The sequence below is a fragment of the Glaciimonas immobilis genome (assembly GCF_011947285.1).
Taxonomy (GTDB): domain Bacteria; phylum Pseudomonadota; class Gammaproteobacteria; order Burkholderiales; family Burkholderiaceae_D; genus Glaciimonas; species Glaciimonas immobilis.
The window spans coordinates 1-57,671 of record NZ_JAAOZT010000008.1 but is presented as its reverse complement, the minus strand read 5'-3'; the positions used below and the strand labels follow the sequence as shown (position 1 = coordinate 57,671).

Below are 57,671 nucleotides of genomic sequence, written 5' to 3'. Positions count from 1 at the left end.
ACGCGCCGGTGTTCGCCATGGCATCGGTGACCGAGGTGTCTGGAGCTGGCGCTGCGGCGGCTACCGGCTCCGGCGCGGAGGTTGGCTGATAAATTGGCGCGACTGCAGGCTCGGGTACAGACTCATTCGCATTATTCGCCTTATCCGGCATGAAAGAAAATGGAAATTGTGATGCCATAGTTGCCCACGCGGCGGCCCCTTCGGTCATGCTTTCTGTTGCGGTCTCGCCGAATTTTGGTGTCTGTGGAGCATCTGCGGAGGGCATGGCCAGCGCACCGATCGACTTCAACGCGGACAACGTTGCACTCTGGACCTCGAGGGCCTGAATAGTGGTCCGCAGCATATTCAAATTCAGGCTCAACCAACCTTCAACCGCCTTCAAATCGGTAACTTTTTTATCGATTTCTTCGACCGAAAGGATCGGTACAACCATGCCCGGCACACCCATTCCGCCCCACATTTTTTTGATGAAATCGACACTGTTCGTCATTGCATCAGTGCCGAGAAAGTTTGGATTACTCATATGAATCTCCTTAAGTGTGTTGCGCACATAAATTGCTTACATCGCATACTATACCGACCAGAAATGCTATGTGGTGCTCAGATGCAGGTTTCTGATAATTATTTTTCTTGCGCAGTGAGCAGGCGATGCTCGTAACGCTATTGCGCCCTTTCTTAGGTTTCTTGCAAGAACGAAGCTGCTGTTTTAAACGGCGCTTTTCACTCCCAGCCAATCGCCAGCGGTCAGTAGAAAGCGACGCTATCCACCATCAGCCCTGCGCACGAAATGCAACACATCGGCAGCGTTCGTTTACACTGTGCGCATGACGAGGCTTTTCCTTAATGCGATCCAAACCGTGCGCAGTCCGCGACCACCCGGCAGTAAAGCGCCACGCCGCTGGCTGTTTATGCTCGCGATCTCGCTTCTGCTACACCTATCATTAATCAAATGGGGCAGCGAAATGCTGGGAATACAACAATCAGCGTCGCACCCCGCTCCCATTGTTATCGCAACGTTGATAGGATTGCCGCCGGTCGCAAAACCGATCCTGTCGCCAACCCCTGTCGCGCCAAAACCAGCACCCGTCAAGCCGAAAGCGCAAAAAAAAACCATTAGCCGACCGCAAAAAATATCGGCCGAACCAGAAGTACCAGATACGCCTATCAGAGAAACACGCACACCCATCCTGCCGACCGATGCTGTCAGCAATATCGCTTTGGGCAACGCTGCAGAGCCGGTGCCGATTACCGATAACGCTGCAAACGCAGCAACGCCTACGGCCCCAGTTCCCGCGGCCCCGCCGACTGCCTCCCCCACCGCAGCACCTTCGCCGACAGCGAACGCTCTCCACTTCCAGACTAAACCTCCTCCGTCCGCTGAACTAAAGTACGACGTTGAAGCACTAAGCAAGGGGCAGACTTATCATGGGGGCGGCAAAATCACCTGGCAAACCGACGGCAGCCACTACACGATCAACGGCGAAGCGGGCGTGCTGTTTATTAGCGCCCTGGATTTTAAGAGTACCGGCGAGATCAACGGCTTTGGCGTGGCACCGACGCTATACACAGAAAAAAAATTCCGCAAGCCGCCCACCAGTACCACCTTTCAGCGAGACCAAAACACGATTACTTTTTCGGCCTCGGCCAATAACTACCCACGCACTGGTGGCGAGCAGGATCGTGCCAGTATCGTCTGGCAACTAGCAAGCATAGGACGCGGCGACGCCTCACAAATTATCCCCGGTAGCGTCATTGATTTATTTGTCGCCGGTGATAAAGACGCCGAAACGTGGCGCTTTCAAGTACTCGGCCAGGAAGACATCAAGGTCAGTACAGGCACCGTGAAAACCTGGCATCTTGCACGTAAACCGCAGCTCGGCTCAACCGAAAAAACCCTCGATATCTGGCTTGCACCTGAGCAACAATGGTACCCCGTAAGGTTACGCTTTACCGAAAAAGATGGTGACTATTTGGATATGTCGCTGTCAAATCTTAAACAACTTGTCGCATCCGCAGCACCGGGATAAGCGCCTAGCACTTTTTTTACCACTATAGAAACTGCCATTTTGGTCGATTTAGTTGACCCTACTCAAACTATGAAAATTTTCCTGCAGTCAATCGTGCATCTCTCCATCGCGGCACTACTATCCAGCGCAAGTATCAACGCATTTTCTACAGATACTAGCCTGCCTGCGCATCCAGCCATCAAACGCGCATTCAATTTACCACCTTCGGCCGACCTGACTTACACCATCCGGGCGCGACAAAGCGGCCTGTCCATCAGCGGCGATGCGGCGGTCAAATGGCAAGCGGACGATAAAGTTTTTAGCGTCGAAGCGACTACTCGCGCCATGATTCTCGGCAAGATCCTGGAGGCTAAAAGCGAAGGGAAGATTGACGCTTACGGGCTGGCACCGCTCCAGTTCACCGATAAGCGCTTTCACAAAAATAGCACCACTACCACCTTCAATCGCGACGCTGCCAACGGCACGGTAACCTTTTCTCAATCCGATGCCTCTTATCCCATCAAAGGCGGCGAACAAGACCGCACCAGCATCGTATGGCAGTTAATAGGCGTGGCGCGAGCAACCCCGAAAACATTCAAGCCCGGATCAAGTTGGGTATTTTTTGTCGCTGGTCAACGCGATGCCGAGCTATGGACTTTCAAAATCGTCAGTCGGGAAAAAATTTCCACCGGCATGGGAGAAGTGGATGCGATCCATGTGTATAGAGAACCGCCCCCGGATGCGACAGACCAACGACTCGATATCTGGCTCGCGCCGTCACTGGAGTGGTATCCAGTGCGGATTCGCTTCACCGATTCGAACAATGACTTTGTCGAACAGACGCTCGATAGGATCAATAAATAAATTAAACCTGCACTATCGCCAACTGCTCAACCGGCTCGTACTTTCAATGCCGCAGGCAAGTATATCCGGTCCCTTTGCGGAACGATTTGCATAAGTTCTATAATATTTGCTCAACCCGGGCACCCGCAGGGGTGCTGTTTTCACCGCTCGTATTTTCTCCGTTCATTTTTTCTGAGTGTGGGAAGATACTGCATTCGGCCGAAGGGGTGCCTGCCACGACAGTTACCGCCGCCCTACTTTTAACCTGTACAAAGATATTTATATGACAATCCCAAGCGGTGCATTGGTCCTCTTTAGCGGTGGCCAGGACTCCACTACGTGTCTGGCCTGGGCTTTAACGCGCTATGATCGGGTGGAAACAATCGGCTTCGATTATGGTCAGCGCCATGCCGTAGAACTGCTGCAACGTCCGATTTTGCTGAAAAAAATGCGCGCCCAGGCTGCCGACTGGAACAGCAAGCTTGGCGAAGATCATCTGATAGACCTTTCGCTTATCTCAAAAATATCGTCCACTGCGATGACTGAGGATGTTGAAATCGTCATGCAAGAAAATGGCTTGCCAAACACCTTTGTACCGGGCCGCAATATATTGTTCATGACCGTTGCCGCCACCGTTGCGTATCGTCGCGGTCTTGACGTTCTGGTCGGCGGTATGTGTGAAACCGACTTCTCCGGGTATCCAGACTGTCGCGATGACACAATGAAGGCATTACAAGTCGCGCTCAATCTCGGCATGGCAACCCGCATCAAGCTGGAAACGCCTTTGATGTGGATTGACAAGGCCCAAACGTGGAAGCTGGCGCAGGATTTGGGCGGCGATGCGCTGGTCGATATCATTCGCGCCGATACGCATACTTGCTATCTGGGCGAACGCGGGGCGCTACATGAATGGGGGTTTGGCTGCGGCACTTGTCCAGCTTGCGCTTTGCGTGCACGCGGATACCGACAGTTTGCGGGTAAAAAATAATGTGATACTTTTTTATATGCAAAAAATTGTGATTTTTATAAGCATGAGAAGCAATTATGCGGCTCCAATTTTTCTATATCCAAGAAATTACTTAAAAATCATTGCAATGTTGCACTATGGCAATCATAATTAATCTCCTGTAGACACCGTCTACTTTGGGATAATTAAATGAAACCCGGTATTAACCATGTTCGCCCCCACGGAAACGACAGTGAATTCTTCGACCTGAAGGAGTTCGCTCAGATTGTCTGGCAAAGCAAGCGCCTTGTGTTAGCTGTCGCGGCACTCGTCACTTTAGCAGCGCTATTATTCGGGTGGGCAAAAAGTACTTACAAGAGCGAAGGCTATTTCCAGATGGAGATGTCTTTTTCTGACTTCCGGCGTTTGCAAGCGGCACTTGCTGCCCCGTTACGCTGGCAAAATTTCGCTAAATCACTCACTTCAGTCCAGCTATCTACCCTACAACAAGACAGCTTCATCAATCGCCGTACCCTTGAGGCATCGATAGTCCCGATTTATCCCGTTACGCGATCTGAGGTCAAGGACGTTCCTAACGCAGCAGCAAAGCCAGACGATCCCGACATCACTGCTCTAAAAATATCTTATAGCGCTGCCGCGCCGCTACAAGCGCAAGAAGGCGTATTGGTGCTTGGCAATTTCATCCGCGACACCATGATTTTGCTCGACTACCGGGACCTGGCGCGCAGGCGTTACACGGAGCGCCAGGAACTTGCCCGCAACTACGACAACGAAGCAATCGATGTCAGATATAAGCTTGAGCAACTAAAAATAAAAAAAGCATCAATGCAAGGTATTTTGCGGGAGTACCCCGACGCAATACGTATGGGTGACAGACAACCGGTGACGATCACAGAAGGAAATGAACGGTTTCTCTCTCCCATCACCCAATTGGTGGCCATTGAAACAGAGCTCGAAGAAAAGGGACGCGATTTGCCACGCATTTTGCGCGACCAACAAATAAATGCGATCTATTTGCGCTACTACGAACAACTTCAGAACGCGTTGAAACAAAGTACTTCCGGCAATGCATTTCTCGCCGTGCTGCCTGACCTGAAGAGCGCACTTAAACTAAATATGGATAATGAAGTTGAACGCAGCGTGTTTAACAACATATCAATAGATAACCTCAAAGCATATTCACAATATGTGGAAAAAATGTCTTTTATTGCCGCGCCCCTCATTCCGGCTCAATCAACGCCGGGTATATTGAAGCCGGGTCTGATGGGATTGGTAGTGGGATTGATACTCGGCTGTGTGCTTGCGCTCTTTAGATACTTTATAAACCGTACGCGAATACAGCAATTCGTTCCTCCACAAGCTGAGCAATTACCGAAAGCCCAGCGCCAGCTGGATCCCATTTAGGTACGCCTCCGAGGTGCAGAAACACAAAAAAATGGCCGGATATCACTTATCCCGGCCATTTTCACGTCTGCTTTAGTTGCGTATCTTAGTTGCGTATCTTCGTTATATATTGTGATTACGTTTTATCAGCACCGATCATTCGCATTAGTCCCCCCTTATGACACCCGGATTAGCCATATCACGCAGCAAAGGAACTTGTTGCATGTGCCTGATCGCCCGCCGACGGCGCATTGAAGCTATCGATAAGTTGTTGCTCCTTCATGCGCGCGGCGACTAAGTGCCGATCTTTAACGTGCCCATAACCTCTGATTTCTTCGGGAATACTCGCAATTGCGACGGCAACCGCCAGATTTTCCGGGGTCAACCTAGGCAGTAACGCTTCAATCGTTTCCCGATAATGCGCGATCAGACCGCGTTCTTCTTTGCGCTCTTTTGTATAGCCAAAAATGTCGAGCACGGTCCCGCGTAGAAACCTGCAACTCGCCAGCACACCAAATGCACGCATCATCCATGGACCGAATTCCTGCTTGATCAAATGACCCTCGGCATCATGTTTGGCTAAAAGCGGCGGCGCGAGGTGGAATTTGACTTTGTAATCACCCTCGAACATGCCCGCAATTTTGGCCCTGAAAGCACCATCGGTGTACAGGCGGGCAACTTCATACTCATCTTTGTAGGCCATCAATTTAAACAGATACGTCGCTACCGCCATACTCAGTCGGGATGACCGAACGCCCGCATTGTGCGGTACGCCATCATGACGCAATTGCTGCCCAGCTTGCTGACCAGCTTGTTGTTCAGCCTGCTGCACGCGTGCGACAAACATGCGATATTGCTCGGCGTAGGCGGGGTTCTGATAGGCGGTTAAAAATGCCACGCGGCGCGTAATAACATCGTCTAGTGTCGCCGTCCGCTTGAAAGCAATCACCTGTGCGGGGCTACCGTTAATACGGGTACGCTGATCCAGGCCGACCGGATCGCATGCCGCGGTGCGACCCCATGTAAATGCCTGTTTATTAAACTCCACTTGCAGCGCGTTCAGTTCAATCGCGCGCATTAATGACGCTTCAGTTAGCGGCACCCAGCCTCTTTGCCATGCATAACCAAGCATAAACATGTTCGTAGCAATGCCATCACCCATCAATACAGTCGCCATTCTGCCGGCATCGATAAACTCTACCCGATCATTACCACAAGCCGTACGAATATCCTTCTCGGCTGCAACATCCGGTGACTGCCAGTCGGGATTTTTCACAAATGCAGCCGTCGGGGTGCGGGTAGCGTTGATCGCGGCAAACGTGCGCCCTTCCCCCATTCGCGACAACGCGTCACGACTGGCCGTGACAATGGCATCGCAACCGATCACCAGATCGGCGTCGCCGGTACCAACGCGGGTCGAGTGCAAGTCCTGGGGATGATCTGCCAGACGCACATGAGACATCACCGGACCGCCTTTTTGGGCCAGACCACTCATGTCGAGCACTGAACAGCCTTTACCTTCCACATGCGCGGCCATCGCCAAAATTTGCCCGATGGTCACCACCCCGGTACCGCCAATACCGGTGACCAGAATGCCATAAGGCCTGGTCGTCGTCGGTAAAATCGGTGTCGGCAAATTGACCGCTGGCGCCGACAACTGCGCTGCCGTTTCCGCGTTGAGATTGCCCTCGCTTGATGTGGCAGCAAGCTTTTTGGGCTTCTTGAGATTACCACCTTCTACGGTGACAAAGCTGGGACAAAAACCAGTGACGCATGAGAAATCCTTATTGCATGACGACTGATTAATCTGGCGCTTACGGCCAAATTCGGTCTCCAATGGCTCGACCGAGAGACAGTTTGATTGCACGCTACAGTCGCCGCACCCCTCGCACACCGCTTCATTGATTACTGCACGTTTGGCTGGGTCCGGATATTCGTTACGTTTGCGGCGTCGACGCTTCTCCGACGCGCAGGTTTGGTCATATATCATCGCGGAAGCCCCGACAATTTCGCGCAACTCGCGTTGCACAGCGTCCAACTCGCTACGATGCCGGATCGTGACGCCAGGTGCCCAATCGGTCGATGATGGATATTTGTCAGGCTCGTCGGTTACCACGATAATCGGGCTCACACCTTCTGCCGCAATTTGTCGGGAAATCATTGCCGGATCCAATGGGCCGTCAAAGGCTTGACCGCCAGTCATGGCGACGGCATCATTAAATAATATCTTATAAGTAATATTGACCTTGGCCGCAACGGAAGCGCGAATCGCCAATAATCCCGAGTGAAAATACGTACCATCGCCAAGATTGGCAAAGACGTGTTTTTCGCTGGTGAACGGCGCCTGGCCAATCCAGTTGGCACCCTCGCCACCCATGTGAGTAAAGGTCGAGGTTTCACGGTCCATCCACAACACCATGTAATGGCAGCCGATACCAGCAAGGCCACGACTGCCTTCGGGCAATTTGGTCGAGGTATTATGCGGACAACCTGAACAAAAATGCGGTACGCGGTCTTTATTGGGGTCCGGTTTACTGCTGATGTTGAGGAGTGCTTCTTTTGTCTCTAGGTAAGCAACGCGTTCTTTCACGCGTTGTTCGACCGGATGACCGGCAAAATATTTTGAAATCCGTGCGGCTATCGCGCGCGCGATCTGGGCGGGATTCAACTCATACGTTGCAGGCAGTAGCCAGTCACCGTGACCTGCGCCATGATTACTCCACTCACCGGTGTCATCGAATTTACCGACCACCCGCGGGCGCACGTCATCGCGCCAGTTATACAACTCTTCTTTTAATTGGTATTCGAGAATCTGACGCTTTTCTTCGACCACCAAAATCTCTTCCAGACCTTGGGCAAATTCGCGCACGCCTTCCGCTTCCAGCGGCCAGGTCATGCCAACTTTAAATAAGCGGATGCCGATATCACGTGCAATCGCTTCATCAATCCCGAGATCGGCCAATGCCTGGCGGGTATCCAGATACGACTTACCAGCAGTAATAATCCCAAAACGGGCGCGTGGGCTATCCCAGATGATTTTATTGAGTTTGTTGGCACGCGCATAGGCGAGCGCCGCGTACCATTTGTAATTGTTCATCCGCGCTTCTTGACCGAGCACGGTATCGGGCAGACGGATATTTAAGCCATCCGCAGGCATTTCAAAATCGGCAGGCAAAACGATTTGCACGCGATCAGGGTCCAGCGCGACCGAGGCACCAGACTCCACGACATCGGTGACGCATTTCATCGATACCCACAAACCCGTATAGCGACTCATTGCCCAACCGTGGATCCCGTAGTCGAGATACTCCTGCACCGAAGATGGATATAGCACAGGTATGCCGCAAGCCTTCAGAATATGTTCGCTTTGGTGCGCGGTGGTCGAGGATTTAGCGGCGTGGTCGTCGCCTGCCAGAACCAGCACACCGCCATGTCTGGAGGTGCCAGCCATGTTAGCGTGTTTAAAAACGTCGCCACAACGGTCTACGCCCGGCCCTTTTCCGTACCACATGCCGAATACGCCATCGTATTGCGCGCCCGGGAACAAATTGACCTGCTGCGTGCCCCAGACGCTGGTCGCGGCAAGGTCCTCGTTCATTCCCGGATGAAATTTGACGTTATGGGCATCCAGATATTTCTTTGCCTTGGCCGCCATCAAATCGACACTGCCCAGTGGCGAACCGCGATAGCCGGTAATATAACCAGCGGTGTTCAAGCCTGCGATCGTATCGCGCTGATGCTGCAACATCGGCAAACGAATAATCGCCTGCGTCCCGGTCATAAAGGCGCGCCCACGTTCCAATGTAAATTTATCGTCGAGAGATATCGGTGCAGACTGGGACCCTGTGCCCGCGAGAGCATGTTGAGGGAGGCCTTGAGGACTCGGGCGAAGAGTCTCTTCCGACGAGTCAGTGGACAGCAATTGCGTCCCTAATGGTGCGTTCATTCAGTCTCCGTGCCAAAAATTATGTTTTTGATTGCACTACGCGAGGTTTTACAAGCGTTCCTAAAACGTATTTACCTTATGAGTAAAACGTCTCATTTGTGTGCATGCGTTGTACTGCCCTTCTATCATAAGCCAATCTGCGGCCAAATGCATAGCCCGGTGGCGACCGTCAGATCACACGAAATACGAAAAAGTGGCCCTACCGTCATGAAACTTTGCGCCAGGTAACAAACGTAACAAGGCGTAAGTCCAATGGAAAAATCGATGTGTAAGAGGTGTAATAGACACTTGTCTGGAGCGGCTGTTGATCCTCCCCCATGGTCTGGTCGCCCGACATACCTCCCTCTAGTGTTCCCATTAATCACTAGTTGCGGATTCTGCTCCCCCGGCAGAATCCGCTTTTTTTTGTCTGAAATTATGGCCTGCGCGTGACGCGCTTGCCGTTAGTCAGGCGTAAAAAATCAACTCGCAATCACACTCTCACCCTCTTGCAACGCGTTGGCCGGAAGGGGAGGCAAAGCGGACAATTTTTGGTACAACGGAATAAAATCTAGGGCCGTCTCTTCAAATAATTGCTCGAAATCATTAATCACAAAATAGGTTTCTTGATAAGAATCTATTTTGTACAACGTTCGCATTACCCGCTCCAGATTAAACGGAATCCGCCTTGCTGCGGGGCTAGTCAGACTGTGTTCAATCTCTCCACCGGATGACAAAATTCCTGCGCCATAGACGCGTAAGCCACCAGGACTTTGAATCAGGCCGAATTCAATGGTGTACCAATACAATCGTGCCAACATTGCCAGCCCGTCTACCTTCAGCGCTTTCAATCCGCCTTTGCCATACTCTTGCAAATGATCCGCAAAAACAGGATTAAACAGCAACGGCACGTGACCGAAAAAATCATGGAAAACGTCCGGCTCGACGATATAGTCAAACTCTTCCGGCTCGCGCAACCAAACGGTCACGGGAAAGCGGCGGTTTGCTAAATGTTCGAAAAAAACCTGATCGGGCACCAGACCCGGCACCGCTACCAATTGCCAGCCCGTGGCGTTTAATAACAATGCCGAAGTCTGCGCAAAATGGGGAATACCCTCCCCAATTTGCAGCCGCTCCAGACTGTCGATAAAGACATCGCACGCACGCCCTGGGATGAGTTTAGCCTGGCGTTGATACAATCGTCGCCATAACGCGTGCTGCTGCGGGGTATAAGCGTCCCATTCCTGCTCGACCACATATTGGGCGTCAATTTTGCGATAATCGCCACGTAGTCCTGTGCCGTCGGACTTCTCCGCGACCGTGGCGAAAAAGTCGGCGGTATCAAGTGGCGCTGGTGAGCCGTTTGGCGGGGTCAACAAACTTGGTGCACCTTGCGCATCTTTGGCAACGGTCGGATTCAAATTAGGTGACAAGTTCGGTGTCAACTTCAGTTTAGTGTCCATTATTTCTCCGCTCCAACATAAAGCGCTGTGTTGCGCCATTCGCGATTTAATCGCGCTTAAACCCAGGCAGATTGCTCAACCAATTCAATGCAGCACGGACGTTGGCTTTTACAGTGTAATCCAACGTTGCCGCCTGTTCCTGCATTGCTTCCTGCATTAAGGTAGCAGGACTGGCTGGCAATAGTTTTAGATACGCGTCGGCCTCGCCATAATCCCGATGGATCGTCATCCCGGCTTTTTTCGCAATATGCATCATGACCTTATTCGAAGATAAACAATGCATATAAAGCGTATCGATGTCGGCATTCCGGCAATGGATGGCGGCACGCTCAAACAAGCGCGTGCCGACGCCCATCCCACGTGCTATGGACGAGACCGAAACGCCGAATTCAGCCACTTGATCTTTGTCGGTGGCAGCACGCATGGATGGTAGCGCGTCTCGCGGGGCAAAGGCCAGATGACCAGCCCCGAGCAAGCGGAGTTTACGATCATAGACACCAAAAATTGTGTCTCTGCCAAAATCCAGATTTTCAACATATCGCGTCACCAGCGCGTCTGGAAGGACAGAACCAAAACGCAAGAGTCGATCACCACTATCCAACGCCAGAAAATGCCGCAACAAGCGCTTGCGCGCGTGCCGCGACAATTCTTTGACATAGACGGTGGGTCTTTGTATCTTGGGGATCAACGGGTTTCCGGCACTACTCATAAATTACCCTGCACGCTCGATAGCGTTGATAGCGTCGGCGCAAGAAGCTCAGGTAGCGCACGCAATGCAGGTAACGCAGCCTCAACCGCGCCGACCCGGGCGGCGTGTATCGCTTCCGGTATGCGTTGGGGCTGCCCTGCAAACCTCCCTGCGATTTCGCCGGCATTTACCGCTTGCGCCGCCGCCAATGCACCAAGAAAAAAGGCGCGCTGCGGAAATGGGCGCTTTTCATAACCGGTCCTGCCACGGTAATCGCATTGGGTCGCATCAAGCATAGCCAAAAAGCGCTGCGGCTTGCGAAATCCGTCGCAACGCTCAAGAAGAGTCACGATGGTGTTCGCACGCAACTCAAAAGCGCGCCCGACATTGCCATGCTCACGCGCGGTCATTAGCGCCAGATCTCGCACCTCGCCCTGGACCTTGAGTCGCTGACAAACCTGCTCAACCAATTTGACGCCCATTCCTTCATGACCATGATGACTCGGCCATTCTGCTGGCGGCGTCACACCTTTGCCAAGATCATGCATCAACGCGGCAAAGCGTACCGCTAAAGGATAGTTTTCTTTTGCTGCAGTATCGACGACCATCATCACGTGCACGCCGGTGTCGATCTCGGGGTGAAACTTTTCTGGTTGCGGTATGCCCCACAAAACGTCCAGCTCAGGTAAGATTTTTGCCAACGCACCGCAGTCGCGCAGTACTTCGAACATGCGTGACGGACGCGCCTCCATCAATCCCCGCGATAATTCTTGCCACACGCGTTCGGGTACCAATGCATCCACTTCGCCCGCTGCGACCATCTGCTGCATCAATGCACTGGTTTCCGGGGCGACTGAAAATTCTGTGAATCGCGCGGCAAATCTGGCCACTCGTAAGATGCGTACCGGGTCTTCAGAAAAGGCAAGCGATACATGACGAAAGACCCGCGCCTGCAAATCTTTCTGTCCGTCGAAAAGGTCCACCAGCGTACCGTTTTCGGCCCGCGCAATGGCATTGATGGTCAAATCCCGGCGGATTAAATCCTGCGCTAATGTAACGTCGGGACTGGTGTGAAATACAAAGCCTTTATAGCCGGGCGCAGTCTTGCGTTCGGTACGCGCCAATGCATATTCTTCTTGTGTATCGGGATGTAAAAATACGGGAAAATCTTTGCCGACAGGTCGAAATCGGCGCGCCAGCATTTGTTCCGGGGTGGCACCCACCACCACGAAATCACGGTCTTTAACGGCAAGACCCAACAACTCATCGCGCACCGCGCCGCCCACTACAAAGATTTTCATCGTAAATACGTGCCAATACAATCAATCATTCCAGCAAATACTGCTTCAAACCCATGCTAGTCATCAAAACCGTACATCAAAGATGATCGGGCAATACTTCCTGCTCTTCCAACGCCTCGCGCACCCATTGCGCGATAGCAGGATGCGCCTGAACGCGTTCAACATAAGCTTGTAATGCTGGCGCTAAAGAGACTCCGAAGATGCGGAACCGCATGACAACCGGCGCGAAGAATGCATCAGCGATGGAGAAGTCACCAAACAGAAAGCGGTGGTGACCGAATTCGGATAAACAATCTTCCCATATCTCGCTAATGCGTCCAATGTCGCCTTGTGCCTGAGGCGTGCGACCCTCGCCCGGACGACTGGCGCGAATATCCATCGACATCGCAGAGCGCACACCTGCAAAACCAGCGTGCATTTCAGCACACACCGAACGCGCAATCGCACGCGCGGCGACGTCTTTAGGCCACATTCCGGCGTCTGGAAATTGTTCCGCGAGATATTCACAAATCGCCAAAGAGTCCCAAATGTGCAAGTCACCCACCACCAGGACGGGCACTTTTCCAGCCGCAGAATATTTCGCAATATCGGTCGCTGTCTCGGCCTGATCCAGCAAAATCCGCACTTCGTTAAATGGGATGCCGAACGCCTTCAAAACTACCCAGGGTCGCATCGACCATGATGAATAGTTTTTATTCCCGATCACCAATGTCATGCCAGACTTTCCAGCGTTCTTTAACACTTCAGACAAAGTTGCGTCACGTTCCGTAGCTTGCATAAATGTCCCATTTAGAGTCGGTTACTAAAAGTCTGCGCTTACATTTCATTTCGTTGCGATTACGATCCGTTATGGCAATGCTGAAACCGTATAGCCCTTAGGCGCAACGCTGCCCAAACGCGCTTTTAGCGATTGCGGGCGACCCTCAAACAACGCGGCGTAATAAGTGGCGTTAGACAGCACGTTCTTGACATAACCACGGGTCTCGCTGAATGGAATTGATTCTGCAAAAACCGCCCCTTCCACTCTGCCCGGCAAAGAAGAACGCCACAAACGCGGTCGTCCCGGTCCTGCGTTATAAGCGGCCGTTGCCATCGGCAACGAACCATCCAGATCGTTGAGTACCATACTTAAATAATTGGTACCGAGCATGATGTTGGTATCGACATCATTTACCTGATCGGCAGTAAAACCATTGAAGCCCACTTTTTTGGCGACAAAACGGGCCGTCGCCGGCATCAGTTGCATCAGCCCGGACGCGCCGACCTGCGAACGCGCATTTCTAACAAACCGTGACTCTTGACGAATCAAGCCATACACCCAGGCTATATCGATTCCGAGTCCAGTCGTATTGGCCATCATAATGTCCCGATGCGGCGCAGGAAAGCGCTGATTGAAGTCGACTTCAATCTTGGTCCGGTCAGAGGTGTTCACCATCCGGTCCAGAACATCGCTCTGGCGAGCAAACTCAGCCGCCGCCAGCAACTGGCGATCCGACATTTTGCGCAATTCCCAGTTCCACTCGCGGGTACCTTCAAATCGCAATCCCATGTCAAAAAAGCGGAACGCGCGCCGAAAGCCTTCATTCCTTTGCATCGGCGCCAGTTCAAGCGCCGTAATCATGGAAGGGGTGCCAGCGACAACGATTTTTTTCCCTGATTCTTCCAGTGCCAGTTGACCGTAAAAATTAGTCTGGTCAGCAATCGACTGAAATAATTTTTGAGCCTGATCATTGCGTCCCTCGGCCATCAGTGAACGCCCGAGCCAGTAAGTCCATGCAGGATCATCACGCAACGCAGGTGGCATTGCTTCAACGCTAGTCTTGACCAATTTCCAGTCACCCGCGCGCAACGCAGAACGTACCCTCCACTGATACCCGTCCGGCGATAACGGTGCTCCCTGCGCGGCGCGCCAGTAATCGACTGCCTGAGGATCGAGCTTTAATGCCGCCTGTAATGCGATTTGCCCCCAGCCCAACGAACGTTCAGCAGCGGTCAATTGATCGGCAGCGGCCATTATGGCATTGGCCGCTTGCGCTGGATCGTTTTTGGCGATGCGGCCCAAGGCGATGATAAAAAGTTCGTGACCGACCCGATCCGCACCGGGACCGCGTGCGACTACCAACGACGCACGATCGATTGCCTGCGCGATCTGAGCGTCGGTAGCATCCATGAATGGCGCCATGCGTCGGGCAACAGGGGCGTAACCTGACTCGATTGCCTGCCTAACCTGAAACCAGACGTCGGTTTGGCTGAACTGGCCGTTTTGCGCTAACGTCCCAATCAAATCAGTGCACGCCTGACCATAATCCTTAGGCGTCGTAAGCAACGCCCGAGCGTCGTCGGCGACATTGACGCCTTTTAAAGCCTTGGAGGTGAGTGCATAACATTTAAGTTGGGTATCGTCATCCAGCGCAAACAGGGGATATTGCTCGTCAAACGTGGGCCAGATACCGGCCTTGCCAAGCTCAAGTAGCCAATCGTTGCGTAGCCGGTCCGCAATCGCGGTACCGTCATAACGGGCCAGATAATCGCGAATCTCGGACTCCGGCGCCATCAAATCTTTAAGGCGCGGCTTGAGTCGATAGTAATCAACATACGAAGGGATGTCATAATTGCTTAACACCGACGCTAAACCATCAAGTCTGTCGAGTTTGTTAGCGCGTGAAGCGTCGCGCAGGGCGAGAAATGTATCGTCCTGATTGCCAATGCTGCCTTGAGAGATGCCAGCTTTGGGCTGCGCGCTCGCTGCGGGCGATATTGCCAGCACAGAAGTAGCTGAAAACATGAGCCCTATGGCCCATTTTGTTACAAAATTTGCTTTATACATACTTAACAATCCCAATCTACGAGTACCGATGACTAACCAAAGCATAGCATGCGACGCCCCTGATTCCACCCCCCAGGATCGGTCGGATAAGGGATTGGTGCGCAGCCAGCTTCTGACGTTGCGACAGAGGATCCCAATCGAAGATCGCAAGCGCTTCGATGCGACTCTGGGCGACAATATCACTAAATGGGCAACAATATTGCTTGAAACCAATGTCGATCTCGTTCTAGGTGTGTACTGGCCTATCCGCGACGAACCGGATGTGCGTGCTGCTTATGCAGAGCTGGTTGCGCGAGGTGTACGGTTGGCATTGCCAGTCGTCGTAGCAAAGGATGCCGCGTTGCAGTTCGTGCTTTGGACGCCCGGCGATGTGATGATAAAAGACAGTTTCGGCGTCGGGATACCCGCTCATGGTGAGGCCGTCAGTCCACACGCTTTGCTCATCCCCTGCGTCGGCTTTAATCCTCAGCGGATACGGATGGGTTACGGCGGCGGCTTCTATGACCGCACTTTGGCTACAACGCCGCGCCCTGCCACCGTCGGCGTTGCTTATTCCTGTGGGCTAGCGCAATTTGAAGGCGCTGTACATGATATTGCACTGGACCGGATATTTACGGAAACCGGCACTCTGTAAGTACGGACAAATACGCAACCGGCAAGCAGGGTATCGAGAGTTTTCAAGTACTCCACACCAGGCTTGCCGTCTTCACTTCAATGCCAACCCACTACTATTTCAGGCGTTGCAGAATTGCTGTCGTAGCAGCTGCATTGTTGAGCGTATAAAAATGGATACCCGGCGCACCGCCTGCGAGTAAGCGCTCGCACAAGTGCGTCACTACATCCAGACCGAACGCACGGATTGAGTCGGCATCATCGCCATAAGCCGCTAGCTTGAGTCGCACCCAGCGCGGTATCTCGGTGCCGCACATATCCGAAAAACGCATTAACTGGGAGTAATTGGTGATCGGCATGATGCCGGCAACCACGGGTACCGTCGCACCAAGCTTATGCGCTTGCTCAACGAACTCAAAATAAGCATCCGCATTATAAAAATACTGAGTAATAGCACCATTCGCACCCGCTTTTACCTTGTCTGCAAAACGCTTTACATCGTCTTGCGGCGATTTTGCCTGCGGATGCATTTCTGGATAAGCCGCGACTTCAATATGAAACCAGTCACCGGTCTCGGCGCGAATAAATTCAACCAGCTCGTTCGCATAACGAAATTCACCGGACATCAAACCCACGCCGCCATAACCGCTTGGCGCATCGCCGCGCAAGGCGACCAGACGCTTGATGCCGTTTGCTTTATATTGCGCGAGAATAGCGCGCAATGACTCAGGCGAGCTTCCGAGGCAGGACAAATGTGGCGCGGCCTCATGGCCTTCACCACGAATTTCCAGTACGGTGTCCAGCGTACCCTTTTGGGTTGATCCGCCAGCGCCAAACGTGACTGAAAAATATTTTGGATGCAACTCGGCTAGTTTGGCACGCGTGACACGTAATTTTTCCGCGCCATCCGGCGTTTTAGGAGGGAAAAATTCAATGCTGAAGTTAGCAGAAGACATTTAATTTTTTCTCAATAACAACGTGGAGAGCGCCCACGAAACGATACTGTACAAGATGGCACCGCCGACCGCCGACCAAAAGCTGGCAACGTGAAAACCACCCACCAGTTGCGCGACGACCCAAAACATGAGGCCATTAATAATAAAAATGAACAAACCCAGCGTCAACACCGTTGCAGGCAACGTCAACACTAACAAAATTGGACGAATGAGCGTATTCACAAAACCGAGGATCAACGCGGCAATCAATGCTGCGCTGAAACTATCCACCGAAACCGAATGCAATAAATACGGAACCGCCAGTAATGCCAGCGCGTTAATTAACCAGGTAACCAATAAACGCATATGTTTCTCCTATTTGCGCGCGATACGTACTGAAGCTGAATATTTGCGCCTTAATAGGTGCGACTTTACTTTAATAAACCTCAGCGAGACCTAGACCGCTCTATCTTCGTCGAAAACAGGTTGAGGTGACTAGTGCAATTACCCGTACCTCAACCATTTTCGCTACGCTCAACTACGCAGGATCAACGACTTGCCAGAATTTTACGAGAGGTGATCTACGTAGCGACCGCTGTTGCAACAATAGTAGCTAAACAATCGCCTGTATTAATAACGATACTGTTCCGGCTTGTAAGGGCCGGTTTGTTTCACGCCGATATACGCCGCCTGCTCTTCTGTCAGCACGCTGAGTTGTGCGTTGAGTTTTTTTAGTTGCAAGCGAGCGACCTTCTCGTCCAGGTGCTTCGGCAGGGTATAAACACCGACTGGATAAGCTTTGGTGTTGGCGAACAATTCGATTTGCGCGATGGTTTGATTTGCAAACGATGAGCTCATCACATACGACGGATGACCGGTGCCGCAACCAAGATTGACCAAACGACCTTCGGCCAGCAAAATGATGCGCTTGCCGTCTGGAAAGATAATGTGATCGACTTGCGGCTTGATGTTTTCCCAAGTGTATTGCTTCAACGCAGCGACTTCGATTTCATTGTCGAAATGGCCGATGTTGCACACAATCGCCTGGTCTTTCATCTTCGCCATGTGGTCATGCGTGATGACGTGATAGTTGCCGGTACAGGTAACAAAAATATCGCCATGTTCCGCCGCATAATCCATGGTTACAACGCGATAACCTTCCATCGCCGCCTGCAACGCGCAAATCGGATCGACTTCCGTTACCCAAACCTGTGCCGACAACGCACGCATGGCTTGTGCAGAACCTTTACCTACATCACCATAACCGGCGATAACGGCGACTTTTCCGGCAATCATAACGTCTGTTGCCCGTTTGATCCCGTCAACCAGCGACTCACGGCAACCGTACAAATTATCAAATTTAGACTTGGTCACCGAATCGTTCACATTGATTGCAGGGAAAGCCAATTTGCCCTCTTTATGCATCTGATACAAACGATGCACGCCTGTTGTGGTTTCTTCGGTAACGCCCTTGATTTGTACCAAACGCGTGGAATACCAGTCTGGTGACGTTGCCAGCTTGTTTTTGATAGCGTTGTACAGGCAAATCTCTTCTTCAGAAGTCGGATTATTCAGGACTGAAGCGTCTTTTTCTGCCCGCGTGCCCAGATGCAGCAGCAACGTAGCATCGCCACCATCATCCAGAATCATGTTGGCTTGCTCTTCACCCGGCCATTCAAAGATGCGATGGGTGAATTCCCAGTACTCATCCAGCGATTCGCCCTTAAAGGCAAATACTGGCGTGCCGGCGGCAGCGATTGCAGCAGCAGCGTGATCTTGCGTGGAGTAAATATTGCAGGACGCCCAACGTACTTGAGCACCCAGCGCTTCCAGAGTCTGAATCAGCACCGCAGTTTGGATCGTCATGTGAATCGAACCGGTGATGCGTGCGCCTTTCAGCGGTTGCGCCGCCGCGAATTCTTGACGAATGGCGATCAGACCAGGCATTTCAGTCTCGGCTATACGGATTTCTTTATCACCCCAACCAGACAAACTGATATCGGCAACAACGTAATCTGAGGAAGCAAGAGTAGTAGGGATGGATTTCATTACAACGGCGTTCATCACGCCCTCCTTTCGTTAGAAAAAAAGTAACGTGAGCGCGGTTGCATGTAAAGACGATACCAAGCCTGGCAGAGAACAGTTTCAAATTCTACTGTGTCTGTCGCAACGCTCCTTGGCACGAAGATCGTATTCTAAATCAATTTGGCTTTGCTTTCATCGCTTTGCGAATTGAATTGCAAAAATCGATAAGAGTGGGCACACGTTTCTTGCAATGTGAATTACGCAGGATTGCCATTGCTAGCGGGCCTCTTGCTTTTGTATTGCCACTTATGTTGCCACTTAGTTACTAACGCAACCCCTTGGATTAACCTTCAAACCCAACCCATTTCATACAATTCACTCTTAATATAAGCATAGTAAATCGGGGCCGCCACCAGGCCCGGCAGTCCAAACGCCGCTTCCGCCAGTACCATCATCAGCAACAATTCCCAACTGCGTGCATTAATTTGCGAACCCACAATGCGGGCGTTCAAAAAATACTCAAGCTTATGAATGACGATCAGGAATATCAATGCTGCCAGCGCTACGTACAAGGATACCGACAGCGTGACGATCACGATTAAGGAATTTGAAATTAAGTTACCAATAACCGGCAGCAAACCCGCCAAAAAAGTAACCACTATTAACGTTTTGGTCAACGGCAAGTGCACGTCTGCAAGGCGCAAAATCACCAGCAAAAAAATTGCCGTCATCGTCGTATTTAGCAGCGATATTTTGATCTGGGCGAAGACCACACGTCGAAAAGCATCTGCCAGCAAACGCGCCCGCTCTAGCAACTCTGCGCCTAAAGGCTGTAAAACCGGCATTGGATGCTCAGCATTTAATGCGACCATCGCGCCAAGGACCATGCCGACCAAAATATGGATAAAGACCTGTATCGCCTCTTTGCCCGCAAGCTTAAGTTCTCCGCTGTGGGACTCGATCCAATCGGCCACCATTTCGCGCGTACTGGCAATATCATCCGGCAAGTATCCTTGCAGATACGCTGGCATCTGGGTCCGCGCCTGGTCAACCACTTGCATTAACTTGGTCTGAATTACCAGCATGCGATCCGGCCCCCCATGAAAAAAGGCGACCAGCCCAAGGATGATGCCGGTCAGTACGCCAATAATAACGGTAGACAGCAATACCACCGCGATCAAATGTGAACGCTCACTTGCCAGGCGGCGTTCAATAAATGGCGTCAATGACCGCACTAATTGATAGACCAGCAATCCTGCCAACAAAGCGGTCAACAAATGCAAGGTCAGAACCAGCACCAACACCACAATCGCGATGATCCAGCTGGCGATACGAAATTGAGAAACAGTATTAGTGACGGGACGATGTCTTGGAGCTGACTTCAGCGGAACGGGCGTTTGAGTGGCGGGTGGTTCTGTGGAAGCCATGATAGCGTAACGCCCAATAAATTCGACAAGCACGATAAAAATGATTTACGGTGGGATGATTTACGGCGGAAGTGCACTGAAAAAATACGGCCTAATCTGGACTTCAGAAAGCAACGCAAGGTAACTAATCGTTAGAAGTCAGCAAAGCACCATTTTAATAGCAATTGCACCTTTTCAGGGCGACCGTTGAGTAAAATAAAAGGCGCGCCCAAACTCCTGACTACCCGTTGCGGCTCTATGAGCACCAACTTACATCCTAATTAATCCCAGTTTTTTAATGATGAATTGCCAAACCCATGGATGAACGTCGCCGGACGGCAAGTCACGGGCGCGGCAAGGACCTTACCAATACCAAACATTATGGCGCGGGGCGATTCTGCTGATCTAAAATAATTGGAAGCTAAGCTCCCAACTTATTATTTACCTATACACAACATATCCATAACAATAGCCCCTACCAATAGCGACGGCAAAAAATCCCCATCGTCTTGCCCGGCGGTTATTGCCATCCCGCAACGGCGTGTCGGCGCAACTTACAACGCGGCTTTCAATACGGCAGCTCTATCGGTCCGCTCCCAACTGAAGTCCGGCTCTTCACGACCAAAATGGCCGTATGCCGCGGTTTTTTCATAGATTGGACGTAACAGATCAAGCATCTGTACGATGCCCTTCGGCCGCAAATCAAAATGCTCCAGCACGAGTTGCGCCAGCTTTTCATCGCTGATCTTGCCAGTGCCAAATGTCGTCACCATCACCGAAGTAGGCTTAGCGATGCCGATGGCATAGGAAACCTGAATCTGGCAACGCGTCGCCAAACCGGCAGCGACAATATTCTTAGCGACGTAACGACCGGCGTATGCAGCGGAACGATCTACTTTCGACGGATCTTTACCGGAGAAAGCACCACCGCCATGTGGGGCTGCGCCTCCATACGTATCGACAATAATTTTGCGACCGGTCAAACCGCAATCGCCTTGCGGTCCACCGATGACAAAACGTCCGGTAGGATTAATCAGGTAACGCGTGTTTTTTAGCCATTCCGTAGGCACCACTGGCTTGATGATCTCTTCGATAGCAGCTTCCTCGATTGCCTTATGCTGCATATCCGGCGCATGCTGCGTGGACAATACGATGGTATCGATGGCAACTGGCACACCGTCTACGTATTTCAGCGTGACTTGCGACTTGGCATCGGGACGCAACCACGGCAAACGCCCGTCTCTGCGCAATTGGGATTGGCGCTCAACGATGCGATGGGCATAGTAGATGGCTGCGGGCATCAGTTCCGGGGTCTCATCGCAAGCGTAGCCAAACATCAAGCCTTGATCGCCAGCACCTTGATCCAGATCCAGTCCCTTACCCTCATCCACCCCTTGGGCGATATCTGGCGACTGCTTGTCGTAGGCGACCAGGACCGCACAGCTTTTGTAATCTATTCCGTAATCTGCGTTATCGTAACCAATGCGTTTGATGGTCTCACGGGCGACATTGATGTAATCGACGTTTGCGAAGGTAGTTACTTCACCGGCCAATACCACCAAGCCTGTATTCACCAGCGTTTCAGCGGCGACGCGTGCAGCAGGATCTTGTGCCAGAATGGCGTCAAGAATAGCATCGGAAATTTGATCCGCGACTTTGTCGGGATGGCCCTCAGAAACGGATTCAGAGGTGAAGAGATATTCATGTGTCATACAGGCTCCGGCGAAAAAATAATTACAGTGGTGACCGTGCCGCAGTCCTACTGTAGAGCCTGCGACGCTTTAGCGAAATTTATATACCGCTTCGCAAGTTGTCTATTAACTCGGCGGATGTATTTTGTGAAACCTGACTCTGGTGCAGTTTAGCTGATTTCAGATCATCGCGTGACCGACGATCGACTTCCATAGTTGTATATGTGTATCAAGTGCCGGATATTCAAGCTAGACATTTAAGCTCGGTATTAAGCTCGGTATTAAGCTTGATAATTAAGCTTGATAATTAAGCTTGATATTTAAACTCCGTACTTAAACTCGTTAAACCAACGACAGGAGTCTTTCTTGCTATCATGGCATTACGCAAATTACCGCTTGCATTGTTGTTCATGCAGCGTTGCCGATTCAACATTGTGTTATTTTACGCCTTTTACCCCTTTTCGGCAAAACGCCCTTTTCCGCCTCCCAATGCTTGTTAAACTCTTCGCACTTTTATCGTTGCTGCCCTTATTTTTATTGCATGCAATTGGGGCTACGGTCGGCTGGATCGTCTATCTTTTATCGCCGTCCTATCGACGTAAGCTAAAAGCCAACTTAGACCGTGCCGGTTATCATCGCTACCTGTCGCAGGCGATCCGTGAGTCCGGCAAAAGTATGTTCGAGTTGCCCTTTGTCTGGTGCGCGGCACCTGAGAAAGTGCTGCGCACCGCCCGCATTGAGAACTGGGAATTAGCACAATGCGCGCTTGACGCCAAAACCGGCGTCATCTTCCTCACGCCGCATCTTGGATGTTTTGAGATCATTGCCCAAGCGATTGCGGCCAAAACCTCTCTCACGGCTCTCTACCGTCCGCCCCGCAAAGCAGCGTTAAAGCCGTTGATTGAAGGAGCGCGTGCACGCCCCAATTTACATCTGGCTCCCGCCAACCTGACTGGCGTGCGCGCATTGCTAAAAGCCCTCAAAAAAGGACAAGCCATTGGCTTGCTGCCCGATCAGGTGCCGCAAAACGGCGAAGGCGTGTGGGCAAAATTTTTTGGCAAACCGGCTTATACCATGACCTTGTCGGCCAAGTTGCATCAGATGAGCGGTGCGCCGATTATTCTTTCGTATGCGGAGCGCCTGCCTTGGGGGCGCGGCTTTGTGATTCGCTTTGTCCCGTTTGAGGAAGAATTGGGCGACACGCCCGAGCAACAAGCGTACGCCATTAACACCGCGATGGAAAAACTTATAGCACGTTGTCCGTCACAATATATCTGGAGCTACAACCGCTACAAAACACCGCCGGGCGTCAGTGCACCACGCGATGCCGCACCGACCAGTCAGGACCACGCATGAAAGTGCTGATTTTCTTGCTCTGGCTGACCCATTGGCTACCGCTATGGGTACTTGGCCCGCTGGGCGAAGCGCTGGGATCGCTGTTATTCATCATCATGAAACCGCGGCGTCACATTACGCTGATTAATCTTCAATTGTGCTTTCCCGACATGCCGGAACAGGAGCGCATTGCACTGGCGCGCCGCCATTTTCAGGCCTATTCTCGCAGCGCATTAGAACGCAGCGTCTTATGGTGGGCGTCTGAAGCGCGCCTCAGAAGACTAATCAAAATTGAGTCCGATTTGCCGCTAGAAACCTTAAAAGCCGGGCCTACGATCCTGCTATGTCCGCATTTCGTCTGTTTGGAAATACCGGGTATTGCGCTGGTACTCAATTCGTCCCTGTCGATTTGCACTATTTATTCGCGCCAGCAGGACGCGGTGGTAGACGCCGCACTGCTTAAAGGCCGGTCGCGCTTTCGCCCTGTAAAATTATTTACACGAGAACAAGGCGTTAAACCGATCATTCGTGCCATGCGTGAAGGTCTCCCGTTTATTATGTTGCCGGATATGGATTTCGGGACTAAAGACGCGGAATTTGTACCGTTTTTTGGGATTCCTGCGGCGACCTTAACGGCACCCGCCAGAATAGCTGCGGCTACCAAGGCCAGCGTGGTACCAATGATCGCCACGTATTTGCCCGGATATAAAGGCTGGAAGGTGACCTTTTATCCCGCTTGGGATAATTATCCCGGTGACGACCTAACAAAAGCCACGCGCCGCATGAATGCATTTATCGAAGCCCGAGTGCTCGAAGCACCTGCGGAGTACTTTTGGGCGCACAAACGCTTTAAAACCCGACCAGAAGGCGCACCCGGCCCCTATTAAGTGGTTAATTGACGATACCAGAACATCGCTACGCAAATTGGATGAAACGAACCAGACGTAAAATAAGGTATTACGGTTAGGGCGATTAAAGCCCGAAACTCGCGCCCCGCATTTTTATCTTACGGCTCTATAATTACCTTATGAAACTAAAATTTACAAAAATGCACGGCGCGGGTAACGATTTCATTGTCATTGATGCGATCAATCAAGACATTGATTTCACGCCCTCCCAGTGGCGGGCGCTGGGCGACCGACGCTTTGGCATCGGCGCCGATCAAATTCTGGTCGTCGAAAAACCACGCATCGCCGGAGTCGATTTTCGCTATCGTATTTATAACGCCGACGGCGGCGAAGTGGAGCAATGCGGTAACGGTGCCCGCGCATTCGTTAAATTCGTCACCGAAAAAGGCCTTACTCAAAAACGCACAATCAAAGTCGAGACCATGTGCGGCGTGATTGAACCAGCGCTGGAGGACGATGGATCTATTACCGTTGACATGGGCGCACCGGTTCTCGACCCTCCCAGAGTGCCATTCGATGCCAGCAACCTGCAGCCAAAACAGCAAGGAATGGATACGCTATGGCCGGTGGATATCCATGGCAAGACCGTTCTGTTTTCGGTGGTCTCCATGGGCAATCCGCACGCTGTCCAAGTGGTGGCCGATACCGATGCAGCGCCCGTCCTGGCCGACGGTCCGGTGATTGAGCATCACCCGCGCTTCCCCAAACGCGTCAACGCGGGCTTCATGCAGATCGTCGAGCGGCATCAAATCAAGCTGCGCGTTTACGAACGCGGCGCCGGCGAAACGCTAGCCTGTGGCACCGGTGCCTGCGCCGCTGCCGTCGCAGGTATACAACGCGGCTTGCTGGACTCTCCGGTTAAAGTCCTGACTCGCGGAGGCGAACTATCGATATCATGGGAAGGCATCGGCCAGTCAGTCAAAATGACCGGACCAGCGGTGACCGTGTTTGAGGGTGAAATTGAAATTTAGATTTAGATTTAGATTTAGATGAAGTTTAGATTAAAACGGAGATTGAGACTGCCACTGACTAGCCGCACTTTTTAAATGAGCGGAGGCGTGCATTGCTTCAGACGACAACTTTTAGCTTACGCTCTCCGCCAATCTTTCCCCGTCCTCCGTGCTGACATCGGTCAATTCCAGCCCGGGCAACGCGGTCTTGAAGCGGTACAGACGCTGTCGGTAATTACCTTCTGGCCCGTCCGAACCGCAGTCAACATCTTCAAACAATCGCGCGATCCTGTTCAGCGCCTGACGTTCGTCACCAGTTTCGATCAGTATCAGTCGCCGCTTGCTACGGGCATACGATGCGCGAATATCCACCACCAAACAGTGACCACTATCAGCCTGATTCAAGTCCAGCAGTAAAGCCTCGGGCCGACTCAATCCAAACAATAGGGCTAACTCAATGCGCGCCACCAAAAACGGATGACTGGCGACTAACTCCCGGGTTAACTGCTGTTTGGCGCTCAGTGCCCAAGCCATTGGGTGCGCCCGATCCGCGATTTTTGCTAGCAAAGTTTGCGCCTCGGCACAGCCTTGGGTGGCAGCTTTTTGTAGCCAGTAGACTGCCTGCACATCATTGGTTAATTTTTCGCGCCGATTGCGCCAGGCGCTAACGCCGCGTTCCAGTTGCGCCGCCCGGTGTCCCATTTCGGCGGCATGCTCCAGATGGCGCTGCATGTCAGCCAGATTACGCTGAGAGAATTCGGACTTCAGGTAAATGCGCGACAACGCATACCATGCCTCGGCCAAACCCCTTTCTCCCGCATGGGTGAGCCAACGAATCGCCTTCTTGTAATTGGCCGATCCCGCACCCACAACAATGCGCTCACCATCGCTATCCATTCGAGCGTACCAAAGCCCGAGATCCAGCTGCGCGCATTTATCGTCGGCAGAAGCTGCCAACTCTAAAAATTGCTGTACCTCGCTGGCATCAAAATTCCCCAACGTCATCAGCGCCCGGGCGCTCCGATGCAACAGCAATAAATTGGCCTCACCCAAACGCCGCGCTAAAGATTCGGATGGGGCATGCAATTGCGCTAACTCTCCGCCAAACTGTTGTGCCACTGCGCGCGCCAACGGCAAGCCGCGCTCTAAAAACGCCGTCCATTCTCCTTTTTCCCATGCCCTCTTTGCCAGCGAATGCTGGGCTTGCATAATGCCAGCGTCGGCCGCCCTCGCGGTCCAGGCCAGCGTGGCAACGTTGTTCGAAATCGCTGTGCTAACTATTTCACCAGGGTTTTCACTATGTCGAGCGGATCGGTCGACCCTGCCCGCCTGCGCGGCGTCAATCGCGGCAGCAATAGTGATATTTTCATTGTTTTGGCTGGCGACTTTTGCGGTAATTCGATCCGCGCGAGCCGCGTGCTGCGCCAATAGCCACTGCGCATCGGGAATCCCTGCATGAGCGGCTACTTCCAGCGCACGCAGCGCGCTGGCCGCAAACATATTGAGCGCAGCGCTGTCATTGAAAGAAAGGCTGCTGTCCAAAACCAGCTGCGCCAAAATCAAACCCGCCCGTATAACACCGGCATCAAATGCTCGCTCGTACCAGGCGCATATATCCCGAGGGTTGGTAGCACTGCGCGCGACTTCCAGCGGAATGTGCGTGCCAATTAAAATCCAGGCCGCGGCCTCCCCTTGCTGGGCTGCGCGATCCAGCCAATGTAAAGCGGTAGGAAAGCTCTGCGGCAATCCGTTGCCCCCGAACAGATAGCGCTGGCCCAACGCAAGCTGAGCAGAAGCCTGCCCAGCCCGCGCCGCGCGGATAATTGCCAAGTCTTCCCGTTTAGCCATAACACCCACATGCAAAAGCGTAAATTATCCCCGATAAAAGGGGAATCCTTTATTTGATACTAATTTTCAATAAAGTTCGCAGCTTTAATACAACAATTTGATTTTTTTTCAATTGTTAATCTGAAAACCTGTACAAATTCACTGAAATATTTCTTTACGGCATATAAATGATGACATTGTCTGCTAAAAGTAAGCTATCTTCCTTTAGAAACGATTTAGTATTTAGGACCTTAATTAGAATTTATTTTCTTACGGCCCAGCCTAAGCCCTTCATAATTCAACCGTCTTTAATCACTCGCCGTTAAGGCGTTGATTATTTAGCCTTCTATATAGTCATGCTTACTCCACAAGCTCCGGCGCACTCCTTCCTGTCTTTTACTTGCGCCAACTGACATGCTAAAGCGACCATAAGCGCTTCTTTTACAATCCCATCAAGCGAAGGCGTATAGCCTTTCCGTTCCTGCCCGCGCAAACAATATCAATACAACATCGGGACCACAAAAACAGTGAAAATTGCGCCTCCCCTCCCTAGAAGAGTTCGAATATCGATCCCACCGAAGGGCACCGGATTTGTGTCACAAAAATACAACATAAACACCTACCTCTGACAATTTCGACAAATTAATAGCATCACAAAACACCAAACCGCCAGACTGTACAGCCGGAGCCATTAATGTTCTCCCATCCGACAGATGTACGGATCCTTAAAGCAGGCTTTTCCAAATAAAGGACGTCAAATGAAGAAATCACTAATCGCACTGGCCGTACTCGGCGCAATCGCAGGTGCAGCACAAGCTCAAAGCTCAGTAACAATCTACGGTATCGTTGACACTGGCGTCACTTATACAAACCGCGTAGCAAATCCTACACTTGGCAAAACTGGCAACAAGTTTGCAGTTAACTCGGGCATTATCCAAGGCTCACGCCTAGGTTTCAAAGGCGTTGAAGATCTGGGCGGCGGTCTGAAAGCGGTTTTCCAATTGGAAACTGGCTTTAAAAATGATACTGGTGCATTAGAAGGCGATAAAGGCCAGACAAACCTTTTCCGTCGTAAGTCGGTTGTTGGTCTGAGCAGCGATGCATTTGGTACAGTTCTGGTAGGTCGTCAAACAGACATCCTGGATGATGTAAGCCAATGGACTTCGGTTCAAGATTTCGGTGGCGTAACTGGTAATGTTGGCCACAATCTGGACCGTTTGGAAGGTGTACGTACCCAAAATTCAATCCGTTACAACACAACAAATTTGTCTGGCTTTACAGCTAGCGCAATCTACGGTTTCGGCGAAACTGCAGGTTCGACAACTTCAGGTCAGTCGTTCGGTCTGGGCGGTCAATACGCTAACGGTCCTATCGGCCTGTATGCTGCTTACTACCAAGCGAAAAAAGGTGTTACAACTGCTGCGACACCTACAGCAGGGGCAACTCCAGGTTCCCCTTCAGACACAAGCTTGATCAACGGCACTATTTTCACAGCCGGCAATCCAGGCTCTACAGCACTGAAAGTATTCAGTCTGGGTGCTAGCTATCAAGCTGGTCCTGCCCGTTTGTACGGTAACTGGTCACGCGTAACCCAGAATCTGGCAACTGCTTCAGGCGCTACTGCTGCTAACCCAGTTCCTACTGGTACTTTCGGCATCGGCAGCATCAACAACAACCGTGCTAACATCTTTGAATTAGGTACTAACTATTCATTGACAGCACCGTTGCATTTATTAGCTAGTGTTCAATACACTAAGTTGAATTTTGTTGACGCTGGTTCAGCTAAAGGTAAATTGACCCAAGTTAATCTGGGTACTGATTACTTCCTGTCGAAGCGTACTGACTTGTATGCATTTGCTTCATACCTGCACGCTAGCAACGCTATCAACCCAGGTATCCTAGGCGATTCACTTGGTTCGACTGGTAACCAAGCTGCAGTTACAGTTGGTGTCCGTCACAAGTTCTAATATAAGTTAGACAGATCCTTGGCAACGGGGAAATGCCTGCTTAGTTAGACATCCGAAAGGCCCACATGATTTTTCATGTGGGCCTTTCGTCATTGGGCGCGTTGTAGATCTCCGGTCGCCCTATAAGGACTTACGCAAGACCGTCCCGGCATCGCGGCCGCCAACCCTATTGAAGCACGGTGAAGTACCGACCGGGTTAGCTGGCCCGTTAGTGTTCCCACAGAGGCGATCACGAAAGTACAGCGCCACAGGGGCGGTTTTGCATAAATCCAAGGTTGTTATCCATTGCGATTACGGCGATACTTTCCGTCATTCACTTTCACTTCTTTCAAAGCATAAACGCCTATCATGAGCAGCCATCTGGATCCCGACACCGTCGCGCAATATCTTGCCGAGACGCCCCACTTCTTTGAGGAACACGCTGAATTATTAGGCAAAATCAGATTAACCAGCCCATTACTTGGCCGCGCCATTTCGTTACAAGAGCGCCAAATGGAAATTTTGCGGGAAAAAATCAAAGTGCAAGACCTGCGTCTTGCCGAGATGGCGCGAAACGCGCAGGAAAACGATGCGATCGGTGACAAGTTGCAGATTTGGTCGCGTAGTCTGCTGCTGGCCCGTAACGATGTCGATATGCCGCATACGCTGATCGCTGGCATACAAGCGATATTCGAGGTGCCCCAAGCGACCATGCGACTTTGGAATGTTGCCGACGAATTCTCGCACACCTGGTTTGCAGCGCCCGCATCTGCGGATTCTAAGCTTTTTGCAAATGGCTTAAGCGTCCCGTTTTGCGGTACCAATAATGATTTTGAGGCGGCCTCGTGGCTTGAGCACCCAAGCGAAACGCAATCCATCGCTATGCTGCCACTACGCGCGGACCCACAGTCCGGCACGTTCGGCTTACTGGTGCTCTGCTCGCCCGATCCGCTGCGCTTCAGCCCCGATCTGGCGACCGATTTCCTCAGCAAGATAGGGAGTACCGCCAGCGCTGCCCTCGCCTGTTTGCTGGCCTAACCTACCTAACCGGTTATCTGCCATGCCGATTAACAACGATCAAGCTACCGACCACATCGCGCCATCAACCGATATTGACGCGTATCTCAACAGTCTGCGCTATCTGCGGAGGTTATCGGCGCTTACGGTGAGCAATTATGCGCGCGATCTGGCCGAATTAGCGGTGTTCTGCCGCGCACTTAGCAACCAAAACGATGCATCGCGTGGGTTCGCGAGCGTCACCCACGCCAATATCCGCAAATTTGCCGCGCAACTCCATTCGCGCGGTCTTGGACCGCGCTCAATTGCGCGCAAACTTTCTGCCTGGCGTGGTTTTTTTGACTGGTTGGGTGAGAAAGTCGTGGTATCGAGCAACCCGGTCGACGGCCTCAAAGCGCCCAAGCGCGGCAAACCTCTCCCTAAAGCGCTAGGAGCAGACGATGCGATACGACTGGTAGCAAGTCCGAATCCGCTGCAGGAAGATGGGACGACGATGGCTGCGTGTAATCACGCGATGTTTGAGTTGTTGTATTCCAGCGGATTGCGGGTATCGGAACTGGCCGGAATCGACGTTCGCTACACCAAAAAAGATGGTTATGTATCGGCTGGCTGGATTGATTTTGATGCGGGAGAGGTGACTGTAACCGGCAAAGGTGACAGAAGAAGGTCGGTACCGGTGGGCCAACCTGCTCTGAACGCGATCGTCGAGTGGCTGAGCTTGCGCAATACTTTGGTAAAAGCGGACGAACCCACCCAAGCCAGCCAAGGCAACGCCTTTGCGCTGTTTTTGACCGAGCGCGGCACCCGGGTCTCCCCCCGCGTGGTGCAACTGCGGCTGAAGGCGCATGCGCGCGCGCTGGATATCCCGACAGACGTTCATCCGCACGTACTGCGCCATTCGTTTGCCTCACATGTACTGCAGGGATCGGGGGATCTGCGTGCGGTACAGGAAATGCTCGGGCATACGTCGATCTCCTCCACGCAGGTGTACACCTCCCTCGACTTTCAGCGTCTGGCGCAAGTCTACGATGCGGCACACCCCAGAGCCAAAAAACTGCCGAACAAGTAAGGGTTCAATAAGTATCGGATAAAACTGGGCAAGATCGCCTTTGATGCCAGCCCTACCAGAAGAGCAACGACTTCCGCGTTCCGCGCAAAATATGCAACTGAATTGCAAATTGGGGCATAATCGCTCTTTATCGATGAACATTTCAATGTGTCCTTGAATGACCCCAGACATCAAAACTAAACTTGCCTCAAAAACCTCCCAAACGTCTGATCGCGCCGGACTGCGTTCTCAGTCGGCGCTATTGGCAGAGGGACAGTTGCGGCTTGCGTCAGTACGCATTACCGGTGCGCGGGTGAACGTGCTGACTGCCTTGCTGGAGGCACGCTGTGCGGTGTCGCATCAGGACATGCAGGATCTGTTCGTCGATATGGACCGCGTCACCCTGTACCGCGCGCTGGACTGTCTGACCGATGCAGGCCTGGCCCATAAGATCGCGGGTGACGATCGGGTGTTCCTGTACAGCGCTGGCGCCGAGCATACAGAGTCCGCTTCAAGTGACCCCTTGCAACCCAGTGCGCACGCGCAACATCAGCACGGGCACTTTAAGTGCACCCGCTGCGGTAAGGTATTTTGTCTGGATGGCAGTGGAGAAGCCGGATTTCTGGGTGATGTGTTGGCACCGGTCATTAAGGACCCCGCAGGTTCTGCGACCGCTACCGCGTCGCCAGCGTTGCTGCGTCAGCACTTGCAGCAAGCATTGCAGGAATCACTCGGCCAAGGCTTTGAAGGCCACGATATTGAATTAACGATCAAAGGCTGGTGCGCCGACTGCGCCCATTAGGGAGCAACCGCGCACTATCCGAATAGCGGCGCAAAAGCACGGTAAAGCGCTATCAAGCCTGAAAATTTGAGGACCGCTTGGGGCACGCACTAAGCGGCACCACGCAGCAGAGCGTAAACAAACGTCAAACCTGAGCAATGACCGAATATGTAAGCGAACCCGGTGCAACAAGGCCGCCTTTCTAATAACCTTCCGCGTATCAACGCTCTATCACTATGGCACTCATTCCTGCGACTATTCTGACCGGCTTCCTTGGCGCTGGCAAAACCACCCTGCTTAATCGTATTTTGCAGCAACCGCATGGCTACAAAATTGCCATTATTGAGAACGAATTCGGTGCCGAGAATATTGACAACGAAATTCTTGTTCAGGACAGCACCGAACAAATTATCGAAATGAACAACGGCTGTATCTGCTGCACGGTACGCGGTGATTTGATCATCGCCCTGAGCTCGCTGGCGCGCCGCCGCGACGCTGGCGAACTACATTTTGACCACGTCATCATTGAGACCACCGGCATGGCCAATCCCGGTCCGGTCGCACAGACTTTCTTCGTCGATGAAGAAGTCGCCATGCACTATATGCTGGACGCAATCGTTACGGTAGTTGACGCCAAGCATGCAATGCAGCAACTGGATCAGCAAGAAGAAGCACAGCGCCAGGTGGGCTTTGCGGACAAACTATTACTCTCTAAAACAGACTTGGTTAGCCCCGCCGAGGTCGCACTACTCAGCGCTAGGTTGACCCGCATTAATCCGCGGGCTGCAATCATTCCGCTCGACCCGGTCCATACGCCTATCGATGAAATCCTGGATATCAAGGGCTTTAATCTGAACGCCAAGCTGGAGATCGATCCTGATTTTCTGGCTGCCGAAGAAAGCCATGCGGCGGAACATGCAGACCACGCCCACAGCGGCAGCGATTGCGACCATCCATCACATCAAACGGAACATGCAGAAACCAATCACGAAAGACGCGTGGACGGTCACCATAATCACCACAATCATCATCACGCGCATCATGCAGATGATATTGCGGCTTTCGTTTTCAAAAGCGAGCGCCCGTTTGAGGCAAGCAAGCTGGAGGAATTTCTTGACGGCTTGATTGAAGTCTATGGACCGCGTCTGTTACGCTACAAAGGCATACTGTTCATGGATGGTGCCGACCGGAAAGTAGTGTTTCAAGGGGTGCATCAAATTATGGGTAGCGATGTCGGCGGCAAGTGGGAAGACGGGGAAAAACCCGCCAGCAAAATGGTTTTCATCGGCAAGAACCTGCCTAAAGACATTTTTATTCGCGGTTTAGAACAATGTCTGGTATAAACTATGGCAGTTTTGCGCGGGCGGAAACAAGCAACCGACGCAAAATGGCGAATAATGCATGCCAGTAGATTGCCGGGTGCGCTGACGAAGCATGGAAATATTTTCTCAGCAGAGGTCGCAATTGAAAGACCTGAGAGCTTTGCGCGCCATCCTGTTGTAGAATCCTGCAACAAGTAAAGAAATGATCGTGATGACAACGAAAAGCGATTTTTCATGTTGGTAGTTTTGTCCCGACATTTGATGCCGCCAGGTAATTGACGCAAAGAAAAGAATTCCCCACGGCCATAGCCAGTACAATTAACTAAAGGGTAATGCAAATATCGCTCCCTCCCGTACTGAGTTTACGGATAAAATTGAAAAATACGTCGTATCGAAAGTAAGCGAAGTGTCTACCCAAACAACCACCCCCACCCCCGATGCCCCCATGCTAACCGAAGCGCAACTCACTACGATGAGCGAAGCGGATTACATGAATGCGGCACAACTTGCCTTTTTCAGAGCGCGTCTTAAACAGCTGGAAGTTGATCTGCTGAAGAACGCTGGCGAAACGACTGAGCACCTGCGCGAAACCGTGCTGGTGCCAGACCCTGCTGATCGCGCAACTATCGAAGAGGAGCATGCGCTAGAATTGCGCACACGCGATCGTGAGCGAAAATTGCTTAAAAAAGTACAGCAGTCGATTGCTTCGATTGATGCAGGTGAGTACGGCTGGTGTGAAGAAACCGGAGAGCCTATCGGTATTCCGCGTTTACTAGCCCGACCAACGGCGACCCTATCGCTGGAAGCACAGCAGCGGCGTGAATTGAAACAGAAGCTATACGGCGACTAAATTGTCAGCCAACGGTGTATCGGATGTGGCGCAGAGGCTAAAGTAGCCTGCTGCAGCCCGATTAACATGCCGCGTTTATTATGCTGCACGGCCCAACACGCCGTGCGGTAGTCCGACACGCCATAAAGCTCAAGTGCGCCAACCGCAAAACAATGGCTACGTTTGGTTGTATTTCCTTGTCCTAGCTTGCACTGGCTTAACTTTCCTCAGGTTTTTCCAAACTCTGACATTAGCGCTTATGCCGCTGATTGCATCAAACACGTCTTCCTTATTCCCACCACCGGGCTGCGTCTTACCGTTGCATTCATCACAATGAAACGCGCAAACCGCGACGTTTATAACAACTCCGCCGGCCTTTCTCATTGTTAAATCAATAGAAGCATAAATTTAAACCTTAAATTGCTTATTTGCTCGCAGTAAATAGCGTGATATCCGACTACACTATAAACATCGGTCAGCAAACACGATCCGCTGATCTGTATCATCGCCTTTATTTCATCGTTTAGGACACACGTGGGGATTTTCTCAATTTTTGGCAAAACTGCCCGAAAAAGCACCGATACCATTTCTGGCACCAATACCGCTATTGCAAAACGCGCTGCCTTGACCGAGCCTGGTAATTCAGCACACAACGAAGAAGGCACTCAAACGCGCCAAGGTAACGTTGCGCCCAACTCAACTGCAATGAAGATTGACGCGATCGAATCCGAAATGTCTTCGGAATTTGTCTACCCGAGCACTATTGCCGCCACCGGGGCCATCGATGCTGCAGGCAGGAGCACCACATTCCAAGGTAATGATCCCCGCATCACGGCGCTTACTCCCACAAAAGATGTATCTGCGCCAGACCAGCGAGGCAGCACTATTCAAGTGTTAACCTCTGACACGCCGGCGGTCATTGAGGAGGCGGCACTATTATTTGCCAATGCCCAATCCGATATCGCAGAGCAATTACTGGAGCAAGCGATACAGGAAGACAATCTTGGGAGCGCCACTACAGAGGTATGGTGGATGCTCCTTGACCTGTATCGCATCAACGGCAAGCAACAACAATTCGATGACCTTTCGCTCAGTTTTGTACATAAATTTGAGAGTTCGCCCCCGACCTGGGATGAGCAACTGACGCTTAACCCGAATACCGACATGAGCGATTCTGCCGCGACGCCAGCCGTCTCATTTGCTGGCAAGCTGGACGCCAATATCACCCGACAGTTACAGCGCGCACTTAAATTCAGTCAGAGTCATTCGGCGTTAAGACTGGAATTCACCCGCATCAAATCCGTCGATCCGATCGGCTGCGGCCTGTTACTCCGCACCCTGAAGAAACTTCAGGAATCCAAGCTTGAGCTTATTCTGGCCGGCACCACCGAGTTGACCAACGGTATCCGTGCAATTCTCTGCGTGGGACGACGTGACGAAACCACCGCGCCCTGGTTACTGCTGTTAGAAATTCTCCACCTGTTAAATCAGGAGCAAGCTTTTGAGGACGTCAGCATCGATTACTGTATTACTTTCGAGGTATCCCCACCTTCTTTCTTTGCACCGGCAACCAAAGTGACCACGGCAGCACCCGACCGCATGGATGGCAGCCAATCGGGTAAAGAACGTGAGCACTTCATGATGCCAGCGTTGGTCGAAGGGCGTGTCGACGACCTGCTTTTGCAGATTCAGGGCTACACCAGTGAACATAATCCGACGCTCCTCAATTGCTCACGCTTAATACGCGTCGATTTCAATGCAGCCGGACAATTAATGAATACACTGCTACCGCTCGTGGGGCAGGGTCGGCAAATTGAGTTTCATGAACTAAATCATTTGGTAGTCGCGCTTTTCAGGGTGATGGGCATGCAGGACACCATCACTATCAACGCCCGCAAAAACTAGGCGCAGCGCGGGTGTTTATCACTCCCTGAGTGCGCATCTCCGTGCGTGGCCTTTCGGCATAACATTGCCATACTGTGATTTAACACTGTATTTTGGCTATACGAAGGCCGCTCGAAAGGCTGAATACCGGCAAGTCCAGCTGAGTCCCTGTTATACAATATATAAAAGCGTTATCAATCGGTAATCCGGGCAGCCAACGATCCGCAGGCAAACATGCAACCAGAATAGTCTACTCCCCTCCCTTACCGCTGCCGCAAGCAGCGATAAGGTGCGATTGGGCAGAACACGCGGCCCGTCGGTACAATGGAATAATTTGAGTGAGGGTAGTACATTCGCACGGGTCCCGGCGGTGGATGCACGGTATATGAGCGATGGGACGCGAGGTGGAGCGCCGCGGGTTAATACCGGGTTAGCAGCAGACTAACGCGTACCCTTTCTAAAGTCTTAATTTGCACGAACCGATGCTTGTAATCACGGAGGCCGCCCCCATTTTTTTAAGTACACATTGGTTGTTCAAGGTTACGATCCTGCGCTGGTAATATAGCTTGCAACACTTTGCGAGTACGCCCGACGTCCGGGCGCCGCATAACTGGTCCGATACGTGCAGCTGATCAAACTGCCGCACGCTCGGTCCGCTTTTTTAGGCAAACAAAATGGAACAATTTCACGGCACCACCATCCTGTCAGTACGACGCGGTAATAGCGTGGCTTTGGGTGGCGATGGTCAGGTAACGCTGGGCAATATTGTAATGAAAAGCACCGCACGTAAAGTGCGCACGCTTTATCAGGGCAAGGTTCTGGTTGGCTTTGCTGGCGGGACCGCAGACGCATTTACGCTTCTTGATTTATTTGAAGCCAAATTAGAGAAGCATCAGGGCAATTTGATGCGCGCTTCGGTAGACCTGGCCAAAGAATGGCGTACAGACCGCATGTTGCGTCGCCTTGAGGCAATGCTCCTGACCGCTGATCGCGACACCACACTTGTCATTACTGGCAATGGCGACGTACTTGAGCCGACGGATGGCATCGGCGCAATCGGCTCTGGCGGTGTTTTTGCACAATCCGCTGCCAAGGCGCTTTACGAAAACACCACATTATCGCCCGCCGAGGTCGTCAAAAAATCGCTGGTTATTGCGGGTGATCTTTGTATTTATACTAATCAATCGCACATCATCGAAACTCTCAATTAACGCCACCCGGACAAATGTTGAGTGTTTCGATTAACAGTTGCGCGCATCCTGATTACCCTGGCCGCACCTTTTTAACTATGGGCTTATCATTATGCTCACATGGTACGCTCAATCAATATAAATCAATATGATTTATACCCAGCTCTCAACCTGCAACGGCATGGCTTTACCCGGAACCGAAAAAAATGGATATGAACATGAACATCAACATGACTCCGCAAGAGATCGTCTCCGAGCTTGATAAACATGTGGTGGGACAGGACAAAGCCAAACGGGCCGTCGCAATTGCGCTGCGCAACCGGTGGCGGCGTCAGCAGGTTGCCGAGCCATTGCGGCATGAGATCACGCCTAAGAACATCCTGATGATTGGCCCCACAGGCGTTGGCAAGACAGAGATTGCACGCAGGCTGGCCAAATTAGCCAACGCGCCATTTATCAAGGTTGAGGCTACCAAGTTCACCGAAGTCGGATATGTCGGTCGCGATGTAGAAACCATCATTCGCGACCTGATTGATATAGGGATCAAGCAAACTCGCGAATCCGAAATGCGCAAGCTACGTTCGCGCGCAGAGGATGCCGCAGAAGACCGCATCATCGATATTCTGGTACCGCCAGCGCGTGATTTTGGTTTTCATCCCGAGCAGGATACGCCGCTCGTTAGCGACACCCGGGACAATGGCAATAATACGCGACAGACCTTCCGTAAGCGATTGCGTGAGGGATCTCTCGATGACCGTGAGATCGAAATCGAACTGGCCGAAAGCGCTCCGCAGATGGAAATTATGGCGCCGCCTGGCATGGAAGAGATGACTGAGCAGATTAAATCGATGTTTTCCGGGATGGGCAGCAAGGGCAAGAAAAGTCGCAAGGTTAAAGTCAAGGATGCGCTAAAGATTTTGGTCGAGGAAGAAGCCGCCAAGTTGCTTAACGAAGATGAGTTAAAACAAATGGCTATCTTTAACGTTGAGCAAAACGGTATCGTTTTTTTGGACGAAATTGACAAGATTGCAACACGCTCACAAACTGGCGGTGCCGATGTGTCGCGCGCTGGCGTGCAACGTGATCTGCTACCGCTGGTAGAAGGTACGACTGTCAACACCAAGTACGGCATGATCAAAACGGATCACATATTGTTCATCGCATCGGGTGCGTTTCATCTTGCCAAGCCCTCGGATCTGATTCCGGAACTGCAAGGCCGTTTTCCGATACGGGTTGAACTTGACTCGCTCTCCATCTCCGATTTCGAACGGATCCTCACAGGAACCGACGCCTGTCTTACCACGCAATATGAAGCACTGCTGGCGACAGAGGGCGTGACGCTGGAGTTTGTGCCTGAAGGGATTACCAGAATGGCTGAAATCGCGTTTTCGGTGAATGAAAAAACCGAAAATATCGGTGCGCGGCGCCTGCATACCGTGATGGAAAAAATGCTGGAAGAAATCTCGTACGCGGCCACCAATACCAGCGAAAGAACTTTGAAAATCGACGCTGCTTATGTCGATCAACGCCTGGGGGCGCTGGCTGTGAACGAGGACTTGTCGCGTTATGTGTTGTAGGGTATGTGTCGTAGTGTATATGTCATAGCGCGATAACTGGGCGTTACCGGTGGATGTCGTTTCCAGCACTTCGGGGCCTGCTCCCCGATTGCTGAAACCATCTAGTCGCTGGCAGTACCGTTAGCAGAGAAACTGGCCTCGTCAGTCCGTTCAAGCTGATTCTTCACGCGGTGTGCGCGCTAACATCAGGTCAACCATCGTGCCTGGGGCATCGCCGTCGAACAATACGCCAGCGACCGCGGTGGTAATCGGCATATCCACGCCAAGCCTTTGTGCAAGTGTCAGCACCGCAGCGGCACAACGCACACCCTCCGCAACATGACCCAACTCAGCGACCACATCATTGAGACTTTTGCCTTGCGCTAACGCCAGCCCGACTTTGCGATTACGTGACAAGTCACCGGTACAAGTCAGTATCAAATCGCCGACACCTGACAAACCCATGAAAGTCTCGCTGCGACCGCCCAATGCCAATCCCAACCGGGTTATTTCAGCTAGCCCGCGGGTGATCAGCGCTGCTCTGGCATTTAAGCCAAGATGTAGTCCATCTGCCAGACCGGTTGCAATTGCCATGATATTTTTTACCGCGCCGCCGACTTCTACGCCAATCATATCGTCAGTCGAATACACGCGAATATTACAACCATGTACCGCCGCCACTACACGCTCGGAAAGCGCCAGGTCGCTGGTCGCTATCGCCAGCGCGCAAGGCAAGCCACGTGCCACCTCCTGCGCAAAAGAGGGTCCGGAAAGCGCGCCCGCAGGAATAGCATCGCCCAGTACCTGACGCACGATCTGGTGCGGTAGCAATCGCGTATTTTCTTCAAAGCCCTTACAGAGCCATACAATATTGGGGATAGCCAGACCACGCAACTGTTCGCACAGAGAACGCATGCCAGCCACTGAGGATGCAACAATCAAAAGACTATTTTCGCCCGCAACATCGAAGCCGACATGCGCGATCGCCTGCGCAAAATCTGCGGTGACGATTAAATTGGCAGGTAATGGAAAACCAGGTAAGTAGGTAGTGTTATCACGCTGCGCTGCGGCGGCGGCGATGACAGTCGGGTTGCGTCCCCATAATAAAACGTTGTGGCGCTGCGCAAGCGCAATCGCAAGCGCAGTACCCCAGGCGCCCGCGCCGAGGATGGTGATATTCATTGGTGAGGAATCAACGGTCACAAGCGGCCGATCGTAGAATAAAACATTAGGAATTAACCGTCAGGCGGTAGCTATGGTGCGTCTGCCGCAGCAATGAATATCATCGCAAGTCACCAAAAAATCGGCTACCAGCAATTAGCCATAGTTACGAAAACATTGTCTAAAAGGTTGGATGGTAGCCACATTGGCCCGGCAGTCGACACTGCGATCAGGCGCTCAGGATTCAGGCGAAATGCAAAGCAATCTTTTAAGATTGCTGCGTTAACTTCCCCATACCTCGGTCGCTTTTACGTAGCCTGACTGACCGTCGCGGTGACGCACCTTAACCCAACCTGAGACAACAGGCTCGACCAATTCTAGAAGAACGCCCTTATCGGCGCTGAAGACTTGCGGCGCGGTGTCGCTCGGGGTGGCACGGATCTTGGCGTTCGCAACCTTGACCTGCAGCGTACGACTACCCGACAATCCGGCCGTCTGCACCCATGACAAATCACCGCTTGCATCACGTACTTTGGTCCAGTCGCCGTAAGTCAATACCACTTCTACAGGCATGCCACGCGGGGCAATAGCAACACGCCGTCCTTTTTCGGAGGGCGCATCGTAAAAAATGACAGGTGCCGCGCCCACGGCTTTGAAATCGAGCGCGTGCGCTACATTGATTGCACCAAATGCCAATACAGAGGCCACTATCGACGCCATTATCATATCGCTCGCGCGCATATATTTCATTCTATCGTCTCCGAAAACTTACGCAAAATTGCCCCAGCGCCGTTGTGCTTTCCTGGCCGTGTCTGCGTACCGTCTGCATCGGCAGGGTTGACCAGCCCGTTGCCGGGAAGACTTTCCGTAAGTATTCTTACTCATTATCAAAACCGTGTCACTGTACTTCGCAAATGCGCCCGCACAGCGCTACACCGAACAATGTCCGGCGCGGCGACCCAAGCTTTAATTTTACGCTTAGAAGTATTAGTTAATCGCGCTGCTACCGTCAACTGCAATACTATCTTTGCTTCCCTGCTGCTCAGCCAGCGCTAAAGTGCGCTGTTGATAGAACACCTCAAAATTGATTTCCGCAAGGTGGATTGGCGGAAAACCAGCGCGCGTGATCGCGTCGGCGATATTGGCACGCAAATAAGGATAAACGATATTTGGACAACCAATGCCCAGCAGTGGGTCGAGTTGTTCTGCCGGAACATTGCGCACTTCAAAAATACCGGCCTGCTTACCTTCAACCAAAAATGCAACCTTGTCCTTGACCTTGGCAGTCACCGTAATCGTCACGGTCGACTCATAGATGCCTTCGGCCAGCGCTTCTGCACCAACGTCAACGGCGACTTCGATTTGCGGTGCGTCTTGTTCCAAAAAAATACCCGGCGAGTTCGGTTGCTCTAGCGACAAATCTTTCAGGTACACACGCTGAATCTGAAACACTGGACTGTCGGATTCGGTATTTTCAGTTTGCTTAATTTCGTCGGCCATAAAACTCTTTCAATAAATTTAAAAATGGATGAATTAACATCCGTAACCAGGGTAATAACAAACAAAAACGTCTCTGCACTGATCTGACGATGCAAAGATCACTGTCAAAGACGCCTGCAATGTTTACAGAGACACATAACCAGCTTCAACCGCCTTGGCTGCCGCACACTATCACAATCCTGCGGATCCGCGCGCAAAACAGCCGTTCAGTTTATGACCTTGTGAGGCAATAAAATATCAAATTGGTTCCTAAGCGCCCTGCAGCAAAGGTAACAGCTTGCCAGCCTGATCAAGCGCATTCAAATCATCGAAACCACCCACGTGGGTGTCACCGATATAAATTTGGGGGACGGTACGGCGCCCGGTTCTTTTCATCATCTGGTCGCGTTGCTGCGGGTCGAGGTCGATCCGTACTTTCTCAATGTCCTCTACTCCGCGGGCCTTCAACAATTGTTCTGCGCGCATGCAATAAGGACAAACGGCGGTGCTATACATTAAAACTGGAGCAGTCATAAGGTTCTCTTCTATTCGTTATTTGATGGTCGGCAGACCTTGGGTGTGCCAACTTGCGATACCACCGTCAAGACTGTAAACCTGCTGGAAGCCTGCCATCGCGAGTTGGGCCGAAGCTTTGGACGACTGCGCTCCGGTCTGGCAGACTACAATAACGTTTTTCGCTTTGAATTTTTCTATTTCCACCAACCGGGTTGTAAGATCTTTCAGTGGAATATTCTTCGAATCGATCAAATGACCAGCAGAAAAGCCTTGAGCCTCACGCACATCCAGTATTAATGCCTTGCCTTGGTTAATGAGTTGCGTTGCTTGCAACGTTGTGACTTTGTTGCCGCGTCGTTGCAATAAAGGGAAAATCAGTGCGCCGCCCGATAAAATGACCAATCCGAGCACAAAAATATTATCAATCAAGAATTTCACAGTGATCCAATGGTATTAGTTAATCCTGCCATTATAAAATAGAAGCTGGAGCATCATATTAGAACTTACGCAAAACCGTCCCAGCCGCGTTATCCTTTCCTGGCCGCACTAGCAGAACTTACGCAAAACCGCCTCAGCTGCGTTGTGCTTTCCTGGCCGTAATCGCGTACTCTCTTCGTCGGCACGCCTTGCTGGGAAGATTTTGCGTAAGTTCTATTGCAATCGATTCATTCATTGGATTGATTTGAATTGTTTTTTAATTATTTAACAACTACTTACTACCACACACAATGTATAAAATTGTATTGATGCGCCATGGCGAGTCCACTTGGAATTTGGCAAACCGGTTCACCGGCTGGGTGGATGTTGACCTGACCGAAAAAGGCGTGGCAGAAGCTGTCGAAGCCGGAAAACTGCTAAAGGAAGCCGGGTTAACCTTTGATCTGGCGTTCACTTCGGTGCTTAAACGCGCTATTCGCACGCTATGGGGAACACTGGACGAAATGGATTTGATGTGGTTGCCCGTGCAACACGACTGGCGTCTGAATGAGCGTCATTATGGCGCATTGCAAGGACTGAACAAGGCCGAAACCGCCGCACAATACGGTGATGAACAAGTGATGGTATGGCGTCGCAGTTACGACACGCCGCCGCCTGAACTAGACGCCGCCGATCCGCGCGCATCCTATGACGACCCTCGTTACGCTGCGTTGGGCCGTAATCAGGTTCCACTGACAGAGTGCCTCAAAGATACTGTGGCGCGCGTCATTCCTGCGTGGGACGACACGATCGCCCCCGCAATCCGCAGCGGCAAACGCATCATTATCTCTGCTCACGGCAATAGCTTGCGCGCCTTGATCAAGATGTTGGATGGCATCAGCGACGCGGATATCGTGGGTCTCAATATCCCCAATGGTCAGCCACTGGTCTACGAACTTGACGCGGACCTGAAACCGATCAAGAGCTACTATCTGGGCGATCAGGCTGCCATCGCAGCGGCGATGCACGCCGTCGCCAATCAGGGGAAAGCGAAATAAATATCGCTCTGTTGAGATGGATTACCGCCCGGGTAACCCTGCGCGGCCTCCGCACTTGTGTGCTGTCTATCGCAATGCCTGATAAGGCGTTGCGATACGCCGCACTGCTTTCTGCCATGTTCTTCGTCAATGCCACACTGGTCGTGGCAACCGATGCGCGAGCCGCGACAGCGCCGAAGGTTACAGAACGCAGCAAACAAAAAGAAGTCGCCGAGACGGAGCGGGATGAACTCCAGGAAAAATTAAACGCCCTAAAACGGGACATTGACAAGACTGAAACCGCTAAAGGTGATGCCGCCGATGCGCTAGCAGAATCCGAAACCGCCATTTCAAAAGCCAATCGGGCGCTGTTTGATCTTGGTCAGGAGCAATCAGGCACGCAGGCTACCTTAGATAATTTATCAAAAAAACATCAAGAGTTGAGCAAAACCGTGACGCTGCAACAAACCCAGATGGCCACCTTGTTGCGGCGGCAATATGTTGCCGGCAATGAAGACCGACTGAAGTTGTTGTTATCAGGCGAAAATGCCAACAAAATCAATCGTCAGTTGCAATATCTGGGCTACGTTTCTAAAGCCCAGGCCAAGTTAATCGAAGCGCTGCGCGTCAACTTACTGGCTATTGAAGCGAATCAAGCCGACACGCAAAACGCAAAAAATGCACTCGATGAAATCGCGCTAGAACAGCGGACCCAAAAATCGGTGCTCGAAAAAGAGAAGAAAACCCGTGCAATACTGTTAACCCAACTGTCAGGAAAACTGATTGCGCAGCGTCAGGAAGTCGGCAAAACAGCCCGCGACGAACAGCGTCTGGCTGGATTGGTTGATAAGCTCGCCGTCTTGATTGAGGCACAAAAGAAGGCAGAGGCAATTCTGCGCGAACAACACCGTCAGGCACAACTAGCCAGAGCACAGGCGGCTGCGCAAGCGGCGGCACTGGCCAGAGCGCAGGCTATCGCGCAAGCCATAGCAAAAAAAGAGGCTCAAAAACAAGCACAGAAGCAAGCACAACTTGCGCGCGCCCAAGCGCATCTGCAGCGCCAGCACGATGCCACGGCACAACATAAAAATAGCGCCCAAGGAGGACTTGCTCTGGCACCCGTTCCTACGGCAACACAACCTGCATTTGTCCCCGATCCTATTGATGACGATCAACCGCCAGTGCAGGTGGCTATGGCACCAATGCCGGTCGCGCCAGCACCGATAGCGCCATTGGTGCACAATGACGCAACCCCGGACATTGATCCGCAAGCCGCATATGGCAAGTCGTTTGCGTCAATGCGCGGACTATTGCACTCGCCGGTACGGGGAGTGCTTACCAATCGATTCGGCAGCAAGCGCGGTGACGGACCTCCTTCCAGAGGTTTATTCATTCGGGCACCAGAAGGAACCGAAGTTAAAGCGGTCGCGGCTGGCAGAGTCGTCTTTGCAGACTGGTTGCGGGGATTCGGAAACCTGATCATTATTGATCATGGCAGTGAATACATGACTATTTACGGCAACAATCAGGCATTATTGAAGCATCCCGGCGATGTCATAAAAGCGGGTGATATTATTGCTAAAGCAGGTAACAGCGGCGGCAACGAACAATCAGGTTTATACTTTGAAATTCGGCATCAGGGCCGTGCGTTTGACCCCATCAGTTGGGTAACTATTAGGTGAAACATGGGAAGTAAGCTCAAGAATATCAGCCTAATCGGTTTAGGCGTGGTCGCCGGCATCGCTGCCTCGATCCAGTTTGATGCCATTGCGCAGAAGAGCGCAACAGCGCCACTGCCACTAGAAGAAGTGCGGCAATTAGCCGACGTATTTGGACTGATCAAGTCTGATTATGTGGAACCGGTAGACGACAAAAAACTGCTAACCGAAGCCATTTCCGGCATGGTCGCTTCGCTCGATCCGCACTCGTCTTATCTGGACAAAAAAGGCTACAAAGAACTGCGTGAAATGACGCAGGGGAAATTTGTCGGTATCGGCATTGAAGTCGGGATGGAAGAAGGTTACGTCAAAGTAATCTCACCGATTGAAGATTCTCCCGCTTATCGCGCTGGCATCAAGGCAGGTGATCTGATCACCCGTCTTGACGCAACCCCGGTCAAGGGTTTAACGCTGGATCAGGCTGTCAAGCGTATGCGTGGCGAGCCGAATACCAAAATCAAGCTGACCATTGCGCGCAAGGATGAAGACAAGCCAATTATCGTCACCATTACGCGCCAGGAAATTCGTGTGCAAAGCGTCAAGGCTAAAGTAGTTGAACCGGGTTACGGCTGGGTGCGCATCACGCAATTCCAGGAGCCGACCGTCAACGACATGGCTAAAAAAATTGAAGCCATGTACGCGGAAAATCCAAATATGAAGGGCTTGGTCCTCGATTTACGCAACGATCCGGGTGGCGTTTTACCGGGCGCAATCGGTGTGTCGGCAGCCTTCTTGCCGAAGGATGTCGTCGTCGTCACGACCAACGGGCAATTGCCTAGCTCAAAAGCAACGTTTTATGCCAAACCGGAATTTTACGCGTCCGGTCCAGGTCAGGATGGATTGGCAAAATTACCTGACGCGGTCAAAAAGATCCCGTTGGTTGTCCTCGTCAATACCGGTTCTGCTTCCGCGTCCGAGATCGTCGCCGGTGCGTTGCAAGACTACAAGCGCGCTACCATCATGGGATCGCAAACTTTTGGCAAGGGTTCGGTGCAATCAATCGTCGCCCTGCCCCCAGATCGTCAGACTGCGGTCAAGCTGACGACGGCGCGTTACTACACGCCTAATGGCCGCTCGATTCAGGCGCGGGGCATTATCCCGGATATGCTGGTGGATGAATACGCTGACGGCGATCTGCTCAAAGGCCTGCGGGTACGCGAAGCGGACCTGACTAAACATTTGACCAACGATAAAGATAAGGAAGCGGAAGCCGCTGGAGTGCCAAAAGCGGATGAACTGGAAGAAGACCAACGTCTGATCGCCCTGTCAAAGAAACGCAAGCCGTTAGAATTTGGCTCGAAAGAAGACTTCCAGCTAGCGCAAGCAGTGAATTTTCTCAAAGGTTTGCCGGTAAAATTGGCAAAAGCCACACCGCCAGCTGAATCGGAAAAAGATGCAGCTGCCGACAAAGACGACAAAAAAGACGTCAAGAAAGATAGCACCAAAAAAGTCGATAAGAAGTAAGCTTCTTTCGGCACCTGAACGACCAGAGCCGCATCACCATTGATGCGGCTTTTTTCCTTCTTTCCTCCATTCTTTATCGCGCCATTTCATCCGGAAACGATAGCCCGCTACCATGAACGATCAACAACTGCTGCGCTACTCCAGGCATATATTGCTGGATGACATCGACATCGAAGGTCAGGAGAAATTACTGGCAGCGCACATATTGATCATAGGCGCTGGCGGTTTAGGTTCACCCGCGGCGATGTATCTGGCTTCGGCGGGCGTCGGCACACTTACGCTGGTGGACGACGACACGGTCGATTTGACTAACTTACAGCGCCAGCTCCTGCATACGAGCGACCGTATCGGTCAACCGAAAGTCACCTCGGCAAAAATTGCGCTGCACGCAATAAACCCCGACATCAAAGTTATCTGCGTAGCTGAACGCGCCGACCAGACGCGGCTTGATGCACTGATCAGTGCCGCCAACGTGGTCCTTGACTGCAGCGACAACTTCACCACGCGCCATGCCGTCAATCGCGCCTGCGTCACACATCGCGTGCCGCTGGTCTCAGGTGCAGCGATCCAGTTTGATGGTCAGCTCAGCGTGTTTGATCCACGCTCTGCAAGCTCGCCGTGCTACGCCTGTTTGTTTCCGCCAGACCGGGAATTTGAAGAAGTGCAATGTTCTTCGATGGGCGTATTTGCGCCGCTGGTGGGGATTATCGGCAGCACGCAAGCAGCCGAGGCGTTAAAACTGATTGTGGGAATCGGCACTTCGCTGGCAGGACAATTGTTGATGCTGGACGCGCGTGCGATGGAGTGGACGCGGATTAATGTTGGGCGAGATGCTGATTGTCCGGTCTGCGGTAGTACCCATTCAACCTGAACCGGGTCCGGGCTCTGCCGCTCAGATTTCGACGAAGCGCTGGGGATAACTTGGCTAACATGAATGAATAACCTTACATTCAATATCTCCTCACAGTGATTTAGAGCAACCTTGTAGAATTACATTCAATCGGCTACGATGAATGCATCGCATGCGTTTTTTCAAGGTGATGTTATGGCGATGTTAACAGTACGCAATCTTCCTGACGATGTACATCGAGCTTTACGGGTGCGCGCTGCGCAACATGGGCATAGTACCGAGGCCGAAGTGCGCGAGATTCTGGCGTGTGCGGTTAAACCAGAGTCGCGTGTGCGGCTGGGTGATGCGCTCGCCGCATTAGGCCGCAAGATCGGTCTTACGAACGAGGATTTCGAGGTCTTCGAGCAAATAAAAGACAAAACGCCCGCCGAGCCATTGAGGTTTGAATGATAGTTCTCGATATCAACGTCATTTCCGAGGCGATGAAACCCGAACCGCACCCGGCTGTGCGGGCTTGGCTGAACGATCAAGCCGCCGAAACGCTATATCTGTCCAGCGTTACGTTGGCTGAGCTATTGTTTGGGATCGGAGCACTCCCGATCAGCAGGCGCAAAGATATGCTGGCACAGGTCCTTGACGATATGATGCGGCTGTTCAGGGATCGGGGCCTTCCATTTGACACCGATGCAGCACGGCACTATGCCAAGCTGGCAGTTACGGCCAAGGTTGCCGGACGAGGATTTCCAACACCGGATGGCTACATTGCCGCGATCGCAGCCTCGCGCGGATTCATCGTGGCGTCCCGTGATACGGCCCCCTATGAGGCCGCCAGTGTTACCGTTATTAATCCGTGGGCTATTGCGGTCATAAAATAGCCCTACAGACTTTAGCCTCCTTGCCGACTCGGTGATCCTAAAGCAAAGCACCCGTACAGGTAAATAATCTCTGATGCGCCTTTGCAGATATTAAGGGTTTAGCCAAATCGGCAATGCGTCATCAACCCTAAACCAACCCGACCGATGACGCACCGTATTTAAGCCGTCTGCAATACCCTGGCAGCATTTACCGCCGCGTCAGGCGCACTCAATTCACGCAAAGTTTGCACCGCGCGGATGGTTGCGGCGCAGGCTCTTGCGACTTCTGCACCCTTGACCAGAAAATGATCGAAGAAGAATTTCTGATGCTCTTCGCCGGAGTGGAAATGATGCGGCGTGAGGACGGCAGACAGAACCGGCACACAGGTTTCCAACTGCACCTGCATCAGGCCCGAAATCACCGCCTGGGCAACAAATTCATGCCGATAAATTCCGCCATCGACTACCAGACCGGCTGCGACAACGGCGGCGTATTTTCCGCTGTTAGCCAGCAATTTGGCATGCAACGGAATTTCAAAAGCACCGGCGACTTCAAAAAAATCGATGGTCGACGCGTCGTAGCCCTGACTGTTCATTTCTGAAATGAATGACAGACGGCACTGGTCGACGATGTCACGATGCCATCCGGCCTGCACGAAAGCAATCCGTTGGCCTGCTTTAGGCTTGGTAGTTGTAGTGGATACTTGTTGCAACATTTAATTACTCCTGTTTTTAGTAATGCTAAAAAACAGGGCATTTTGGATTGATAGGGATTTACAGGGTATGCGTGAGCACCACCCAGAACCCGTTCTTCGTCGGGGATCGTGCAGACATCAACGCTGATTGTTGCATATCAGCGCAAAATCAGCACCTCCACGATCATAGACTCAAAACCGGTCCTTAACATCATCCCGCTCTCTCTTTATCCGGACTATAACCGTCGGCCTCGGGATCACACCGAGTCTGCTGACCTTATCGCGGCACCAAAATCGGGTGCTCGACAAGCGCTCGCGGGCTAGACACATTGCGTGCCATTACCGCCGGAGGGGAATTTCGCCCCGCCCTGAGAACGTGCACGATTGCCCGGACATTGCTATCCGACCAACCGACAACAGAATTTAGCATATTTGCTGCGTTGTTGCAGCGGAGTGTATGTTTTTGGAGAAAGCCTGCGGTCGGCTCAAATAAAAAACCGGTCAAATTTGCCTGTTTTCATACCGTCTTTTTTGCTAATCCGAGGTATGCAGCAACCACCTTTGGGTCGCTCGCCAATTGATCTGCCCGGCCCTCCATCACCATATCGCCGGTTTCAAGTACGTAGGCATAATCCGCCACCTGTAACGCTGCACGCGCGTTTTGTTCGACCAGCAGAATGGCAACGCCCGTTTGCTTGAGGCGCACAATAATGTGAAAAATTTCCTTAACGATCAGCGGTGCTAGACCGAGGCTCGGTTCGTCCAGCATCAATAGCTGCGGCTTGGCCATCAAGGCCCGCCCTACCGCCAGCATCTGGCGCTCGCCACCCGATAAGGTGCCGGCTTGTTGATGGCGTCGCTCCTGCAACCGGGGGAATAAATCGTAGACTACCGACAACTGGTCGGCGTAGCCTTTTTCCCGCGCTTTATAACGTCGATACGATCCCAGCAACAGGTTATCCGCGACGCTCATGCTGGCAAATAATTCCCGCTTTTCCGGGACCAGACTCATGCCACGTGCCACTCGCGCCTCGATGGGCACGCCTTGCAAATCGTGCCCCAGCAAACGGACCTTGCCCCGAGCACCGCCATTATGTGGCATCGCGCCAGCAATCGCATTCAGCATCGTGGACTTGCCTGCGCCGTTCGGGCCGATGACAGTGACGATCTGGCCTGCGCCTACTTTTAAAGTCGCGCCATGTAACGCTTCCACTTTGCCGTAGGCTACGTGTAACGCGTCGACTTCCAGCACCGGCGTCGCCATGGATGCCACCAAAAGATCAACAATTGGTTTAGTCATCGATACCTCCCAGATAGGCTTCCAGTACCGCCGGATTTTGCTGCACGTCGGCGGGCAATCCTTCGGCAATCTTGGTACCGAACTCCATGACGACCAGACGGTCAGTCAGCGTCATGACAAAATCCATGTCGTGCTCTACCAGCAAGATACTCATGCCCTCTGTTTTGAGCTTGCGCAACAATGCGGCCAAGGCTTGTTTTTCGTGGTAACGCAAACCGGCGGCGGGTTCGTCCAGTAATAGCAACGACGGGTCACAGCACAGCGCGCGGGCAATCTCCAATATGCGCTGCTGTCCGAGCGCCAGACTACCGGCTTCTTCGTAAAGCAAAGCACCCAAGCCGACGCGTTCGAGCTGGATTTTAGCCTCAAACAACAAACCGTTTTCTTCTGCTTTATTACGCCGCAACAAGCCATTCCCAACGCCTGCGACATCGCCGTTTTTGCCCCGCAAATGAGCGCCGATTGCCGCATTTTCCAAGACCGTCATGGTCGGCAGCAAGCGCACATGCTGAAACGTTCGGGCAATGCCGCGACGGACAATCTGGCGCGACGGCAACCCGGCGATTTCACGTAATTCACCCGATGCTAAAAATTTCACAGATCCACTAGTCAGTGGCAAGACACCCGTGACCAGATTAAACATCGTTGATTTCCCCGCGCCATTGGGACCGATCAAGCCGACGATTTCAGCCGCTGCTACATTAAAGCTCATGTCATTGACAGCGACCAACCCACCGAATTGCTTGCGTGCGCGCTCAACTTTCAGCACGATTTGGCCGTGTGACGGCTTTAAGCGCCTCACCAATGCCGGTGCTGTCAGGGGCGCGATAACGCTACGCTTTTGCGGCAGCAACTTGCGCAAATAGGGCCATAATCCGTCCCGTGCCCGCTGCAATAACAACACCATAAAAAGACCAAAGACGATGGTTTCAAAGTTGCCGTTTGACCCTAGCAATTTAGGCAGCCACGACTGCAACTGGTCTTTGAGCAAGGTTAATAAAGTTGACCCGAGAATCGCGCCCCACACGTAACCTGCGCCACCCACCACGGCCATGAATAAATACTCGATACCTGCATTTAATCCGAAGGGTGTCGGATTTACAGCGCGTTGCAAATGCGCATATAACCAGCCGGACACGCTCGCCAGCAATGCCGCCAGCACAAAAATGATGATCTTGACCCACGCCGTATTGACGCCCATGGCCTCGGCCATTACGCCACCACCGTTTAACGCGCGAATTGCCCGCCCCATGCGTGAGTTCAGCAGGTTTTGCATGCCTAGTAACGCCAGCAACAATATCGCCCAAATCAGATAAAACATCTTGCGCCCATTGTCTAGCGTGACACCAAAAAGGTTTATCGAAGGTATGCCGTTGAGGCCATCGTACTTGCCAAGAAAATCCAGATTGCCGAACAAATAAAACAACGATAGCGCCCAGGCGATAGTCCCTAAAGGAAGATAGTGCCCCGAAAGTCGCATCGTGATCGCACCGAGACTCAAGGCGGCGACCATCGTCACGATCAGCCCGGCCATTAATCCTATCCACGGCGATATGCCAAAATGTGTGCTGAGATAAGCGGTGGTATAAGCGCCCAGACCAACAAAGGCTGCCTGACCAAACGAGGTCAAGCCTGCCACGCCGGTCAACAACACCAACCCGAGCGCGACAATTGCGTACAAGCCGATATAGTTGGCGAGCGTAATCCAGTATTCAGGCGTGGGTAAAACCGGAAATAGCACCACGATGAGCACAAACACCGGCACGAAGATCGCAGCCGCGACCGGTGTCGCGATGCCAAGCCAGGAAAAGGCGCGCATTATTGATCCCCCTCATCAATCTGCCGGCTCGTCAGCGAGCGCCAAAACAGCACCGGAATGATCAGCGTAAACACGATCACTTCTTTGAACGCGCTGGCCCAAAATGATGAGTACGACTCCAGCAAACCCACCAGCAACGCACCGGCTGCGGCAATTGGATAACTGCCCAGACCGCCAATAATTGCACCGACAAATCCTTTCAGACCAATCAGAAAACCACTGTCGTAATACACCGTCGTCAGCGGCGCGATCAGCACGCCGCAGAGGGCACCCAGTCCCGCCGCGAGCATGAACGCAAGACGCCCAGCCTGCGCCGTACCGATGCCAACCAGTCGGGCACCAAGCCGATTAACGGCTGTCGCACGTAACGCCTTGCCGGACAGGGTGCGCTCAAAGTAGAGATAAAGCGCCACAATCAAAACGATCGACACGCCGATAATGACCATGCTCTGCCCCGTTACTGCAAGGCCGCCTAAGTCAAACCGGGCGTCAGAAAACGGGATAGTGCGCGAGCCTTCCGCGCCAAACATCAACAGACCAATACCAATCAACGCGTAATGGACCGCAACTGCGACAATGAGCAACACCAACGTGCTGGCCTCGGCCAATGGCTGAAACGCGAGTCGATAAATCATGGGTCCCATCGGCATCACAATTAGCAACGTCAACAACAACTGAAGCGCCATCGGCAAACTGGCATGCCCGTAGACATACACCAGCGCGTAAATGGCTAAAGGCAGCAGCACGAATTTGAGAGCGGCAACAGGGATGCTGCGACTGGCCGTCAGCCGGGATTCTGGCGTGCTGACAATCGCCCAGACTTCCTGCGCAAAACTTAAACAACCCAACACCACCAGCAAAGTGGCAGACAGCGGAAATTTATCGGCCTGCAACGCTGCCATCGTCAATGCACCAAACGCAACAAACTCGCCTTGCGGTATAAAAATTACCCGCGTCACTGAAAATACCAACACGAGCGCGAGTGCCAGTAACGCATAGATCGCGCCACTGGTAAGCCCGTCCTGCGCCAGGATCACGGCAATTGAGAGGTCCATAAAGTGCCTAAAATGAGATTGCCGCTGACGAAGTGGAAAACACTCCAGTCAGCGGCAACAAAGGTGAGAACGAAGCTTGTCAGTAAGAACGGTTAGTCAAAGACAAATAGTCTTGGCCTGGACTAGCGGGCAGCACCCAGCAACTTCCATTTACCGCCGACGACTTCCACCATCACGCGTGAACGCTGGTCAAAACCGACATGGTCAGTCGGGCTCATGTTGACGATGCCATGCGACACCGCCAAATTCTTGATCGCTTCGATACCATCGCGCAATCCAGCGCGGAATTCTTTCGTGCCAGGCTTGCCTTTTTTGAGGGCAGCAGGCGTTGCGGCTGCCAAAAGCTGGCCGGCATCCCATGCATGCCCACCGAAGGTCGATATGCTGCCAGCGCCATAAACTTTTTCGTAGGCGGCGCGGTATGCCATCGCCGACTTTTTGACAGGATTACTATCAGGCAATTGTTCGGCTACCAGCAGCGGTCCAGCTGGCAAAAACGTGCCTTCACAGTCCTTGCCACAGACCCGCAAGAAATCGTTATTGGCCACGCCATGGGTTTGATATATCTTGCCTTTGTAGCCACGCTCTTTTAACGTTTTTTGCGGCAATGCGGCGGGCGTACCGGCGCCGGCAATCAGCACGGCATCAGGATTAGCGCTCAATATTTTTAACACTTGCCCAGTGACCGAGGTATCCGGTCGCGAGAACCGCTCGTTGGCGACGATCTTGATTTTGCGTAATTCTGCCAGCTTGGAAAACTCGCGATACCAACCTTCACCGTAGGCATCCGAAAAGCCGATAAAAGCCACAGTCTTGACACCCGCGTCGGTCATGTGAGCGACGATCGCCGTCGCCATATGCGAGTCATTTTGCGGCGACTTAAAAATCCAGTGTCGCTTGGCGTCGACCGGCTCAATTAACGATGCCGACGCAGCCATCGAAATCAACGGCGTACCGGATTCTGCCGCGACGTCGCTCATTGCCAGCGTATTCGGTGTCGTCGTCGAGCCAATCAACAAATCGACATTGTCTTCAGTGATCAGTTTGCGTGCGTTCTTGACCGCAGTGGTTGTATCGGTCGCGTCGTCCAGTACAATATAGTCGACTTTTTGACCGGCAATTTCCTTTGGCAGCAATGCGAAGGTATTCTTCTCCGGAATACCTAGCGACGCGGCAGGACCGGTCGCCGATACGCTGACGCCGACTTTAATTTGCGCGCATGCCGTGGTAACGTTCGCGCCCAAGGTCAGCGCAACCGCCGCAGTCAGGGATAATCTCAACAAGCTTTTTTTCATACGAAGACTCCTTTATGGTATTCGGCCTTTTTAAAGCCATTGTCGCGTTATTGTCGCGCTGTTTTTATTGCTACCTTGCAGCCAGGCTGCACACCATCGACTCTGCCACTCTGGAATGGATCAGCCTAAAATCAAAGCGATTTGTTGCGCCGCGCCGTCGCACGGCTTTTGCTGAAACCGCGTCTTGGCAAACCGTTGCCAGCGTCCCAGCACAAAACTGACCAATATATTGGCACGAATGATCACCTCCTGCTCGCTGGTCTCGCCCTGACTGGCGGCGATCCGTAACGACTGTTTTAACGACATCTCAATCCGGTCTACAAATTGATTCATCCGTACCTGTAACCGTTGATCTTCGTTGATTAGTGCCTCACCAATAATCACCCGCGTCATACCGGGATTGCGCTCAGCAAAATTCAGCAACATCAACGCCACTGCATTTGCCTGCATCAACCCCTTGTCCTGTTGCACGGTAATTTGATTGATCAGGCTGAATACACTGGTCTCGATAAACTCGATCAGCCCTTCAAACATCTGTGCCTTGCTGGCAAAATGACGGTACAACGCAGCCTCCGATACTGCCAGTTTAGCCGCCAATGCGGCGGTGGTGATCTTTTCACCCTTTGGTTGTTCGAGCATGGCTGCCAGCCCTTGAAGAATCTGCAGCTTACGTTCACCAGGTTTAATTGTTGCCATCTTATTGTCGTATCAGTTTGTATGCTGTGAATAATTAGCGTAGCCGATGCAGGTTATCCGCCAGTCGCCGCACGGATTTTACTTTGACATCGACATAACGGGTGCGCTTTGTCAGATTTGTCTGTAACAACTGACCTTTTAACCTCGCTATTTTGGCGGTTTTGGATAAATACCCGGTCACCCACGCCGTTTGCATGCCGAGACGCTTGGCCGATTTCAGATTCTCCAGCGTATCCTCAACCAAAATACAACGATGCGCAGGTATGCCCTCCCGCGCAATCAGTTTGCGCAATACATGCGGCGACGGTTTAGGTCGAAGCTGGCGATGTACATGCATCGATTCGATCGAAATATGCTTACCGAATTGACGATGCAATCCTAAATGACGCATCACTTCCCGAGAGTAGCGCTGTGGTGCGTTAGTCAACAAAATCTTCCGTCCGGGCAGGCGCTTGAGTAAACTGATCAGTCCGCGTTCTGCCTTGATCATGCTGTGCAGATCATCAAAACGATGCGCTTCGCGCAGAAAATCATCGGCCCGTACCGCATGATGCTTCATCATGCCCAGCAGCGTGGCACCATAACGCACCCAATAATCAGTTCGCACAGCATCGACCGTCGCCGCATCAGCCTCCACGCCATCAACACTAAGTGTGCGCGCAATAAACCGATTCATATTGACATTGATGGCCGGAAAAAAAGCATGCGATGCATTGTGCAGCGTGTTATCCAGATCAAACAACCAGAGCGGTGCCGTATTTGCCGCCATCATTTGCCGCCTATAATTGGTTTTTTATTGGCACTTTGATATGCCGCCGTGGTTAAAATTGCTGCAGTTTCACGCTTTTAAGCGCGTCGAGCGCAATGAAATACCGCGCACGTCCTTAAAAGCTGTCAATCAAAACGTCCTTCGACGACCTCCTCAATCAACACGCCGACAGCAAAGTGCCTGTTGTAAGTAAAATGGTCACACGCCAAAATCAGCAAGACGTCGTCTAACGCGATATAACAAGGAGAACATGTGCTGCGCCAGATTATAGTCAGTTTGAGTTGCCGGGTTAAAAGGCTTTGTAAGTTTACAGGTATTGATGGTCAGAAACAACGTGCGCGACAGTTTCGGCCACGTTATTTGATCCCTTTTTTTCTGGCTGGCATGTACGCGGTGACTGCGCTCGCCAAGGATGCCAGCACCAAATCATTGAACCCGGCGACGACCTCAACCCGCCAAGGTGGGGCGCTATTCAAAGTCCAGCGCGACGGCCACACTACTTATTTATTCGGAACCATCCATGTCGGCAGTGCCGACTTTTTCCCGCTCGCGCCAGCGGTCATGGATGCGCTAAATCAGTCGTCCCGGATTGCGATTGAAATTGACACCAGCGATACGCAAGCCCTCAACCTACTCCTGCAGCACTATGCGCTATACCCCAACGACAGCGCATCCGCACAGGATATGCCCGCAGCACTGACCCGGCAAGTACACGCCTTACTCGACAAATACCGCATGACGCCCACTGATGTCGTTCGGATGAAACCGTGGCTGTTGGCGACGATGCTGACTACCGAAGAATACGCCAGAAACGGCTTTCCCAAAGAGCAAGGCGTGGATAATTACCTCTCCAACTATGCACAAACCCAGCATAAACCGTTGATTGGTCTGGAGAGCGTGAAATATCAATTATCGCTACTGGGTGACTTGTCCATCGCCGAGCAGAATCAATTTCTGCAAGATACCGTCAACGATCTGGAAGACCCGGTCCGCGCGCGCAAAGCACTGGATTTAGTAACGCTCTGGCGCAGCGGCGACCTGTCCGGCCTGGAAAAGCTGATGAAAGAAATGACGAGCGATGAAACCTTCACCGGCAAATTTATCCAGCGCACATTGCTCGATGGTCGCAATCCCGCGCTGGCTGACGCCGTCGAAAAGCTACTAAAATCTGAAAAAACCACATTTGCCGGTATCGGCATGCTGCATCTCGTAGGCGATAAAAGCGTGCAGGCGTTACTACGACAGCGCGGATATCGTGTGCAACGAACTTATTAAGTTGCAAGCGCCCTCCGACTCGCCTCAGGAATTGAAAGCACTTTTGCGGATAAAATCGGTACGGTGCGGGCAACAACAAAGATTCGATTGTCCAGAACATAGCGGTTTCTGACACAGCTGTGTAAGCGCTAGCAAAAGGGGTGACAGCGATGCGCACCGCTGCCATCCAGATGATCGCAGCAGGCCAGACGCCTTCATCCCGCCTCAATCAAACGCCACATCACGTCATGGGCCGCAATATCTACCGCCCAATTGTGACGCGGATCGGGGAACGCTTGTCCTTGCACTACCCAGGTTTGTCGCCATCCGCCGTTAACCAGACTATGCAATGAATGGTCGTCCGATGCGATCGGCTCCCAGATACCGGTCCGGGGACAGGCTTCTGCGCCGTCACATTCCGTGAGGTTGGGATTGGCGCGCGCTTCACGCCACGCACCGCTGGTCAGTTGGGCCAGTTGAGCGGGTACCGGTAGCTGTTCCGGGATACCCTTAAAATGCCACAAGACGCGACCGGAATCATGGCTCACCAGATGCCGCACGTCGTCAAAACCCTGATTTTTTTCGTACCATTGCGGGGTCTGCACGTGGTTGAATAACCTGTCTTCA

At 52.2% G+C, this 57,671-nt stretch carries 49 protein-coding genes, 1 pseudogene and 2 riboswitches (1 of these 52 running past the window's edge); of the genes and pseudogenes, 24 read left to right on the top strand and 26 right to left on the bottom strand.

Features of this window, described 5'->3' with window-relative positions:
• Window positions 1-523, bottom strand: the 5' portion of a protein-coding gene (locus HAV38_RS14210; RefSeq protein WP_168056053.1) for a PhaM family polyhydroxyalkanoate granule multifunctional regulatory protein. It extends 287 nt beyond the left edge of the window; 523 of the gene's 810 nt are visible here — the first part of the coding sequence; the start codon lies at window positions 521-523; its stop codon lies off the left edge, out of view.
• 301 nt (window positions 524-824) lie between these two features.
• Here HAV38_RS14210 and HAV38_RS14205 point away from each other — a divergent pair, with 301 nt between their 5' ends.
• The 4 genes from HAV38_RS14205 (at window position 825) to HAV38_RS14190 (ending at window position 5,220) form a co-directional block, all read left to right on the top strand.
• Complete coding sequence (locus tag HAV38_RS14205) at window positions 825-2,027, top strand: DUF3108 domain-containing protein (RefSeq protein WP_168056052.1); 1,203 nt, start codon at window positions 825-827, stop codon at window positions 2,025-2,027.
• A 93-nt stretch (window positions 2,028-2,120) separates the two neighbouring features.
• Window positions 2,121-2,870 carry a DUF3108 domain-containing protein gene (locus HAV38_RS14200; protein ID WP_245182375.1) on the top strand — a complete coding sequence of 250 codons (750 nt, stop codon included), beginning with the start codon at window positions 2,121-2,123 and terminating at the stop codon, window positions 2,868-2,870.
• Between the two features lie 262 nt (window positions 2,871-3,132).
• The gene (queC, locus tag HAV38_RS14195; protein ID WP_168056050.1) at window positions 3,133-3,837 is read left to right on the top strand and encodes a 7-cyano-7-deazaguanine synthase QueC; all 705 of its coding nucleotides are present in this window, start codon (window positions 3,133-3,135) and stop codon (window positions 3,835-3,837) included.
• Window positions 3,838-4,005: 168 nt separating this feature from the next.
• Entirely contained in the window at window positions 4,006-5,220 is a 1,215-nt protein-coding gene (locus HAV38_RS14190; RefSeq protein ID WP_168056049.1) for a GumC domain-containing protein, read from the top strand.
• Window positions 5,221-5,398: 178 nt separating this feature from the next.
• Here the strand turns inward: HAV38_RS14190 and HAV38_RS14185 are convergent, their stop codons facing one another.
• The 6 genes from HAV38_RS14185 to HAV38_RS14160 all read right to left on the bottom strand — a co-directional run bounded on the left by HAV38_RS14185 (window position 5,399) and on the right by HAV38_RS14160 (window position 15,403).
• On the bottom strand, window positions 5,399-9,145 hold the full coding sequence (locus HAV38_RS14185; RefSeq protein ID WP_168056048.1) for an indolepyruvate ferredoxin oxidoreductase family protein: 3,747 nt from the start codon (window positions 9,143-9,145) through the stop codon (window positions 5,399-5,401).
• Window positions 9,146-9,606: 461 nt separating this feature from the next.
• A complete protein-coding gene (gene phhA / locus HAV38_RS14180; RefSeq protein WP_168056047.1) occupies window positions 9,607-10,587 on the bottom strand; it encodes a phenylalanine 4-monooxygenase in 981 nt (326 codons plus the stop codon).
• 46 nt (window positions 10,588-10,633) lie between these two features.
• Complete coding sequence (locus HAV38_RS14175; RefSeq protein WP_168056046.1) at window positions 10,634-11,296, bottom strand: GNAT family N-acetyltransferase; 663 nt, start codon at window positions 11,294-11,296, stop codon at window positions 10,634-10,636.
• A complete protein-coding gene (locus HAV38_RS14170) occupies window positions 11,293-12,576 on the bottom strand; it encodes a multifunctional CCA addition/repair protein (protein ID WP_168056045.1) in 1,284 nt (427 codons plus the stop codon). Before HAV38_RS14170 ends, HAV38_RS14175 begins: the two co-directional genes overlap by 4 nt.
• Window positions 12,577-12,652: 76 nt before the next feature.
• Window positions 12,653-13,354, bottom strand: coding sequence for a glutathione S-transferase family protein (locus HAV38_RS14165; RefSeq protein ID WP_168056044.1), 702 nt, complete (start codon window positions 13,352-13,354; stop codon window positions 12,653-12,655).
• A gap of 69 nt (window positions 13,355-13,423) precedes the next feature.
• Window positions 13,424-15,403: a lytic transglycosylase domain-containing protein gene (locus HAV38_RS14160; protein ID WP_168056043.1), complete on the bottom strand. Its 1,980-nt coding sequence runs from the start codon at window positions 15,401-15,403 to the stop codon at window positions 13,424-13,426.
• 28 nt (window positions 15,404-15,431) lie between these two features.
• On the opposite strand from HAV38_RS14160, the gene HAV38_RS14155 reads away from it, so the two are divergent.
• The gene (locus HAV38_RS14155) at window positions 15,432-16,037 is read left to right on the top strand and encodes a 5-formyltetrahydrofolate cyclo-ligase (protein WP_168056042.1); all 606 of its coding nucleotides are present in this window, start codon (window positions 15,432-15,434) and stop codon (window positions 16,035-16,037) included.
• 94 nt (window positions 16,038-16,131) lie between these two features.
• Here the strand turns inward: HAV38_RS14155 and metF are convergent, their stop codons facing one another.
• From metF to metK, 5 genes are all read right to left on the bottom strand, one after another.
• The gene (gene metF, locus HAV38_RS14150) at window positions 16,132-16,971 is read right to left on the bottom strand and encodes a methylenetetrahydrofolate reductase [NAD(P)H] (protein WP_168056041.1); all 840 of its coding nucleotides are present in this window, start codon (window positions 16,969-16,971) and stop codon (window positions 16,132-16,134) included.
• Window positions 16,972-17,316 carry a phage holin family protein gene (locus HAV38_RS14145; RefSeq protein ID WP_168056040.1) on the bottom strand — a complete coding sequence of 115 codons (345 nt, stop codon included), beginning with the start codon at window positions 17,314-17,316 and terminating at the stop codon, window positions 16,972-16,974.
• 264 nt (window positions 17,317-17,580) lie between these two features.
• Window positions 17,581-19,014 carry an adenosylhomocysteinase gene (gene ahcY / locus HAV38_RS14140; protein ID WP_375791702.1) on the bottom strand — a complete coding sequence of 478 codons (1,434 nt, stop codon included), beginning with the start codon at window positions 19,012-19,014 and terminating at the stop codon, window positions 17,581-17,583.
• Between the two features lie 26 nt (window positions 19,015-19,040).
• Window positions 19,041-19,134, bottom strand: a riboswitch (S-adenosyl-L-homocysteine riboswitch).
• 191 nt (window positions 19,135-19,325) lie between these two features.
• Window positions 19,326-20,402: an AI-2E family transporter gene (locus tag HAV38_RS14135; protein WP_245182374.1), complete on the bottom strand. Its 1,077-nt coding sequence runs from the start codon at window positions 20,400-20,402 to the stop codon at window positions 19,326-19,328.
• A 533-nt stretch (window positions 20,403-20,935) separates the two neighbouring features.
• Window positions 20,936-22,093 carry a methionine adenosyltransferase gene (gene metK, locus HAV38_RS14130; RefSeq protein ID WP_168056039.1) on the bottom strand — a complete coding sequence of 386 codons (1,158 nt, stop codon included), beginning with the start codon at window positions 22,091-22,093 and terminating at the stop codon, window positions 20,936-20,938.
• Between the two features lie 468 nt (window positions 22,094-22,561).
• Here metK and HAV38_RS14125 point away from each other — a divergent pair, with 468 nt between their 5' ends.
• The 3 genes from HAV38_RS14125 (at window position 22,562) to dapF (ending at window position 25,286) form a co-directional block, all read left to right on the top strand.
• On the top strand, window positions 22,562-23,428 hold the full coding sequence (locus HAV38_RS14125) for a lysophospholipid acyltransferase family protein (RefSeq protein WP_168056038.1): 867 nt from the start codon (window positions 22,562-22,564) through the stop codon (window positions 23,426-23,428).
• On the top strand, window positions 23,425-24,294 hold the full coding sequence (locus HAV38_RS14120; RefSeq protein WP_168056037.1) for an LpxL/LpxP family acyltransferase: 870 nt from the start codon (window positions 23,425-23,427) through the stop codon (window positions 24,292-24,294). The genes HAV38_RS14125 and HAV38_RS14120 overlap by 4 nt, the downstream gene beginning before the upstream one ends.
• 140 nt (window positions 24,295-24,434) lie before the next feature.
• Window positions 24,435-25,286, top strand: a complete 852-nt coding sequence (gene dapF, locus HAV38_RS14115) for a diaminopimelate epimerase (RefSeq protein ID WP_168056036.1) — start codon at window positions 24,435-24,437, stop codon at window positions 25,284-25,286.
• Between the two features lie 111 nt (window positions 25,287-25,397).
• Here the strand turns inward: dapF and HAV38_RS14110 are convergent, their stop codons facing one another.
• Window positions 25,398-27,113, bottom strand: coding sequence for a tetratricopeptide repeat protein (locus HAV38_RS14110; protein ID WP_168056035.1), 1,716 nt, complete (start codon window positions 27,111-27,113; stop codon window positions 25,398-25,400).
• Window positions 27,114-27,850: 737 nt separating this feature from the next.
• Between HAV38_RS14110 and HAV38_RS14105 the strand changes: the two genes are divergently transcribed.
• From HAV38_RS14105 to hslU, 9 genes are all read left to right on the top strand, one after another.
• Complete coding sequence (locus HAV38_RS14105; protein WP_168056034.1) at window positions 27,851-29,059, top strand: porin; 1,209 nt, start codon at window positions 27,851-27,853, stop codon at window positions 29,057-29,059.
• A 348-nt stretch (window positions 29,060-29,407) separates the two neighbouring features.
• Complete coding sequence (locus HAV38_RS14100) at window positions 29,408-30,076, top strand: DUF484 family protein (protein ID WP_168056033.1); 669 nt, start codon at window positions 29,408-29,410, stop codon at window positions 30,074-30,076.
• Window positions 30,077-30,098: 22 nt separating this feature from the next.
• A complete protein-coding gene (locus tag HAV38_RS14095; protein ID WP_168056032.1) occupies window positions 30,099-31,124 on the top strand; it encodes a tyrosine recombinase XerC in 1,026 nt (341 codons plus the stop codon).
• Between the two features lie 157 nt (window positions 31,125-31,281).
• On the top strand, window positions 31,282-31,905 hold the full coding sequence (locus HAV38_RS14090) for a Fur family transcriptional regulator (RefSeq protein ID WP_168056031.1): 624 nt from the start codon (window positions 31,282-31,284) through the stop codon (window positions 31,903-31,905).
• 215 nt (window positions 31,906-32,120) lie between these two features.
• Window positions 32,121-33,227, top strand: a complete 1,107-nt coding sequence (locus HAV38_RS14085; RefSeq protein ID WP_168056030.1) for a CobW family GTP-binding protein — start codon at window positions 32,121-32,123, stop codon at window positions 33,225-33,227.
• 424 nt (window positions 33,228-33,651) lie between these two features.
• Window positions 33,652-34,056, top strand: coding sequence for an RNA polymerase-binding protein DksA (dksA, locus tag HAV38_RS14080; protein WP_168056071.1), 405 nt, complete (start codon window positions 33,652-33,654; stop codon window positions 34,054-34,056).
• A gap of 513 nt (window positions 34,057-34,569) precedes the next feature.
• The gene (locus tag HAV38_RS14075) at window positions 34,570-35,940 is read left to right on the top strand and encodes an STAS domain-containing protein (RefSeq protein WP_168056029.1); all 1,371 of its coding nucleotides are present in this window, start codon (window positions 34,570-34,572) and stop codon (window positions 35,938-35,940) included.
• A gap of 653 nt (window positions 35,941-36,593) precedes the next feature.
• Window positions 36,594-37,130 (top strand): ATP-dependent protease subunit HslV, encoded by a 537-nt coding sequence (hslV, locus tag HAV38_RS14070; RefSeq protein ID WP_168056028.1) that lies wholly within the window; start codon window positions 36,594-36,596, stop codon window positions 37,128-37,130.
• Between the two features lie 203 nt (window positions 37,131-37,333).
• Complete coding sequence (hslU, locus tag HAV38_RS14065; RefSeq protein ID WP_280730153.1) at window positions 37,334-38,686, top strand: ATP-dependent protease ATPase subunit HslU; 1,353 nt, start codon at window positions 37,334-37,336, stop codon at window positions 38,684-38,686.
• A gap of 150 nt (window positions 38,687-38,836) precedes the next feature.
• On the opposite strand, the gene HAV38_RS14060 is transcribed toward hslU, so the two are convergent.
• The 5 genes from HAV38_RS14060 to HAV38_RS14040 all read right to left on the bottom strand — a co-directional run bounded on the left by HAV38_RS14060 (window position 38,837) and on the right by HAV38_RS14040 (window position 42,259).
• The gene (locus HAV38_RS14060; RefSeq protein WP_168056027.1) at window positions 38,837-39,847 is read right to left on the bottom strand and encodes an NAD(P)H-dependent glycerol-3-phosphate dehydrogenase; all 1,011 of its coding nucleotides are present in this window, start codon (window positions 39,845-39,847) and stop codon (window positions 38,837-38,839) included.
• Window positions 39,848-40,108: 261 nt separating this feature from the next.
• Window positions 40,109-40,567 (bottom strand): SH3 domain-containing protein, encoded by a 459-nt coding sequence (locus tag HAV38_RS14055; RefSeq protein WP_168056069.1) that lies wholly within the window; start codon window positions 40,565-40,567, stop codon window positions 40,109-40,111.
• A 246-nt stretch (window positions 40,568-40,813) separates the two neighbouring features.
• Window positions 40,814-41,326 (bottom strand): protein-export chaperone SecB, encoded by a 513-nt coding sequence (gene secB / locus HAV38_RS14050; RefSeq protein ID WP_168056026.1) that lies wholly within the window; start codon window positions 41,324-41,326, stop codon window positions 40,814-40,816.
• 249 nt (window positions 41,327-41,575) lie between these two features.
• Window positions 41,576-41,839 carry a glutaredoxin 3 gene (gene grxC, locus HAV38_RS14045; RefSeq protein ID WP_168056025.1) on the bottom strand — a complete coding sequence of 88 codons (264 nt, stop codon included), beginning with the start codon at window positions 41,837-41,839 and terminating at the stop codon, window positions 41,576-41,578.
• Window positions 41,840-41,857: 18 nt separating this feature from the next.
• Window positions 41,858-42,259, bottom strand: a complete 402-nt coding sequence (locus HAV38_RS14040) for a rhodanese-like domain-containing protein (protein WP_168056024.1) — start codon at window positions 42,257-42,259, stop codon at window positions 41,858-41,860.
• Window positions 42,260-42,549: 290 nt separating this feature from the next.
• Between HAV38_RS14040 and gpmA the strand changes: the two genes are divergently transcribed.
• From gpmA to HAV38_RS14010, 6 genes are all read left to right on the top strand, one after another.
• Complete coding sequence (gene gpmA / locus HAV38_RS14035; RefSeq protein WP_168056023.1) at window positions 42,550-43,296, top strand: 2,3-diphosphoglycerate-dependent phosphoglycerate mutase; 747 nt, start codon at window positions 42,550-42,552, stop codon at window positions 43,294-43,296.
• Window positions 43,297-43,412: 116 nt separating this feature from the next.
• Window positions 43,413-44,957: a murein hydrolase activator EnvC family protein gene (locus HAV38_RS14030; RefSeq protein WP_168056068.1), complete on the top strand. Its 1,545-nt coding sequence runs from the start codon at window positions 43,413-43,415 to the stop codon at window positions 44,955-44,957.
• A 3-nt stretch (window positions 44,958-44,960) separates the two neighbouring features.
• Window positions 44,961-46,457 (top strand): S41 family peptidase, encoded by a 1,497-nt coding sequence (locus HAV38_RS14025; RefSeq protein WP_168056022.1) that lies wholly within the window; start codon window positions 44,961-44,963, stop codon window positions 46,455-46,457.
• A 112-nt stretch (window positions 46,458-46,569) separates the two neighbouring features.
• Window positions 46,570-47,328 carry a HesA/MoeB/ThiF family protein gene (locus tag HAV38_RS14020; RefSeq protein ID WP_168056021.1) on the top strand — a complete coding sequence of 253 codons (759 nt, stop codon included), beginning with the start codon at window positions 46,570-46,572 and terminating at the stop codon, window positions 47,326-47,328.
• 174 nt (window positions 47,329-47,502) lie between these two features.
• Window positions 47,503-47,757, top strand: coding sequence for a FitA-like ribbon-helix-helix domain-containing protein (locus HAV38_RS14015; RefSeq protein WP_168056020.1), 255 nt, complete (start codon window positions 47,503-47,505; stop codon window positions 47,755-47,757).
• Window positions 47,754-48,182, top strand: coding sequence for a type II toxin-antitoxin system VapC family toxin (locus HAV38_RS14010; RefSeq protein ID WP_168056019.1), 429 nt, complete (start codon window positions 47,754-47,756; stop codon window positions 48,180-48,182). The genes HAV38_RS14015 and HAV38_RS14010 overlap by 4 nt, the downstream gene beginning before the upstream one ends.
• A 158-nt stretch (window positions 48,183-48,340) precedes the next feature.
• Here HAV38_RS14010 and HAV38_RS14005 read toward each other — a convergent pair whose 3' ends face one another.
• The 7 genes from HAV38_RS14005 to HAV38_RS13975 all read right to left on the bottom strand — a co-directional run bounded on the left by HAV38_RS14005 (window position 48,341) and on the right by HAV38_RS13975 (window position 55,790).
• Window positions 48,341-48,877, bottom strand: coding sequence for a 6,7-dimethyl-8-ribityllumazine synthase (locus tag HAV38_RS14005; protein WP_168056018.1), 537 nt, complete (start codon window positions 48,875-48,877; stop codon window positions 48,341-48,343).
• 193 nt (window positions 48,878-49,070) lie between these two features.
• A riboswitch (FMN riboswitch) is annotated at window positions 49,071-49,236 on the bottom strand.
• A gap of 137 nt (window positions 49,237-49,373) precedes the next feature.
• Entirely contained in the window at window positions 49,374-50,120 is a 747-nt protein-coding gene (locus tag HAV38_RS14000; RefSeq protein ID WP_168056067.1) for an ABC transporter ATP-binding protein, read from the bottom strand.
• A 28-nt stretch (window positions 50,121-50,148) separates the two neighbouring features.
• On the bottom strand, window positions 50,149-51,975 hold the full coding sequence (locus HAV38_RS13995; protein ID WP_168056017.1) for a branched-chain amino acid ABC transporter ATP-binding protein/permease: 1,827 nt from the start codon (window positions 51,973-51,975) through the stop codon (window positions 50,149-50,151).
• Entirely contained in the window at window positions 51,975-53,030 is a 1,056-nt protein-coding gene (locus HAV38_RS13990; RefSeq protein WP_168056016.1) for a branched-chain amino acid ABC transporter permease, read from the bottom strand. Before HAV38_RS13990 ends, HAV38_RS13995 begins: the two co-directional genes overlap by 1 nt.
• A gap of 122 nt (window positions 53,031-53,152) precedes the next feature.
• Window positions 53,153-54,325 (bottom strand): ABC transporter substrate-binding protein, encoded by a 1,173-nt coding sequence (locus HAV38_RS13985; protein WP_168056015.1) that lies wholly within the window; start codon window positions 54,323-54,325, stop codon window positions 53,153-53,155.
• A gap of 120 nt (window positions 54,326-54,445) precedes the next feature.
• Window positions 54,446-55,021, bottom strand: coding sequence for a nucleoid occlusion factor SlmA (slmA, locus tag HAV38_RS13980; RefSeq protein ID WP_168056014.1), 576 nt, complete (start codon window positions 55,019-55,021; stop codon window positions 54,446-54,448).
• A gap of 34 nt (window positions 55,022-55,055) precedes the next feature.
• Complete coding sequence (locus HAV38_RS13975; RefSeq protein WP_168056066.1) at window positions 55,056-55,790, bottom strand: pyrimidine 5'-nucleotidase; 735 nt, start codon at window positions 55,788-55,790, stop codon at window positions 55,056-55,058.
• A 360-nt stretch (window positions 55,791-56,150) separates the two neighbouring features.
• Here HAV38_RS13975 and HAV38_RS13970 point away from each other — a divergent pair, with 360 nt between their 5' ends.
• Entirely contained in the window at window positions 56,151-57,065 is a 915-nt protein-coding gene (locus HAV38_RS13970; RefSeq protein WP_168056013.1) for a TraB/GumN family protein, read from the top strand.
• A gap of 194 nt (window positions 57,066-57,259) precedes the next feature.
• Here HAV38_RS13970 and HAV38_RS13965 read toward each other — a convergent pair.
• Window positions 57,260-57,671 (bottom strand): annotated as a pseudogene (locus HAV38_RS13965) (hypothetical protein); the annotation flags it as partial.

Excerpts from the sequence above, each read along its gene's own strand:
- HAV38_RS13990 (WP_168056016.1), bottom strand. The coding sequence starts at position 53,030 with ATGGACCTCTCAATTGCCGTGATCCTGGCGCAGGACGGGCTTACCAGT.
- dksA (WP_168056071.1), top strand. The coding sequence starts at position 33,652 with ATGCTAACCGAAGCGCAACTCACTACGATGAGCGAAGCGGATTACATG.
- phhA (WP_168056047.1), bottom strand. The coding sequence starts at position 10,587 with ATGGACACTAAACTGAAGTTGACACCGAACTTGTCACCTAATTTGAAT.
- HAV38_RS14155 (WP_168056042.1), top strand. The coding sequence starts at position 15,432 with ATGACTAACCAAAGCATAGCATGCGACGCCCCTGATTCCACCCCCCAG.
- HAV38_RS14000 (WP_168056067.1), bottom strand. The coding sequence starts at position 50,120 with ATGGCGACGCCGGTGCTGGAAGTCGACGCGTTACACGTAGCCTACGGC.
- HAV38_RS13995 (WP_168056017.1), bottom strand. The coding sequence starts at position 51,975 with ATGCGCGCCTTTTCCTGGCTTGGCATCGCGACACCGGTCGCGGCTGCG.
- HAV38_RS14135 (WP_245182374.1), bottom strand. The coding sequence starts at position 20,402 with ATGGCTTCCACAGAACCACCCGCCACTCAAACGCCCGTTCCGCTGAAG.
- HAV38_RS14010 (WP_168056019.1), top strand. The coding sequence starts at position 47,754 with ATGATAGTTCTCGATATCAACGTCATTTCCGAGGCGATGAAACCCGAA.
- HAV38_RS14185 (WP_168056048.1), bottom strand. The coding sequence starts at position 9,145 with ATGAACGCACCATTAGGGACGCAATTGCTGTCCACTGACTCGTCGGAA.
- hslV (WP_168056028.1), top strand. The coding sequence starts at position 36,594 with ATGGAACAATTTCACGGCACCACCATCCTGTCAGTACGACGCGGTAAT.
- ahcY (WP_375791702.1), bottom strand. The coding sequence starts at position 19,014 with ATGAACGCCGTTGTAATGAAATCCATCCCTACTACTCTTGCTTCCTCA.
- HAV38_RS14025 (WP_168056022.1), top strand. The coding sequence starts at position 44,961 with ATGGGAAGTAAGCTCAAGAATATCAGCCTAATCGGTTTAGGCGTGGTC.
- metK (WP_168056039.1), bottom strand. The coding sequence starts at position 22,093 with ATGACACATGAATATCTCTTCACCTCTGAATCCGTTTCTGAGGGCCAT.
- HAV38_RS14015 (WP_168056020.1), top strand. The coding sequence starts at position 47,503 with ATGGCGATGTTAACAGTACGCAATCTTCCTGACGATGTACATCGAGCT.
- HAV38_RS14020 (WP_168056021.1), top strand. The coding sequence starts at position 46,570 with ATGAACGATCAACAACTGCTGCGCTACTCCAGGCATATATTGCTGGAT.
- HAV38_RS14190 (WP_168056049.1), top strand. The coding sequence starts at position 4,006 with ATGAAACCCGGTATTAACCATGTTCGCCCCCACGGAAACGACAGTGAA.
- HAV38_RS14100 (WP_168056033.1), top strand. The coding sequence starts at position 29,408 with ATGAGCAGCCATCTGGATCCCGACACCGTCGCGCAATATCTTGCCGAG.
- HAV38_RS13975 (WP_168056066.1), bottom strand. The coding sequence starts at position 55,790 with ATGGCGGCAAATACGGCACCGCTCTGGTTGTTTGATCTGGATAACACG.
- queC (WP_168056050.1), top strand. The coding sequence starts at position 3,133 with ATGACAATCCCAAGCGGTGCATTGGTCCTCTTTAGCGGTGGCCAGGAC.
- HAV38_RS14110 (WP_168056035.1), bottom strand. The coding sequence starts at position 27,113 with ATGGCTAAACGGGAAGACTTGGCAATTATCCGCGCGGCGCGGGCTGGG.
- HAV38_RS14095 (WP_168056032.1), top strand. The coding sequence starts at position 30,099 with ATGCCGATTAACAACGATCAAGCTACCGACCACATCGCGCCATCAACC.
- secB (WP_168056026.1), bottom strand. The coding sequence starts at position 41,326 with ATGGCCGACGAAATTAAGCAAACTGAAAATACCGAATCCGACAGTCCA.
- HAV38_RS14055 (WP_168056069.1), bottom strand. The coding sequence starts at position 40,567 with ATGCGCGCGAGCGATATGATAATGGCGTCGATAGTGGCCTCTGTATTG.
- grxC (WP_168056025.1), bottom strand. The coding sequence starts at position 41,839 with ATGACTGCTCCAGTTTTAATGTATAGCACCGCCGTTTGTCCTTATTGC.
- gpmA (WP_168056023.1), top strand. The coding sequence starts at position 42,550 with ATGTATAAAATTGTATTGATGCGCCATGGCGAGTCCACTTGGAATTTG.
- HAV38_RS14175 (WP_168056046.1), bottom strand. The coding sequence starts at position 11,296 with ATGAGTAGTGCCGGAAACCCGTTGATCCCCAAGATACAAAGACCCACC.
- metF (WP_168056041.1), bottom strand. The coding sequence starts at position 16,971 with ATGTCTTCTGCTAACTTCAGCATTGAATTTTTCCCTCCTAAAACGCCG.
- HAV38_RS14005 (WP_168056018.1), bottom strand. The coding sequence starts at position 48,877 with ATGTTGCAACAAGTATCCACTACAACTACCAAGCCTAAAGCAGGCCAA.
- HAV38_RS14060 (WP_168056027.1), bottom strand. The coding sequence starts at position 39,847 with ATGAATATCACCATCCTCGGCGCGGGCGCCTGGGGTACTGCGCTTGCG.
- slmA (WP_168056014.1), bottom strand. The coding sequence starts at position 55,021 with ATGGCAACAATTAAACCTGGTGAACGTAAGCTGCAGATTCTTCAAGGG.
- dapF (WP_168056036.1), top strand. The coding sequence starts at position 24,435 with ATGAAACTAAAATTTACAAAAATGCACGGCGCGGGTAACGATTTCATT.
- HAV38_RS14085 (WP_168056030.1), top strand. The coding sequence starts at position 32,121 with ATGGCACTCATTCCTGCGACTATTCTGACCGGCTTCCTTGGCGCTGGC.
- HAV38_RS14105 (WP_168056034.1), top strand. The coding sequence starts at position 27,851 with ATGAAGAAATCACTAATCGCACTGGCCGTACTCGGCGCAATCGCAGGT.
- HAV38_RS14030 (WP_168056068.1), top strand. The coding sequence starts at position 43,413 with ATGTTCTTCGTCAATGCCACACTGGTCGTGGCAACCGATGCGCGAGCC.
- HAV38_RS13985 (WP_168056015.1), bottom strand. The coding sequence starts at position 54,325 with ATGAAAAAAAGCTTGTTGAGATTATCCCTGACTGCGGCGGTTGCGCTG.
- HAV38_RS14205 (WP_168056052.1), top strand. The coding sequence starts at position 825 with ATGACGAGGCTTTTCCTTAATGCGATCCAAACCGTGCGCAGTCCGCGA.
- HAV38_RS14090 (WP_168056031.1), top strand. The coding sequence starts at position 31,282 with ATGACCCCAGACATCAAAACTAAACTTGCCTCAAAAACCTCCCAAACG.
- HAV38_RS14170 (WP_168056045.1), bottom strand. The coding sequence starts at position 12,576 with ATGAAAATCTTTGTAGTGGGCGGCGCGGTGCGCGATGAGTTGTTGGGT.
- HAV38_RS14125 (WP_168056038.1), top strand. The coding sequence starts at position 22,562 with ATGCTTGTTAAACTCTTCGCACTTTTATCGTTGCTGCCCTTATTTTTA.
- HAV38_RS14145 (WP_168056040.1), bottom strand. The coding sequence starts at position 17,316 with ATGCGTTTATTGGTTACCTGGTTAATTAACGCGCTGGCATTACTGGCG.
- HAV38_RS14120 (WP_168056037.1), top strand. The coding sequence starts at position 23,425 with ATGAAAGTGCTGATTTTCTTGCTCTGGCTGACCCATTGGCTACCGCTA.
- HAV38_RS14160 (WP_168056043.1), bottom strand. The coding sequence starts at position 15,403 with ATGTATAAAGCAAATTTTGTAACAAAATGGGCCATAGGGCTCATGTTT.
- HAV38_RS14165 (WP_168056044.1), bottom strand. The coding sequence starts at position 13,354 with ATGCAAGCTACGGAACGTGACGCAACTTTGTCTGAAGTGTTAAAGAAC.